The following is a 56,126-nucleotide window of genomic DNA, read 5'->3' as shown; positions in this document are numbered from 1 at the left end:
CCGCGCCGGACGCCGTCGAGCGCAACGTCCTCGGCGGTCCGCTGGAGCCCTGCGGCACCGAGCCGCTGACCGGCTTCTACCGCGACGGCTCCTGCCGCAGCGGCCCCGACGACCTCGGCCGGCACACCGTCTGCGCCGTCGTCTCCCGGGAGTTCCTCGCCCTCCAGGCCGAACTCGGCAACGACCTGACCACCCCGCGCCCCGAGTACGGCTTCCCCGGCCTGCGGCCCGGTGACCGCTGGTGCGTGGTGGCCGGCCGCTGGCTGCAGGCGTTCCGCGCCGGCGCCGCGGCCGGGGTGGTGCTCGCGGCCACCAACGTCCGCGCGCTGGAGGTGGTGCCGCTGGAGGCGCTGCGCCGGCACGCGGTCGACGTCCCCGACGACCTCAGCGGCCTGGACCGGCCGCCCACCCAGGAGGAGAGCCCGTGAGCGACCTGCTCGACCAGCCCGTGTCCACCCTGCAGGGCGAGCCGACCACCTTCGGCGCCCTGACCGGCGGCCGGCCGGCGCTGGTCGTCAACGTCGCCTCGAAGTGCGGTCTCACCCCCCAGTACAGCCAGCTCGAGGCGCTGCAGCAGGAGTACGGGCCGCGCGGGTTCACGGTGGTCGGCGTTCCGTGCAACCAGTTCATGGGCCAGGAGCCCGGCACCGCCGAGGAGATCGCCGGCTTCTGCTCCACGACCTACGGGGTCACCTTCCCCATGACGGAGAAGGTCGAGGTCAACGGCGAGGGCGCGCACCCGGTCTACCAGCGGCTCACCGCCGCGCCCGACGCCACCGGGGAGGCCGGCGACGTGCAGTGGAACTTCGAGAAGTTCCTGATCGCCGCCGACGGCGAGGTGGTGGCCCGGTTCCGGCCGCGCACCCAGCCCGACGCCCCCGAGGTGCGGACGGCGATCGAGGCACTGCTCGGCTGAGCGGAGTGCCACGGGCGCACTTTCCGCGCCGTGGCACTCCGCTGCAGTAGCATCCCGTCGTCCATCCGCCCCGGCGACGACGGGATCCGCAGATGACCACCACCGAGCAGGACGTCACCGAAGGCCCGGCCACCACTGGTCGGGGCGCCGCGGACAACCTCTGGCTGCACTTCTCCCGGATGGGCAACTACACCGAGGCCCCGCCGCCGGTGATCGTCCGCGGCGAGGGCGCGTACGTCTACGACGACCGCGGGCGCCGCTACCTCGACGGGCTCTCCGGGCTGTTCGTCGTCCAGGCCGGGCACGGCCGGCGGCGGCTGGCCGAGGCCGCCGCCCGCCAGGCCGAGCAGCTGGCGTTCTTCCCGCTGTGGTCCTACGCCCACCCGGCGGCGGTCGAGCTGTCGCACCGGCTGGCCGACGCCGCGCCCGGCGACCTCGACCGCGTCTTCTTCACCACCGGCGGCAGCGAGGCGGTCGAGACCGCGTGGAAGGTGGCCAAGCAGTACTTCCGGCTCACCGGCCGGCCCGCCAAGACCAAGGTGATCAGCCGCTCGATCGCCTACCACGGCACCACGCACGGAGCCCTGTCGATCACCGGGCTGCCGGCGATCAAGGACGCCTTCCAGCCGCTGGTGCCCGGCACCGTGCACGTACCCGCCACCAACCTCTACCGGGCCCCGGTGCACGGCGACGACCCGGTCGCCTTCGGCCGGTGGGCCGCCGACCAGATCGAGCAGGCGATCCTCGCCGAGGGCCCCGACACCGTCGCCGCCGTCTTCCTGGAGCCGGTGCAGAACTCCGGCGGGTGCTTCCCGCCCCCGCCGGGCTACCTCGCCCGGGTCCGCGAGATCTGCGACCGCCACGACGTGCTGCTGGTCAGCGACGAGGTGATCTGCGCGTTCGGCCGGCTGGGCACCACCTTCGCCTGCGACAAGTTCGGCTACGTGCCCGACATGATCACCTGCGCCAAGGGCATGACCTCGGGGTACTCACCGATCGGCGCGATGATCGCCTCGGAGCGGGTCGTCGCGCCGTTCCTGGAGGCCGGCGTCAGCTTTCCGCACGGGTACACCTTCGGCGGCCACCCGGTGAGCGCCGCCGTCGCGCTGGCCAACCTCGACCTGATGGCCGAGGAGGGGCTGGGCCAGCGGGTGCTCGACAACGAGGGCGCCTTCCGCGCCACGCTGGAGCGGCTGCTGGACCTGCCGATCGTCGGCGACGTCCGCGGCGACGGGTACTTCTACGGCATCGAGCTGGTGAAGGACCGCGCCACCCGGGAGACCTTCGACGACGACGAGTCCGAGCGCCTGCTGCGCGGGTTCCTGTCGACGGCGCTGTTCGAGGCGGGGCTCTACTGCCGGGCCGACGACCGCGGCGACCCGGTGGTGCAGCTGGCGCCCCCGCTGATCTGCGGCCAGGCCGAGTTCGACGAGATCGAGCAGGTGCTGCGCAGCGTGCTCACGGAGGCGTGGGAGCGGCTCTGACACCGTCGGCCTGCCGGCCGACACCGCGGCCAGGTGCCGTCCCCGACCGGCGCGGAGCCCCACCCGACGCCCCTCGCGGGAGCCTCCGGCCCCCACTCGTCCCGTCGCGCCTGCGGCTGCTCAGTCCTCGGCCGCCGCCGGCGGCACGCACAGCACCGGCCGGTCGGACAGGTGCAGCAGCCGGTAGGACACCGACCCCAGGATCGCCCCGCGCAGCGCGCTCTCCCCGTAGGTGCCGACGACGATCACCCGCGCGTCGTGCCGCTCGGCGGCGTCCAGCAGGGCCTGCACCGGCTTCTCGTCCAGGAGCTCCACGACGACGCGGACGCCGGCGGCCTCGGCGTCGGCCACGGCGTGCGCGACCGCCGTCCGGCCGAGCTCCTCGAGGGCCTGGGTGTGCACCCCGGCCTCCTCGCCGACCATCCCGGGCGGGGCGGCGCCGTAGACGACCACCAGCGGCTCCTCGAAGCGCCGGGCGACCTCCACGGCCAGCCCCAGCGCCCGGCGCGCCCCCGGCGACTCGTCGTACCCCAGCACGACGCTCATGCCCGCCCCTCCCGCACGTCCGCGGCCACGGCCGGCCGCTCGTCCCAGAACCGCGGCCGCGTGAACCGCCAGATCACCATGAACACCACGCCGAGCAGCAGGATCCCGACGCCGATGGCCAGCGGCGGCCCGACCCCGAGCCACGTCGTCCCGAGCTCGCTGTTCTCCGGGTCGGCGAGGTCGCCGATGGACTCGATGAGCAGCCAGATCAGCAGCCCCGACCCGATCAGCGGGCCCACCCCGATGAGCAGGAAGCTCTTCACGCTGGCCAGCAGCTCGCGGCGGTAGAAGACCGCGCAGGCGATGCCGGTCAGCGAGTAGTAGAAGGCGATCAGCAGCGACAGCGCGGTCAGCGAGTCGAACAGCGCGTTCTCGCTGATCAGCGACACCAGCACGTACCAGGCCGCGGCGATGCCGGCGACCCACCAGGTGGAGACGTCGGGGGTGCGGAACCGCGGGTGGATGTGCGCCAGCGACCGGGGCAGCGCCGCCCGCCGGGCCATCGACAGCCCGGTCCGCGACGCCGGCAGGATCGTCGTCTGCGTGGAGGCCAGCGCCGCGGTGGCCACCGACAGCAGCAGCACCCAGTCCCAGCCGCCGAGCACGTCGCCGCCCAGCAGCGCGAAGATGAACTCCTCCTCGCCCTCGTTCTGGGCGAGGTAGTCGGTGCCGGAGAAGGCGACGACGGCGTAGGCCACCGCCAGGTAGGTCACCAGGAGCACGACGGTGGACAGCACCGCGGCCTTGCCGGGCGCCGAGGCGGAGTCCTCGGTCTCCTCGGTGAGGTTGACCGCCGACTCCCAGCCCCAGTAGGCGAACACCCCGAGCAGCAGCCCGCCGGTGAGCGCGGCACCGCCCTCGGCGAAGGGGTTCAGCCAGGACAGCGACGGGGTGAGGCTGCCCTCCAGGCCGTCGCCGTTGAGCGCCCGCACGAGCGCGACCACGGCGAAGACCAGCAGGGCCAGCACCTGCGCGAGGATCAGCAGGTTCTGCACCCGGGCCGAGATCTCCGTGCCGATCACGCAGATCGCCGTCATCACCACGATGACGATCACGACCAGCGTCATCACCCACGGCGTGGACTCGGCCAGCGAGTCCAGCCCCAGTGTGAGCAGCGTGAACCGGACGGCGGTGTCGGCCAGCGACCCGATGACCAGGACGCCGGTCATGGCGATGGCCCAGCCGCCGATCCAGCCCATCCACGGACCCATGGCGCGGGTGACCCAGGAGAACGTGGTGCCGCAGTCCTGGTCGACCCGGTTGAGGTAGTAGAAGGCCGAGGCGATCAGCGCCATCGGGACGAACGAGGCGAGCAGCACCCCGGGGGCGTGCACGCCGACCAGCGCGACGACCGGCCCGATGATCGCGGCCAGCGAGTAGGCCGGCGAGGTCGAGGCCAGGCCGATCACCAGCGCGTCGACGAAGCCGATCGCGCCGGCCTTGAGCTGCGCCGGCGCCTCCTCGGCCGGCGACGCCGGGTCCGCTGCCGCTGTCACCTGAGCACCGCTGCTGTCATGCACGGTTTATGTCAGCTGAACCCCCTCCAGCACAAGGTTTCGGGCGTTACAACCGTGTACAACGACGGAAGCCGTCGCCTACGGTGGGCCACTCCATCCCGGAGAGGACCCCTCATGCGCGTACTGCTGGTCGGCGCCGGCGGCGTGGGCAGCGCCATCGTGGGCATCGCGGCCCGCCGACCGTTCGCCGAGGCCGTCGTCGTGGCCGACTACGACCCCGCCCGGGCGGAGAAGGCGGTGGCCGCGGTGGGCGACCCGCGCTTCACCGCGGCCCGGGTCGACGCCTCCGACGAGGCGGCGGTCACCGCGCTGCTGGCCGAGCACCGCTGCGACGTGCTGCTCAACGCGACCGACCCGCGGTTCGTCATGCCGCTGTTCCGCGCCGCGCTGGCCGGTGGGGCCACCTACCTGGACATGGCGATGTCGCTGTCGCGGCCACACCCGGACCAGCCGTACTCGGCGACCGGCGTCAAGCTCGGCGACGAGCAGTTCGCTCTCGCCGACGAGTGGACCGCCCGCGGGCAGCTGGCCCTCGTCGGCATCGGCGTGGAGCCGGGACTGTCCGACGTCTTCGCCCGCTACGCCGCCGACCACCTGTTCTCCGAGATCGACGAGCTCGGCGTCCGCGACGGCTCGGACCTCGTCGTCCGCGGGCACGGGTTCGCCCCGTCCTTCTCCATCTGGACGACGATCGAGGAGTGCCTCAACCCGCCGGTGGTGTGGGAGCGCGACCGGGGCTGGTTCACCACCGAGCCGTTCAGCGAGCCGGAGGTCTTCGAGTTCCCCGAGGGCATCGGCCCGGTGGAGTGCGTCAACGTGGAGCACGAGGAGGTGCTCCTCATGCCGCGCTGGATCGACGCGCGCCGGGTCACCTTCAAGTACGGCCTGGGCTCGCACTTCATCGGCATCCTCAAGGCGCTGCACGAGACCGGGATGGACTCCACGACGCCGATCCGCGTCGGTGACGTCGAGGTCTCCCCGCGCGACGTCGTGGCCGCGGCCCTGCCGGACCCGGCGACCCTGGGCGAGCTCATGGAGGGCCGCACCTGTGCCGGACTGTGGGTGAGCGGCACCGGCCCCGACGGGCAGCCCCGGCAGGTCTACCTGTACCACGTGGTGGACAACGCCTGGTCCATGCGCGAGTACGGCGCCCAGGCCGTCGTCTGGCAGACCGCGGTCAACCCGGTGGTCGCCCTCGAGCTGCTGGCGACCGGCGTGTGGTCGGGCACCGGCGTGCTCGGGCCCGAGGCGTTCGACGCCGTCCCCTTCCTGGACCTGCTGACCGCCTACGGCTCTCCGTGGGGGATGCGCGAGGGCGGCTGAGGCAGGTCCGCCCGGCCGGCACCGGCCGGGCGGACCGCCGGCTCAGGAGAACGCCGGCATGACCTCGTCGTGGATGAGCTGCAGCTGCTCCTCCACCGTGGCCACCCCCGGCAGCTCGCGGCCGGTGAACGCCTTGACCAGCGAGGCGTCGGTGATCGCGGCGATGAGGTGGTTCACCCCGGCCGGCTCGATCTCCTTGATCTTCGCCGTCACCTCCTCGGGCGTGCCGGCGAACGACAGCTTCTCCGCGATCTCCGGCGTGGTCAGCTCGATGCCCCGGGCGAGGTCGCCACCGCCGATCGCGTCGATGATCGGCTTGAGGCTGTCGGGGTCGACGCCGTTGCGCTCCAGCTGCTCGGCCGGCATGGAGGAGGCGTAGATGCCGACCATGCTGCGCGCGGCGTCCTTGGCGGCGGCGGAGTCCCGGCCGACCGACACCACCACCCAGGCGCCGAAGTCCAGCGTCGTCCAGTCCTTGCCGGCCTTCTCCGCGCCCGCCCGCAGGTGCTCGGCGGCGTACTCGTAGGCCTCGCGGGTGTAGCTGAGCGCGTGGTGGCAGCCGTCGGAGTGTTCGGCCGAGGCCACGAAGGAGCGCGGCCCGCGCATCGCGCCCATCTTCACCGGCAGCCGCTCCTGCACCGGCCGGGCGAAGGTGAACAGGCCGTCGTACTGGAAGAACTCGCCGTCGAAGGTGATCGCCCCCTGGTCGAGGAAGGTGCGGATCACGTGCACGCCCTCGATGACCCGGGACAGCGGCTTGGTCTGCGTCCAGTCGGTCTTGTACTGGGCGAGCAGGCCGAAGTTGCCGCTGGACAGCACCACCTCGGCGCGGCCGCCGGTCAGCTCGTCCAGCGTCGCCGCCGCCTGGGCGATGAGGGTGGGCTCGCGGAGGGTGACCGCCGAGACGCTCGGCCCCATGCGCACCCGCGAGGTCTGCGCGGCCGCAGCGGCGAAGAGCAGCCAGAGGTCCTTGTGCCAGGTCTCGTCCGCGGCGTACACCGCGTGGAAGCCGAGCTCGTCGGCCAGCTTGATGGCCCGCAGCGACTCCTCGAGGGGGTAGTCGGGCAGCATCGCGTAGCTGAACTTCATCGGATCTCCTCACTCACGGGGACACCGGCGGACTGCCGGATCTGCTGGAGCTGTGCGGCCACCTCGCGGGCATCGCCCTCGGGGATGTTCGTGGAGTGCCGGTCCGGCCGGGCGATGAGCAGGTAGAGCAGGCCGGTGACCGCCACGACCCCCAGCCCGATCGCGACGATCCAGCGGTCGAGGAACGTCTCGGTGCCCACCGGCGGCTTGACCAGCAGGACGAGCGCGAAGATGCCGTAGGCCAGGGCCAGGACGTTGACCAGCAGGCCGGCGCCGCCGAGGTTCCACAGGCCGGCCGGCCGCCAGCCCTTGAGCCGCTGCCGCAGCGCGGCCAGCACCACGGCCTGGAAGGCGACGTAGATGCCGCAGACGGCGAACGCCGTCACCCGGGCCAGGCTGTCGGGCTGGAAGAAGACGAACAGGCAGATCAGGATCGGGACGACGCAGACCACGAGCAGCGCGTTGGTCGGGACGGCGTGCTCCCGGGACAGGTGCGAGAGCCAGCCGCTGGCCGGGAGCATCCGGTCGCGGGCGAAGGCGTACAGCAGCCGGCTGCCCGCGGCCTGCAGGGAGAGCACGCAGGAGATGAACGCGACCACGGTGACGACGAGGAACACCTTCGCGCCGACCGTGCCGAGCGTGGCGTCGAGGATGGTCGGGATGGGGTCGACGTCCTCGCCGGCCATGATCGCCTGCAGCTGGGCGTCGGGCGCCGCGAGCACGTAGCCGGCGTAGGAGAGCAGGCCGGAGACCCCGCCGACCAGGATGGTCAGGATCATCGCCCGCGGGATGCGGCGGGTCGGGTCGGCGACCTCCTCGGCGACGTCGCCGCAGGCCTCGAAGCCGTAGAACAGGAACAGACCGGACAGCGCCGCGGCCAGGAACGTGGCGAGGTACGGGTCGCCGCCGCCGGCGCCGAGGGTGTCGAAGAAGATCGAGAAGGGCTGCTCGCGCTGGAAGAGCAGCAGGTACAGCCCCAGGGCGACCACGCCGATCAGCTCGGCGGCCAGCCCGATCTTGGCGATCCGGGCGAGCATCCGGGTGCCGCTGTAGTTCACGACGAAGGCGATGACCAGCAGCGCCACCGCGGTGGCGAGGGCGACGCCGGGGGTGGCCTCGATCTCGAACAGCGCGGCCACGAACCCGCCGCCGAACTCGGCCACCGACGTGACGGTCACGATGATCGCCCAGATGTAGATCCAGCTGACGATCCAGGCGTAGCGCCGGTTCCACAGCCGTCGCGTCCACGGGTAGATGCCGCCGGCCAGCGGGTACTGGCTGACCACCTCGCCGAAGACCAGCGACACCAGCAGCTGGCCGAGCCCGACGATGACGATCCACCAGATCGCCGGCGGCCCGCCGATGGAGAGGCTGTAGGCGAACAGCGAGTACACGCCGACCAGCGGCGAGAGGTACGTGAAGCCCAGGGCCATGTTGGACCACAGGCCCATGCTGCGGTGGAACTCGCCGGTGTAGCCGAGGGCGGCCAGCTGGGCGTCGTCAGCTGTGGGGCCGCCGGCGGAACCGGCGGAGGCTCGCGGTGGGGTCACCGGATCTCCTCGCGAAGAGCGGGCGCGGCCTCGCGGATGTGCCGGAGGCCACAGGAATGCCGGGAAACCTATAGAGCCAGAGGTCACAGGACAAGACACGTCCGGTTGCCTTCTCGTTGCTGCTCCGTTGCGCCGCCGGAGGTCAGGCGGTGAGCGCCGGCCCCTCGTCGACCAGCAGCAACCGCCAGGGCAGGCCGTCCAGCGGCACGCCCGGGCCCGCTCCCCCGGCACCCGCCGGCAGGTCGCCGACCAGCCAGCGGGGCGCGGTGGAGAGCACCACCCGGTCGCCGCCGTCCAGGACGACGAAGGGCACCGGCAGCCGGCCGAGCCGGGCCAGCAGGTGCCGCTCGAACCGGTGCACCGAGACGTCGACCCCGGCGACCCCGACGAACTCCCCGTCCGCGACCACCGGCTCGGTGAGGGTCAGCACGTACCGGCCGGTGCCGTGCACGTCGACGTAGGGGCCGACGACGTGCCGCCGGCCGGTGCGGCGCGGGACCTCGAACCACTCGGTGGTCGTGTAGTCGTAGTAGCCCAGGCTGGTCGGCTTGAGGTCGGGCTCCAGCCGGCGCAGCCGGTCGCTGGCCGGCTCGACCTGCCACCACTCCAGCCGCAGCGGCCGGCCCTGCTCGGGGCGGGGTGCCAGCACCAGGCCGAGCCCGACGGCCAGCTGACCGGGCTCGAGCAGCAGCTCCCGGACGGCGTCGTCCAGCAGGGGCCGGCCCGTGACGACGGCGTCGTGCACGGCCGGGCAGAGCGCGGCGTGCACCTGGGCGACCGTGGCGAAGCCCCGCTCCACCACCTCGGTGACCGCCTCGGCCACCCGGCGGACCTCCTCACCCCGATCGGCGGTCACGAGACCTCGCGCCGGTCGGCGGGGGGCTCGGCCGCACCCGCCCGGAGCCGCAGCTCGATCGACCAGACCGTGCGGCGGGCGACGTGCTCCTCGGTGAGCACCCGGGCGAGCGCGGGGTCGCGCGCCTCGATCGCGTCCACCACCGCCCGGTGCCCGGCGACGATGACGCCGAGCAGCTCGGGGACGTGCGCGGGGGGCCAGGGCAGCTGGCCGAGCTCCAGGTGCAGGTCCATCTCCTGCATGGTCAGCCGCACCGACTGCGCGCAGGCGGCCAGCTCGATGTAGAACCGGCCCTCGATCCGGCGCTGCGCGGGTGCGGAGTCCGCCGCCGCCAGCCGGTCGACGAGGTCGCGCAACCGGGCGATCTCGGTCCCCGACGCCCGGGAGGCCGCCAGCCGGGCCGCGGTCGAGGCGATCGCCGCGTGCACGTCGCCGAGCTCGCGCAGGTCGGCGGTGCTCAGCTCGACCAGCCGGGCGTCGGCCAGCTCGCCGAGCACCTCGTCGCGGGCCCGGACGAAGCTGCCACCGCCCCGGCCGCGGCGGGTCTCGACCAGCCCGAGGTTGCGCAGCTCGGCGAGGGCCTCGCGCAGGGTCATGGTCGAGACGTTGAGCATCGTGGCCAGCTCCGCCTCGGCCGGGAGCTGCTCGCCGTCGCCGAGCAGGCCCAGGGCGATCGCACTGCCGACCCGGCGGACCACCGCCTCGCTCCGGAGCGCGCCGTCGTCGAGCGGCGCGAAGACGGCACGCCGGGCGTCACCGCTGAGCAGCTGCACGCCTGCCTCCCACCCGGGCTCCGACGGCGCCAAGTGTTACACCACTGCCGCTCGTGCTTAACCGTTGATTCCATAGGTTTTGGCGGTTAGCGTGGCCCCCACCCCAGCCCCCTGTGACGAGGAGCACCAGTGACACAGGTCGAGCCGGAGCGCCCCCGCGAGGCGGACGCGCTCTCCATGCCCTTCACCCCGGGGGCGCCGTCGAACCCGGCCGAGCTGGCCGACTTCCCCGAGACGCTCGCCGGGCCGATCCCCCCGCCGCGCCAGGATCCCCGCACCGCGGCATTCGTCGAGCAGTGGCGCAACACCTCGTACAACTGCTTCTCGTCGGGACACAAGTTCTGCCGCGAGGTCTGCCCGGTGACGCAGGTGGAGCGCAACGAGTCGTGGACGCCGACGGCGTTCCACGCCAACGTCGTGGCGATGGAGCGCGGCGAGCTGGACATCGCCGACATCGCCGCCGACTACGTGAACTGCACCCAGTGCGGCGCCTGCGAGCTGCGCTGCCCGAACACGCTGTTCACCGGCGACTTCTACCGCTTCCGCACCCGCACCGTGGACGTCGTCAAGGCGGTCCGCTCGCTGGCCGTGGAGAGCGGCGTCCACCAGCCGAACTGGCAGATCTGGAACGAGCGCACCGACCTGCGCACCCACGAGCCCGTCCTCGGCGAGACCCCGGTCAGCCAGGAGAAGGTGCGCGACTGGGCCGAGGGGCTGGACATCCCGATCGGTGGCGAGACGGTGCTGTTCGTCGACTGCGAGGCCGCCTTCTACCGCACCTCCGTGCCCCGCGCGGTGGCCCAGATGCTGCAGATGGCCGGCTACGAGTTCGGCCTGATGCGCGAGCAGTGGTGCTGCGGTGGGCCGGCCGCGGAGATGGGCTACGCCGAGCAGGCGAAGCGCTTCGCCCGGCACAACCTCGACGACTGGCGGGCCTCGGGCACCAAGCGCGTGCTGGTGCTGGACCCGCACGACTACATCAGCTTCACCGAGGACTACCCGAAGTACTTCGGCGAGGAGTTCGACATCGAGGTCGTCCTCGTCATCGAGGTGCTCGCCCAGCTCCTGCGCGAGGGGAAGCTGACGCCGTCGGTGCCCGTCGACCGGGCGATCACGTACCACGACCCCTGCCGGCTCAACAAGCGCAAGGGCATCTGGGCCGAGCCGCGCGAGCTGCTCCGGGCCATCCCCGGGCTCCGGTTCGAGGACGTCGACCGGGTGACCCAGTGGTCCTACTGCTCCGGGGGCGGCGGCGGGCTGCCCGTCGAGAAGCCCGAGCTGACCGCCAAGATCAGCGCCATGCGGCTGGAGCGGGCCGCCGAGCTGGACGTCGACACGCTGGTCAGCGCCTGCCCGTGGTCGGAGCGGCCGCTGAGCGAGGCCGGCGACGCCGAGGACATCGACGTCGTCGACCTGCACGAGCTGTTCGCCCAGTCCCTCGGCATCACCGTCGGCGGCTCGCGGGGCGACGTCGGCGACCGCCGGCTGGCCCAGGAGCGCACCGGCGTCCCGGGCCGCGCCCGCCGGGCGCACGGCAGCTCACGGGGCGGCGGCGGCTGCGGTGGCGGCGGCTGTGGCGGCGGGTGCGGCAACGGTTCCGGCGGCTGCGGGTGCGGAGGCCACTGACCATGACGATGACCGAACCGAACGAGCAGCTCCTCGGCACCGCGCCGTTCAGCCGCGAGCCGCTCAGCGAGGACCGGCTGAACCAGCTGATCGCCGCGCTGCGGCCGATCCTCCGCGACGACCAGCTGCTGCTGGCCAAGACCGACCGCTACAACCGGGCCCGCGTGCCCGCCCCGTTCCCGGTGCACCGCTGGTCGGAGCGGGTGCCCGACGTCGTGGTCATGCCGACCTCCACCGAGCAGGTGGCGGCGGTGGTGAAGGTGGCCAACGAGCTGCGCATCCCCGTCGTCCCCCGCGACGGCGGCACCGGCCTCACCGACGGCGCGGTGCCCATGCGCCGCGGCATCGTGGTCGACGTCAAGAAGATGAACCAGATCCACGAGCTGGACCTGGTCAACCGCACGGTGACCGTGGGCACCGGCATCAACATGCTCAAGCTCAACGAGCGGCTGGCGCAGCACGGGCTGTTCTACCCGGACGACCCGGCGTCCTACCCGTGCTCGCTGGTCGGCGGCCGGATCGGCACCAGCGGCTGGTCGCTGATCGGCAGCCGGTACGGGCACACCCGCGACCTGGTGCTCAGCTTCGACCACGTGCTGCCCACCGGCGAGGTGCTGCACGTCGGCGACGGCATCGGGCAGAAGATCAGCAAGAGCTCCAGCGGCTACCAGCTCAAGCACCTGTTCATGGGCCACCAGGGCACCCTGGGCATCGCGACCAAGGCGACGCTCAAGCTGTTCCCGAAGCCGGAGGCCGAGCTCTCGCCGTTCTGGGCGTTCGACAACTACGAGGACGCGCACGCCTGCACCGGTGCGCTGGCCCGCGCCGGGGTGGCCACCTTCGCCGGCGCCGTCCTCTTCGACGAGCACAAGGTCGCCTACCTGCGCCGGGACGACGAGGCCTACATCCCGCAGCCCACCGACGTCCGCGCCCTGGTCTGCGCGGTCATGTACGGCTACGAGGACGAGGTGCGCGCCGGCGGCAAGCGGCTGTTCCGCATCGCCAAGGAGCACGGCGCCCGCTACCTCGGCGACGAGATCTCCGAGGGCGACTGGGCCGCCCGGCACGACCGCTACGCCACCCCCCTGCACGGGCGGACCAAGGCCGGCCAGGTCATCCCGATGTCCTGGCACTGCGAGGACGCCGCGGTCAACTTCTCCGCCGTCCCGGCGGTCAGCCGCGCCTGGCACGAGATCCTCGCCGACCTGCGGCGCAAGACCGACGTCTTCGACGACTGGGGGATGTTCGCCTACACCTCGGCGGCCACCGGCGTGGACTACCTGACCGAGATCGACGTCGGCATCTGGGAGCAGCGCCTGGACGACGCCGCGTGGGACGCCTGGGTGCAGGCCAAGCGGGACATCGCCGCGGTGGCCATCGCGCACGGCGGCTCGATGAGCGCCTGCCACGGCTCCTGCCGGGAGGGCGAGGTCGACCTGCTCCCGCAGGAGCTCGGCAAGGGCTTCGACGTGATGCTCGAGGTCAAGCGGGCCCTGGACCCGAACAACGTCATGAACCCGGGCAAGTACCTGCTCGACCGCGCCTACGGGAGGGACACCACCGATGAGGGACGTTGAGAACGGGGCCGACGCGGACCCGGCCCCGGCGGCCACGGCCCCCTACCGGTTCGCCGAGCAGCACACCCCGCCGTCGGCGTCGCGGGTCAGCGAGGTCGCGCAGACCACCTTCGAGCACGTCTACGAGGTCGATCCGCGGCTGATGCAGGAGCACGTGCTCCAGCAGGTCTTCCCCAACTGGGACACCCTGCGGATCATGCGCAGCCGGCACGACCACCTCAGCTGGATGCACACGCACTTCGCGGAGAAGGTGGTCACCGGGTCGGAGATCCTCGCCGAGGTGGAGCGCGAGGACACCCCGACCCCGCCACCGCTGTAGTCCCACCCCACGGCCGAGAGGGATCTCATGAGCGACAAGCCGGAGCTGCGCAACTTCGTCGGCGGAGAGGCGGTCGACCCCGTCGACGGCCGCCGGATGGACCTCGTCGACCCGTCGACCGGTGAGGTCTTCGCCAGCGCGCCGGTCTCGGGACCCGAGGACGTCGACCGCGCCTACCGCACCGCGGCGCAGGCGTTCGAGACCTGGCGGGACACCACGCCGTCGGAGCGGCAGCGGGCGCTGCTGAAGCTCGCCGACCTGGTCGAGGAGCACGCCGACGAGCTGATCGCCCTGGAGAGCCAGAACACCGGCAAGCCGCTCTCGCTGACCGCCAGCGAGGAGATCCCGCCGATGGTCGACCAGATCCGGTTCTTCGCCGGCGCGGCCCGCACGCTGGAGGGCAAGGCGGCCGCGGAGTACATGGCCGGGCACACGTCGTTCGTGCGGCGCGAGCCGATCGGGGTCATCGGGCAGGTCACGCCGTGGAACTACCCGATGATGATGGCGGTCTGGAAGATCGCCCCGGCGCTGGCCGCCGGGAACACCGTCGTCCTCAAGCCCAGCGACACCACCCCGGTCACCACGCTGCGGCTGGCCGAGCTCGCCGCGGAGGTCTTCCCGGCCGGCGTGCTCAACGTGGTCTGCGGCGACCGCGACACCGGCCGGGCGCTGGTCGAGCACCCGACGCCGCAGATGGTGGCCATCACCGGGTCGGTGCGGGCCGGCATGGAGGTCGCCGGCGCCGCCGCGCGGGACGTCAAGCGGGTGCACCTGGAGCTGGGCGGCAAGGCGCCGGTCGTCGTCTTCGACGACGCCGACGTCGCTGCCGCCGCCGAGGCGATCGCCGTGGCCGGCTACTTCAACGCCGGCCAGGACTGCACCGCCGCCTCCCGCGTGCTGGCGGCGCCGGGGATCCACGACGACTTCGTCGCCGCGCTCACCGAGCAGGCCCGCAACACCGCCACCACGCTGGCCAACGGCGCCGGCGACGAGGACGCCCTCGTGCCGCCGGTCAACAACGCCAACCAGCTGGCGCACGTCACGGGGTTCCTCGACCGGGCCCCCGACCACGCGGAGATCACCGCGGGCGGGCACCGGCAGGGCGAGCGCGGGTTCTTCGTCGAGCCGACCGTCGTGGCCGGTCTCCGGCAGGACGACGAGATGGTGCAGCGGGAGATATTCGGCCCGGTCATCACCGTCCAGCGGTTCAGCGACGAGGACGAGGCGGTCCGCTGGGCCAACGGCGTCGAGCTGGGCCTGGCCTCCAGCGTCTGGACCAAGGACTTCGGCCGGGCGATGCGGATGAGCAAGCGGCTGGACTTCGGGTGCGTGTGGATCAACACCCACATCCCGCTGGTCGCCGAGATGCCGCACGGCGGGTTCAAGCACTCCGGCTACGGCAAGGACCTCTCGATGTACGGCCTGGAGGACTACACGCGCATCAAGCACGTGATGGCCAACATCGAGAGCTGAGCTCCCGGGGCCCTGGTCCGTCGCGGACCGGGGCCCCGGTGACCTCCCGTCATCCGCCCTCCGGACACCCCCGGGTGGCGAAGCGGGCGAGGACGGTGCGGGTGATCTGCTCGGTGTACCCGTCGTGCAGACGCAGCCCGTTGACCCACTCCGTCGTCCCGGCGCAGAAGACGCTGCCCCGGCCCCGGGTGAACGTCGCGACCATCCCGGCACCGTAGGCCTCGCCGGCGAACCGCTCGGGCACCGGGTCGAAGAGCGCCTCGAACATGCCCTGGACCTCGCCGATCGGGGCGCCCAGGGGCACCTCGCCGTTCCAGCGGTCCTCCTCGCCGAAGACGGCGGGGCACATGGCGACGATCTGCAGGTCCTCCGGGGCGCCGTCGGCGCCGGTCGGGTACGGCAGGCCGGCGCGGAACGTGTAGTCGCAGCCGTCGAGCTCGAAGGCCGCGACGCACACCGGCGCGCCGCCGAAGACGTCGCCGTACCCGAGGTCGGTGCCGGCGAGCGCCCAATGCCGTGGCCGGTAGACGGTGAAGCCGCCGCTGGAGCGCGACACCGCCGAGCCGTAGCGGTTGTAGACCCCGGCCATGCCGGTGAGGCCCATCGTCCGCGCGCCGGGCCGGCCGATGGCCGGCCAGTCCCAGGCGGTGGTCACGCGGGTCGGGTCGGACTCGTACAGCGGGTCCTCGGTCGGCAGCTTGTAGTTGACCTGCACCGTCGCGTCCTCCTCCAGCCGCACCTGCCAGAGGAAGTTGCCGCCGAAGCGCGCCACGTGGCCGCCGGCGTCGACGAACGCGTCGACGCGGTCGCGCATCTCGGCCGTCCAGTACTCGTCGTGGCCGACGAACACGGCGCACGCGTACGGCGTCAGCGCCTCGGGATCGGTGTGCAGGTCGTGCTGCGTGAGCACGTCGAGCACGAGGCCCTGCTCCTCGGCCCACAGGGCGAACGGGCGCTCGTAGGTGGCCCAGAAGGCGTCGGCGTGGTGGCGGGAGTAGCCGTGGGTGTGCGCCCACTCGTAGGCCGGGTGCCGGGGCAGTTCACCGGGGGCGGGGGTGTGCGGGTTGGAGCTGCGCGGCGCCTCGTCCGGCTTGCGGATCATCCCGCGGGCGATCGGCCGCTGGGTGGACAGCCGGGGGCTCATGACGTCGACGTACGGGTCGTCGCCCAGCCCCCGGTAGGAGTTGGCCCCGCCCCAGTCGTTGTAGGCGGTCATCGTGCTGGTCGACAGCACCAGCACGTAGGGGGTGCGCCGGCCCGGCTCCGGATCGCGGACGACGAGGAAGTGCTCCCGCTCGTGCCGGCGGCCGTCCACCTCCACCCCGATCACCAGCAGGTAGAAGCCGGGCTCCCAGGCGGCGTCCACCGCGAAGGTGGTCGCCACGGGCCAACCGCAGCCGGTGGCGTACGCGTCGGCGGGCGTCTCGTACGCGCGGCCGGGCAGGTCGTCGGCCCGCCAGACCACCTGGGGGTCCACCCCGTCGCGGACCAGGGTCAGGGAATAGCGCTCGGCCGTGGTGTGCGTGTGCACCTGCACGACGTCCCCCGGCGCGTAGGTCCACCGGTCGGTGTAGCACCACGCCTCGGTCCCGCCCATCCCGGGACGCTCCACGACGAAGCCCGGGATGGACCAGGCGTACCGCGGGGCCGGCGCCGGGGCCCCGGCCTCCCGCGGGACGGTGACGGGCGCGGGCAGCTGGTCGGTCACGGTGCTCCTCGGTGCGTGTCGGCGGCCGGCGCCGGGGTGTCGGCGGCCGGGCTCGGCAGGGGTCGGGCGACCCGGCCGCGGAGGGCGCCCACGACGGCGGCCACCACCAGCGGCGAGATGATCAGGGCGTTGCCCCCGGCACCCAGCGCCGTCAGCAGGCCCATGTTGTCGACGGCCAGCCACAGGACGACGGCCAGCGCTGCGGTGGCGAGCACCGGCGCGACGAGCCGGGTCCAGGTGTTCTCCCCGTGCGGGTTGCGCGAGAACCAGCGCACCACGGCGATGCTCGTGGCGATCTGCAGGGCGAGGACGGCGAACAGGGTGGGGCTGTTGGTCCAGATGACCACCTGCGTGTACGGGTCCAGGTCGGTGAGCCCGAAGACGAGGAGGGCCAGCGTCACCAGGCCGCCCTGCACGAGCACCGCCGCCCGGGGGCTGCCCGACGCACCGGTGGTGCTCAGGGCCGCGGGGAGGATCCCGCGCCGGGACATGGAGAACAGGTAGCGGGATCCGGCGTTCTGCAGGGCGAGGACGCCGGCGACGAAGCTGGTGATGACCAGCGCCTCCATGACCCGGGTCATCCCCGTGGACACGTAGTCGCTGTTCAGGCCGAACACGACCCCCGCGGGGTCGGCACCGAGCACGGGGAACAGCTGGGAGGGACCGACGGCCATGAGGATGGTGAAGGCGGCGGCCGTGTAGATCACCGTGAGGACGGCGACGGCGAGGAAGGTGGCCCGGCGCACGGTACGGCGCGGGTCCTTGGCTTCCTCGCTGTAGACCGCCGTCTGCTCGAAGCCGATGAAGACGAGGAACGTGACGAGGAAGGTGCCGCCCAGCGCGGGCACCTCCCAGGTGCCGGGGTCGAAGACCTCGAACGGCGCCCCCTCCGGACCGCCCTGCACCCACACCGCGACCACGAAGACGGCCAGGATGCCGATCTCCAGCAGCAGGAGGACCGCGGCGACACCGGCGCCGACGTTGACCCGCGCGTAGGACACCGCGGCGACGGCCACGCTGATGACCACGGCGCTGACGCCCCAGGGCACGGCCACCCCGACGTACGCCTCCAGGAACACGGAGGCGAAGAAGCCGGCCGCGGCGGCGAAGCCGATCTGCCCCAGCGTGTAACCGGTCCAGGCCACCATCGCCGCTGCCCCGCCGGTCGTGCGGCCGAGACCCTTCTCGATGTAGGCCGAGAACGCGCCGGCGTCGGTGACGTGCCGGCTCATCGCGGTGAAGCCGACCGAGAAGAGCGCGTAGACCAGCCCGGCGATCACGAACGCGGCCGGCAGCAGCGTGCCGCCGGCCAGGAACCCGAGCGGCAGGAAGCCCGCCGAGACGGTGAGCGGCGCGGCCGCGGCCACGACGAAGAAGACGAGGTGGCGCGCGCTGACCGCGTTGCGACGGAGCGCGTGCTGCGGCTCGGCGGGGGCATCCATGGCGGACCTCTCGAGAAGGCGGCGGGGAGACAGGCGCCGGCGGCGCAGGTGTTTACTGCTGGTGCTCAGAAGTTGCGTGAGAATGTACGCACGGGCAGCCCCGAGTCAAGACGTAGGTTCGGGGTCCGTTCCGGCTGCGAGAGGACACAGGTGGGTCAGGAGAGCGAGCCCGCGCTGTCCGGCGAGGTGGCCATCGGTGCGCGCCTGCGGGCCGCGCGCCAGGCCATGGGCTGGTCGTTGGAGGAGGTCGCCGGCTTCGTCGGCGTCACCAAGGGGTTCATCAGCCGGCTGGAGCGCGACGACGTCTCCCCGAGCCTGCAGAGCCTGGTCAAGCTGTGCCGCGTCCTGCGGATCACCGTCAACGACCTGCTCGCCCCGTCGGAGGGTGCGCTGGTCCCCTGGGAGCAGAACCCGGTCATCTCCCTCGGCGGCATCAGCCAGCGCGCGCTGACACCCAGCTCCGAGCCCGACGTGGCGCTGGTGCGGATCCGGATCGACCCGGGGGCCGACCGCCGCGCCGAGCAGCTCTACACGATCGACAGCGACACCGAGGTCCTGCACGTCATCGACGGGCGGCTACGGCTGGTCTTCTCCGACCGCGCGATCGACCTGGGCCCCGGCGACACCTACACCTTCCGCGGCCGCGAGCCCCAGCGTCTGGAGAACGCCGAGGCGGACCGGCCGGTGGACTGCGTCATCGCGCTGGCGCCGGCGCCGCGGAGCTGGTCGCCGACCACGGCCCGGGCGCGGTCGGGCGCCGACGGGTCGGCGGGGGTCCCGACACGCCCGGATCGGCAGTAAGGTGAGCCTGACCTGACCTCGGGTCGCCTCGCCGTCCGCCCTGGAGCCGCTCGTGACCGCCTCGACCGACGCGCGGCCGGCCGGAGCGACAGCGACACCGCCGGAGCGGACCGGCGGACGGCGTCCCGGCAGCGGCGCGCGCTGGTGGGGGCTGGCCGCCCTCGTGGTGCTCCTGGCCGGCGCGCTCGCCGCCAGCATCGCCCTCGGCACCAAGCCGATCGGGCTGGGCACCGTCTGGTCGGCGCTCACCGACCCCTCCCTCTCCGGGGAGGACGCGGTGATCGTGCGCGACATCCGGGTGCCGCGCACGGTCCTCGGCCTCATGGTCGGCGCCGCGCTCGGGGTGGCCGGCGCGCTCGCCCAGGGGCACACCCGCAACCCGCTGGGCGACCCCGGGCTGCTCGGCGTCACGGCCGGCGCCTCGCTCGCCGTCGTCCTCGCCATCTGGCTGCTCGGCGTGGCCACCCCGGCCGGGTACGTCTGGTTCGCCTTCGCCGGCGCGCTGATCGGCACCGTGCTGGTCTTCTCCCTCGGCGCGGCGGGCAAGGGCGGCGCCACGCCCGTGACCCTGGCGCTGGCCGGGTCCGCGCTGTCCGCGCTGCTCTACGCCCTCGTGCGGACCATCCTCGTCAGCGACTCCCAGAGCCTGGACAGCTTCCGGTTCTGGGTGGTCGGGGCGCTGGCCGGCCGCGGTAGCGACATCGCCTGGCAGGTGGCGCCGTTCATCGCCGCCGGCCTCGTGCTCGCCCTGGTCAACGCGCCCGCGCTGGACCTGCTGGGCCTCGGGGAGGACGTCGCCCGCGGCCTGGGCCAGCGGATCTGGCTGGCCCGGCTGGTCGGGCTGGGCGCGGTGACCCTGCTCTGCGGCGCGGCCACCGCCGCCTGCGGGCCGATCGCCTTCGTCGGCCTGATCGTGCCGCACGCGGTGCGCGCCTTCACCGGCGCGCGGCACCGCTGGCTGGTGCCGTGCTCGGCCCTGGCCGGGGCGTCGCTGCTGCTCATCGCCGACGTCATCGGGCGGGTGATCGCCCGCCCCGCCGAGGTGCAGGTGGGCATCGTGCTGGCGTTCATCGGCGCGCCGGTCTTCATCGCCCTGGTGCGCCGCCGCCGGATGGTCGCGGCGTGACCGCCGTCCAGGAGCGGCCGCCGATGGTGTCCGGGCGGGTCGTGCGGATCGGGCCGGTCTCCGGCCGGGTGTCGCCGCGGCAGCTGGTCGTGCCGGTGGTCGCCGCGGTCGCCGTGCTGCTCGTCGGCGCCGTCGGCCTGGGGCGCGGCGACTACCCGATCGGCATCGGTGACGTGCTGCGCACGCTCGTCGGTCTCGGGGAGGCCGGCCAGGAGTTCATCGTCCTGGAGCTGCGCGCCCCGCGGATCGTCGTCGGGCTGCTGGTCGGGCTGGCGCTCGGGGTGGCCGGCGCCCTGTTCCAGACCTTCGCCCGCAACCCGCTGGCCTCCCCGGACGTCCTGGGCATCACCCAGGGCGCCTCGGCCGGCGCGGTGGCCGCCATCGTCCTGGGCGGCACCTCCTCCACCGGGCAGCTGCTGGCCGGCATCGGCGTTCCGCTGGCCGCCCTCGGCGGCGCGGCGGTCACCGGGCTGCTGCTGCTCGCGCTCACCTACCGGGCCGGCATCAACGGCTACCGGCTGGTGCTCATCGGCATCGCGCTGTGGGCGGTGTCGGCCGCGCTCGTCGACTGGCTGCTCACCCGCGCCGAGATCTACGACGCCGCCGCGGCCTACGTGTGGGTCACCGGCTCGCTCAACGCCCGCACCTGGGACCACGCCGTGCCCCTCGCCCTGTCGCTGGTCGTGCTGGTGCCGCTGGCGCTCGCGGCCAGCCGGGTGCTCGGCGTCCTCCAGTTCGGCGACGACACCGCCCGGGGCCTCGGCGTCCGGCTGGCCGGCGCGCAGACCGCCGTGGTGGTCGTCGCCGTGGCGCTCACCGCCACCTCCGTCGCCGCCGCCGGGCCGATCACCTTCGTCGCGCTGGTGGTGCCGCAGATCGCCGTCCGGCTGACCGGGGGCTCGCGGCCACCGCTGCTGGCCTCGGGCCTGCTCGGGGCGCTGCTGGTGCTCGGCTCGGACCTGCTGACCCGCACCGTGCTGCCCTCCGCGCTGCCGGTCGGCATCCTCACCGCCGTCGTCGGCGCCCCCTACCTGCTCTGGCTCCTCGTCCGCGGAAGGCGGTCCTCCTCGTGACCACCCTGCTGCCCTCGACCTCGCCCGCCCCGGTGACCGGACCGGTCCGTCTCGCCGCCGACCGGGTGCGGCTGGGCTACGACGACCGGATCGTCGTCCACGACCTGGACCTCGAGCTCACCGACGGCTCGTTCACCGTGATCGTCGGCCCCAACGGCTGCGGCAAGTCCACCCTCCTGCGGGCCCTCGGCCGGCTGCTGCGGCCCTCCTCCGGCCAGGTGCTGCTCGACGGCCGGGCGATCGCCAGGACGCCGACCCGCGAGGTCGCCCGCGTGCTGGGCCTGCTCCCGCAGACCCCCACCGCGCCCGAGGGGCTGACCGTGACCGACCTGGTCGCCCGCGGCCGGCACCCGCACCAGACCTGGCTGCAGCAGTGGTCGCGCAGCGACGAGGCCGCCGTGGCCGAGGCGCTGGCCTGGACCGACATGACCGAGCTGGCCGACCGCCCGGTCGACGCACTCTCGGGCGGGCAGCGGCAGCGGGCGTGGATCTCGATGGCACTGGCGCAGGGCACCGACCTGCTGCTGCTCGACGAGCCGACGACCTACCTGGACCTGTCGCACCAGATCGACGTCCTGGAGCTGGTGTCGCGGCTGCACAGCGAGCGCGGGCGCACGGTCGCCGTCGTCCTGCACGACCTGAACCTGGCGGCGCGCTACGCGCAGCGGCTGGTGGCCATGCGCGACGGCGTCCTGGTGGCGTCGGGGACGCCGGAGGAGGTGCTCACCGAGCAGCTGCTGGCCGACGTCTTCGACCTCGAGGCGCGGGTCGTGCCCGACCCGGTGACCGGGACGCCGATGGTGGTGCCGGTCCGCCGCCTGCGGTAGATCTCCCGGCCCCGGCATAGGAGGCTTCACCCATCTCCTGGCGCCCAGGACGTGGGTAGAGCCTCCTATGCCCGGGCGCTCAGCCTGCGACGCCGAGCCGCCAGTAGCCCATGAACGCCACCGCGTTGCGCGAGACGCCGAGGTCGCCGACCAGGTGGCGGCGCAGCTGCTTGACCACCCCGGCCTCGCCGGCCAGCCACGCGTAGCAGCCGGCCGCGGCGTCGGGGTCGGGCACCTCCCACAGCAGCTCGGCGTCGAGGTCGACGTCCTCGGGCACCTCGCCGGGCCGGGACGAGGCGATGCCCAGCTCGCACAGCGCCGCGTGCACCGCGGGCACCAGCAGCTCACCGCGGGCGCGGCCGGAGCGCGGCAGCCAGCGCACCTCGACGCCGGGCGGGGCCACGACGTCCTGCACGTCGCCGGCCTCGGGGACCTCCAGCAGCGCGACGGCGCGGCGGCCGGGAGCCAGGCCCTCGAGGATTGCGCAGACCGCGGGGACGGCCGTCTCGTCGGCGGCCAGCAGCAGGGTGGTGGCGGCCTCCGGCGGCGCCCACTCCACGCCCCACGCCTTGCCGCGGCCGGGCCGGTCGGGCCCGAGCACCAGCAGCCGGTCGCCCGGGCCGGCGGTCGACGCCCAGGTGGCGGCCGGGCCGGCGTGCCCGTCGTCGACCCCGTGCAGGACGACGTCGACGTCGAGCTCGGCGAGCTCGGGGCGGGCGGCGCGGACGGTGTAGGTGCGGATGTGGGGGCGCTGCTCGTCGGGCATCGCGCAGTACTCGGGGTACCAGTCGCTCCCGCAGGCCTGCAGGCGCGCCAGGTCGGCGCCCTCGCGGCCGATGACGAACTTGATCCGCTGGTCGTCGCCGGCCCGGCCGAAGCCGTGCAGGTCCGGGCCGGTCAGCGTCAGCCGCACCATGCTCGGGCCCAGCCGCCGGACGGCGAGCACCGCGGTGTCGAAGAACTTCCACTGCGGCAGCTCGACGGGAACCGCCAGCTCGGGAGCCTCGGTGGTCGTCACGCTGGCGCTCCTCGTCGGTCCGGGCACTCCTTGCGGACACCCACTTAGGCAAGGCTAACCTGACGCGCCCCGCCTGGGAAGACGCCCCGGGCACCGAGTTCGGAGGAGCTCCCCCGTGCATTCCGTCCCGCGCCGCCTCACCGGCGCCGCCGTCGCGCTGGCGGCCCTGCTCACCGCCAGCGCCTGCTCCGACGACGCCGGCTCCGGCTCCGGCTCCGGCAATGCCGCCTCGGGGGACGGCGGCTGGTCCTTCACCGACGACATGGGCACCACCGTCGAGCTCGACGCGGCGCCCACCCGCGTCGCCGGCCTCAACGACGTCACCGCCTCGCTGTGGAACTACGGCATCGCGCCGGTCGCCACCTTCGGGCAGACCTCGAGCGCGGACGACGTCGCCTTCGAGGGCCGCGACCTCGGCGACGTCTCGATCGTCGGCGAGACCTACGGGCAGATCGACCTCGAGCAGCTGGCCGCCGCCGACCCCGACGTCATCGTCACCTCGGTCTATCCGCAGGGCGGCGAGCTGGACCCCGAGCTGCCCCTCTACGGCTTCGAGTCGCTGGAGCAGCAGGAGCAGGTCGCGGAGATCGCGCCGATCATCGCGATCGCCTACCAGGGCTCGGCGGCCGACGTCATCGACCGCGTCGTGGAGCTCGCCGAGGCGCTCGGCGCCGACGAGGACCTGATCAGCGCGGGCCGCGAGCAGTTCGACGCCGCCTCGGCCACCCTGACCGAGGCCGCGGCCGGCGGCGTCACCGTGCTGCCGGTCTACGCCACCGCCGCCGAGGGCTGGAACATGGCCAAGGCCCCCGACGACCCGGCCCTGGCGCTCTACCAGGAGCTCGGCGTGCAGTTCGTCGACCCGGGCGGCGACGGCTACTTCTGGGAGGTCGTCGGCTGGGAGGAGATCACGAACTACCCGAGCGACGTGATCCTGTACTCGCTGCGCGGCGGGGAGACCCCCGAGGAGATGGCCGAGCAGCCCACGTTCACCCTGCTGCCCGCCGTCCAGGCCGGCCAGACCTACCCGTGGAAGTACGTCGGCATGGACTACGTCGCCCAGGCCGCGTACATGGAGGAGCTCGCCGGCTGGCTCGCGGAGTCGCAGAAGGTCACCTGACCCACGCACCGGAGTGCGAGGGGCGAGGTTTCCTCGCCCCTCACACTCCGGTGGGGACCGGCGGGGCGGCGCGGGCGGTCTGCGCCAGCGCGATCCCGGTGAGGACGACGAGGCCGCCGGCCACCTGCCAGCCGGTGAGCACCTGCTCCACCCACAGCAAGGCCACCAGCGAGGCGAACACCGGCTCGACCGTGGCGACCAGCCCCGCGGTCGTCGGCGGCAGGTGCCGCAGCGCGCCGATCGACAGCCAGAACGGCACGACGGCGCCGAGCACGACGATCCAGACCACGAGCACCCACGCCGGCAACGCGAGGTCGCCGAGCGAGACCGGGACCGAGCGAGTCAGCAGCCCGGCGTCGAAGGCCCACCACGGCGCGGCGACCGCCCAGAACAGCGCCGCGGCCACGAAGCTCCAGCAGGTCAGCGCGACCGGGTCGCGGACGGTCGTCCCGCGCTCCCCCATGAGGTAGTAGGTGGCCAGGCACAGCGCCGCGGCCAGCCCGGCCGCCACGCCCAGCGGGTCCAGCGAGCCGCCGCCCTGCCAGACCTGGGCCACCAGCACCAGGCCGCCCAGCGACAGCCCGAGCGCCGCCCAGAGCCGGCTGCGCACCCGCTCGCGGCGGACCAGCCACACGTACAGCGCGATGAGCACCGGCGCGGTCATCTCGAACACCAGCGCGATGCCGACCGGCAACCGGCCGATCGCCACGTAGTAGAGGAACTGGGTGAGCGCGACGCCCACCACGCCGAAGGCGGCGAGGAAGGGCACCTCGCGCCAGGTGATCCGCAGCTTCCCGGGCGCCACGACGGCGAGGACGCCGAGCAGCGCGGCCGCCGCGCCGGTGCAGCGCAGCGCGGCCAGGTTCGCCGGCGGGATGCCGGCCTGCAGCGCGAGGGTGGAGACGGTGCCGTTGACCCCGAACAGGGCGGCGGCCCCGATGGTGCCGGCGTAGCCGAGGGCGGGGACGGCGACGCGGGACACGGCAGGGACGGTAGCGGGCGTACCGCCTCGTGCCCCCTACCGGTCAGTTGACCACGTGCTGCTGGTCCATCCACACGACCTCCCAGACGTGCCCGTCGGGGTCGGTGAAGCTGGCGCCGTACATGAAGCCGTGGTCCTCCGCGGGCCGCCACGGCTTCCCGCCCGAGGCCAGCGCCTTGCGCACCAGCTCGTCGACCTCGTCGCGGCTGCCCGCCGACAGCGCGTTGATCGACGTCGTGGCCGCCCGCGGGTCGCCCACCTCGCCGGTGACGAAGTCGGCGAACCGGTCGCGGGTCATGAGCATCAGCACGATGTTCTCGTCGACGACGACCGAGGCGGTGCGCTCGTCGGAGAACTGCTCGTTGAAGGAGAAGCCCAGCCCGCCGTAGAACGCCCGGGCCGCGGCCAGGTCGGTCACCGGCAGGTTCACGAAGATCATGCGCACGGTCGTCTCCCGTCGTCAGGGTCTGGTGTGCAGGGTGGACCGCACCCGCCCGGATTTCTCATCGGTGCGTGCAGGACCGCCGGAACGGGCACGCTCCGACCGTGAGCGAACCGCGCCCACCGTGGTCGACCCGCCGCCGGCGCACCCTGATCGGGCTGGGCCTCGGCGGCGTCGCCGGGCTGCTCGGGGCGATCGCGCTCCCCGACCAGTACGGCATCGCCTCGGCGTTCCTCGGGGCGCTGTGCGTCTTCCTGCTCGTCGCGGCCACGGTCGTGTTCGTGGCGATCCCCGGCCCGGGCACCCTCGGCGAGCTGCTCCGCTCGCTGCCGGTCTCCGGCGCCGTGCTCGTGGTCGCCGTCCTGCTGGTGCTGTCCACCGCCGGCGAGGAGCTGCGCTGGCTGTGGGTGCTCACCGCGGTCGCCGCGGCCGGCTGGCTGGCCACGGCGTGGTGGCTCAACCGCCGTCCGGACGGCTGAGCTCCCGGAATGGCCGATCCCGCCGTCCGGCACCAGGCTGGGGGTGATCATCGGGGACGACGACGAGGGGGAGACGCCGCGCATGGGCCCGCTGCAGGACCTGCTGGAGTGGTTCGCCGGCCGGGGGCTGGAGATCGTGCTCATCGTCCTGGGCGCGGTGCTGCTGGCCCGGTTCGTGGCGTGGACCGGCGACCGGATCACCGCCTCCATCGACGCCCGCGCCACCGGCGGTGACGCGCTGGTCCGCTCGGAGGCGGCCAAGCACCGGCACTCGCTGACCCAGGTGATCACCTGGACGCTGATCGTGCTCATCTACGCGGTCGCGGTGTTCTTCGTGCTCGACCGGCTCGGCGTGCCCGTCACCGGCCTGGTCGCTCCTGCCACGGTGCTGGGCGTCGGTCTCGGCTTCGGCGCGCAGCGGATCGTCGGCGACGTGCTCGCCGGGTTCTTCCTCATCACCGAGCGGCAGTACGGCTTCGGCGACGTCGTCTCGATCCAGGTGGTCGGCGGCGGCGACCCGGCCACCGGCACCGTCGAGGACGTCACGCTCCGGGTCACCCGGCTGCGGTCTCCGAACGGCGAGGTCATCACGCTGCCCAACGGCCAGATCGTCAAGGTCGTCAACCTCTCCCGTGACTGGGCGCGCGCGGTGGTCGACGTCCCGGTGCCGACGTCGGTCGACGTCACCCAGGTCAACGAGATCCTCCGCGGCGTGGGCCGGGAGGCCTTCGAGGACCCGGCACTGCGGCCGCTGCTGCTCGACGAGCCCAGCGTCATGGGCGTGGAGACGCTCGGGCTCGAGGAGGTGAACGTGCGGATGGTCGCCCGGACACTGCCGGGCAAGCAGTTCGAAGTGGGCCGCGACCTGCGCGCCCGGGTCGTGCTCGCGTTCCGGCGCCAGGGGCTCAGCGTGCCCGCGCCGACGGCGACGGAGGGCTCGCACGACGCCGGCGCCTTCGCCCCGGCCTCCGGGGAGGGCCGGTGACCACCCCGGACGGCGGCCCCCACCCCACCCGCGAGCTGCCCCGGCCCGACCCCGCCCCGGCCCCCGCGCGCTGGTGGTCGGCGGTGCCCCGCCGGCTGGGCCGGGCGCGAACCTCGACGGTCGTCCTCGCGGTGCTGTTCGTGGCGCTCGGGCTCCTCTACCTCTACGTCCGGCCGGAGACGACCGGCACCACCCCCGCCTCGGACACCCCGTCGCAGCCGGTCGAGGTCGTGCCGCTGCCGACCACCAGCGCGCCGCCGGAGCCGACGAGCACGGCGCCGCGCCCGACCGCCGCACCGACGACGGACGAGGACGGCACCGAGCAGCCGGCCGAGACCTCCCCGACGCCCGAGGAGACCGAGACCACCGCGCCGACGACGACCGCGCCGGGCACCACCTCCGCCCGCCCGTCGGCGCCGGCGACGACCCCGGAACCGACCGCGGAGGGCACCGCCCCCACGACCTAGCCGAACTCGGTCACCACGGCGATGCCCGGCGCGCGGCCGACCTCGGCGAGCGCGGCGCCGGCGTCGTCGAGGCCCAGCCGCCGGGTGACCAGCGCGTCCGGCCGCAGCCGGCCGGCGGCGACCAGGCCCAGCATCTCGGGATAGGCGTGCGCGGCCATCCCGTGGCTGCCGAGCACCGCCAGTTCCAGGGCGATCACCCGCTCCATGGGGACGGCGGCCCGGCCGGCCGCCGGCGGCAGCAGGCCGACCTGCACGTGCCGCCCGCGCGGCCGCAGGCAGCCGATGGACGCCGCGCAGGTGGCCGGCGTGCCGGCGGCGTCCAGCGAGACGTGCGCGCCGCCGCCGGTGGCCTCGGCGACCGCACCGGGGACGTCGTCGCCGGAGAGCAGCGCCACCTCCGCGCCCATCGCGGTGGCCAGCTCCAGCGCGCCCGCCGAGACGTCGACGGCGACCACCCGCGCCCCGGCGGCGGCCGCCACCTGGACGGCCGAGAGCCCGACGCCGCCGCAGCCGTGCACCGCCACCCACTCCCCCGGCCGGACGGCGGCCACCTGCGTCACCGCGCGGAACGCGGTGGCGTACCGGCAGCCCAGCGCGGCGGCGACGTCGAACCCGACGGCGTCGGGGAGGGCGACGAGGTTGACGTCGGCGGCGTCGAGGGCGACGTACCCGGCCAGCGACCCCCAGTGCGTGAAGCCCGGCTGGGTCTGCCGCGGGCAGACCTGGTGGTCGCCCGCGGCGCACTGCGCGCAGCGCCCGCAGGCGTTGACGAACGGCACGGTCACCCGGTCGCCGACCGCCCAGGAGCGCACGCCCGCGCCGACCGCGGCGACCGTGCCGGCGAGCTCGTGCCCGGGCACGTGGGGGACGGCCACGTCGGGGTCGTGGCCCTGCCAGGCGTGCCAGTCGCTGCGGCAGATGCCGCTGGCGCCGACGGCCACCACCGCGCCGCCCGGCGCGGGGTCGGGGGCGGGCACCTCGCGCACCGCGAGCGGACCGCCGAAGGACTCGAAGACCAGGGCACGCACCGCACCAGGCTGCCGCACGCCGCTCCTAGGCTCGTCCGGTGACCTCCCTGACCGTTCCCGCCCGCTTCTGCGGCCCGCCCGCCACGGCCAACGGCGGCTACCTCGCCGGCCGGCTGGCCGCGCTCGTCGGCACGCCCGCGGTCGCCGTCCGGCTGCGCCGGCCCACCCCGCTGGACCGGGAGCTCGACGTCCGGTCGGAGGACGGCGCGGTCGCGCTGTACGACGGCGAGGAGCTGCTCGCCCGGGCCGAGCCCGCGACGCTCGAGCTCGAGGTGCCGCCGGCGCCCGGCGTCGAGGAAGCGGCCGCTGCCGCGGCCGGCCGCGCCTGGGCCGACCACCCGTTCCCCCGCTGCTTCGGCTGCGGGCCCGAGCGCGAGCCCGGCGACGGGCTGCGCACGAAGGTCGGCCCGCTCCCTGACCGCCCGCAGGTGTGGGCGGGGGTGTTCCGGCCGGCCGCCTCGCTGCCCTCGGCCGGCGGGGTGGCCGCGCCGGAGACGGTGTGGGCCGCGCTCGACTGCCCCTCGTTCCAGCCCCTGGCGCCGGAGGACCCGCGGCCGCACGTGCTCGGCACGATGACCGCCCGCCAGGACCGCCCGGTCCGGCTGGACGCCGACCACGTGCTGCTCGCCTGGCTGACCGGCCGCGACGGCCGCCGGACCACGAGCGCCTCGGCGCTGATCGGCCCGGACGGCGCGGTCCGCGCCGCCGCCACCGCCATCTGGTTCCCGCTCGCTTGAGCCTCTGAGCTGCGGTTCTCACCGCGCGTAACGGGGCCGTCACGAGGAACCACCGCATCGGGCGACGCGATCGGAGAGGTGCGCGGCGTCGCCGTCCTCTTTCCTGGGAGCCAGGACACCGGCAGCGGGAGGAGGCGGCGATGGCCGAGGCATGCGCGCGCCGCCCCCTGCGCCGGTGGGCCGGCCGGGCTCTGACCGTGACCGGGCTCGGCGCCGGTCTCTGGCTGCTCGGGACGGCGGCCGGCGGGGACGTCGCCGCCGCCGAGGAACCGGCGCCGGGCCTGCTCGGCGGCACCGTCTCCGTGGTCGCCGACCTCGCCGACCGGACCCTGCCCCCGCTCGTCGACGCCGTCGCGCCCCCGGTCACCGGGGTCACCGGGGCGGTGACGTCCCTCCCCGCGGCCGTCGCACCCGTGCTGGAGCCCCTGCGGCCGACGCTGCCCCCGGTTCCCGAGGTGCCCGCGGTCCCCGCGGTGCCGGCCGTGCCCGTTCCCGCGCCCGCCGCGGCTGTGGCCCCGGCCGTCCCGGCCGGCGAGGCGGCGGTGGAGGTGCCGACCGTGCCGCCGGCGGCGCCCGCCGCCGCACCGGTCCTCGCGAGCGTCACCGAGGTCCCGGGGACCGCGACGCCGTCCCCCGCGGCCGCCACCGGCACCGCGGCGCCCGCGCCCGCACCCGAGCTCCCCTCCCCCGCGCCGGCGCCCCTGACCCCGGCGGCCGGCACCTCCTCGTCGGCCGCCGGCAGCGGCGCCGGCGGGGCCGACCAGCCCGCCGGCGACCTCGCGGCCGTCGTCCGGGCGACCGACGTCCTGTCGCCGCCCGGCGCGCCGGGTGGTCCGCCGGACGACGTCCGCACCCCCGCGGGGGATCTCTCCGCCACCCCCGACTGAGGACGCGCCCACCGGCTCCCGGCCGGTCCGGCGCACCGCCCCGCGCCCTCCCGGGCGCGGGTCCCCCCTCAGTCAGGAGAGATCCATGAACACCTGGGTTGCACGCGGCCTGCGGGTCGCGCTGTTCACCGGCGGCCTGCTGGCCGTCGGCACCGGCGTCGCGAGCGCCGACGAGGGCCTGGACGTGCGCGTCCCGGTCACCGTCACCGACAACGCGGTGTCCGTCCTCGGGGACGCCACCGCCACCGGCGGCGCCCCGGCCGCCGCCGCTCCGGGCCTCGACCTCGGCATCCTCTCGGTCTCCGTGCCGGTCACGGTCGGCGGGAACGCGGTGGCCGTGCTCGGCGACGCCACCGCGACCGGGTCCCCGTCCACCGGGGCTCCCGCGCCCGCGGCACCGGCCCCGGCCGGCGGCGGGGCGGTCGACCTGGCCGTGCCCGTGACCGTCACCGGCAACGCCCTCGCCGTCGGCGGGGACGCCACGGCCACCCCGGCCCCGGCCACCCCGGCCGCGTCGAGCACGCCGGCTCCGGCGCCGGCTCCGGCCGGCGACGGATCGCTGCTCGACCTCGACGTCCCGGTCACCGTCTGCGGCCTGGCCGTCGGCGTGCTCGGCGACGCCCACGCCGATGCCGGCTGCCCGGCCCCGGCGACCGGCCCCGCTCCCGGGACCGGGCACCCCGGCCCGGGCAGCGGTGGGGGCACGTGCACCTGCCCGCCGGCCGCCCCGGCGCCCTCCGACCGGCTCGACCGGCCGGAGTCGCCCGCGGCACCGCACGGCCTGCTCCCGGCCGCGTGGTCGGGTGGTGCGACGTCCGCTGCCGGCACGTCCGGTGGCACCGGGACCACCGGCGGCGCCGGTGGGCTGGCGTACACCGGTGCCGGCGTGGCCGCCCCCGCGCTGCTCGGGGTCGGCGCCCTGCTGGCCGGTCTGGCACTGACCGCCCGCCGGTGGGCCTCGCGCGGCTGACCACCGTGCCGCGGGCCCGGCTCCGGCCGGGCCCGCGGTGCGCGGGACCCCCGTGACGGGTGGGACGACGGCGGCGCTATCTTCGGCGGTGGCTCACGAGAGGCAGCGAGAAGCACCTGGCTGGCTGCCCGGCAACCTCTACTCCGTCTGAGGTGCTCCAGGGGAAGAGCCGGTCGGACGGCGCCCGCCGCCCGACAAGGACGGAGTCCTCGGTGCGCCGCCGGGTCTCCCGACGAGAGGAGAACGGCGCGCATGACCGACCCGCAGAGCTGGAGCTTCGAGACCCGGCAGATCCACGCCGGCAGCAGCCCCGACCCCACCACCGGCGCCCGGGCGCTGCCCATCTACGCGACCACCAGCTACCAGTTCCGCGACGCCCAGCACGCCGCCGACCTGTTCGCCCTGGCCGAGATGGGCAACATCTACACCCGGATCATGAACCCGACGCAGGACGCGCTCGAGCAGCGCGTCGCGTCGCTGGAGGGCGGCGTCGCCGCGCTCGCCGTCTCCAGCGGCCAGGCCGCCGAGACCCTCGCCATCCTCAACATCGCCGAGGCCGGCAGCCACATCGTCGCCTCGGCCTCGCTGTACGGCGGCACCTACAACCTGCTGCACCACTCGCTGCCCAAGCTCGGCGTCACGGTGTCCTTCGTCGAGGACCCCGACGACCCGGAGAACTGGCAGTCGCTGGTGCAGGAGAACACCAAGGCCTTCTACGCCGAGTCCATCGGCAACCCGAAGGGCGACATCCTCGACATCAGCGCGGTCGCCGAGGTGGCCCACCGCAACGGCGTCCCGCTGATCGTGGACAACACCATCGCCACGCCCTACCTGATCCGCCCGATCGAGTTCGGCGCCGACATCGTCGTGCACTCGGCCACCAAGTACCTGGGCGGCCACGGCACGGCCATCGCCGGGCTGATCGTCGACTCCGGCAACTTCAACTGGACCGGCGGCAAGTTCCCCGGCTTCACCGAGCCCGACCCGACCTACCACGGCGTCGTCTACGCCGACCTCGGTGCGCCGGCCTACGCGCTCAAGGCCCGGGTGCAGCTGCTGCGCGACCTCGGCCCGGCGATCAGCCCGTTCAACGCCTTCCTCGTCGTCCAGGGCATCGAGACGCTGTCGCTGCGCATGGAGCGGCACGTGGCCAACGCCCAGCGGGTGGCCGAGTTCCTCGAGGGGCACGACGCCGTCGACCGGGTCAACTACCCGGGCCTGCCGTCGTCCCCGTGGCACGCGGCGCAGCAGAAGTACGCTCCGCGCGGCGCGGGCGCGGTGCTCACCTTCGAGCTGCACGGCGGCGTGGAGGCCGGCAAGCGGTTCGTCGACGCCCTCGAGCTGCACAGCCACGTGGCCAACATCGGCGACGTGCGCAGCCTGGTCATCCACCCGGCCTCGACGACGCACTCGCAGCTGACCCCCGAGGAGCAGCTGACCACCGGCGTCACCCCGGGCCTGGTGCGGCTGGCCGTCGGTCTGGAGGGCATCGAGGACATCCTCGCCGACCTCGAGGCCGGGTTCCGGGCCGCCAAGTCCTCCTGAGCGGGGAGGCCTGAGATGAGCGGGGTCCGGGACGCCGGCCCGGCGTCCCGGACCCCGGCGCCGTCCCGGCCGGGCGGCTGGCGCGAGGGCGATCCGGCCGGGCGCCGGCTGTTCCTCGACGTCGGCGGCCCGGTCGTGCTCGAGCGCGGCGGGGTGCTGCCCGGCGTCCGCGTCGCCTACGAGACCTGGGGCACGCTCGCCCCCGACGGCGGCAACGCGGTGCTCGTCGAGCACGCGCTGACCGGCGACAGCCACGTCGCCGGGCCGGCCGGACCGGGGCACCCGACGCCCGGCTGGTGGGAGGGCCTGCTCGCGCCCGGCGGGCCGCTGGACCCCGCCGAGTGGTTCGTCGTCTGCGCCAACGTGCTCGGCGGCTGCCAGGGGACCACCGGCCCCTCCTCGACGGCCCCGGACGGCGAGCGGTGGGGGTCGCGCTTCCCCGAGATCACCGTCGGCGACCAGGTGCGGGTGGAGATGGCGCTGGCCGACGCGCTGGGCATCCGGCGCTGGGCCGCGGTCGTGGGCGGCTCGATGGGCGGCATGCGGGCCCTGGAGTGGGCCGTCGCCGCGCCGGACCGGGTGGCCGGGCTGTTCTTCCTCGCCTCCGACGCCGTCGCCTCCGCCGACCAGATCGGCACGCAGACCACCCAGCAGGCCGCCGTCCGCGCCGATCCGCGCTGGCGCGGGGGCGACTACGACCTCGATGACCCGCCGCTGGACGGCCTGGGCATCGCGCGGCGGATCGCCCACCTCACCTACCGCAGCGCCTACGAGCTGGGCGAGCGGTTCGGCACGACGGTGCAGGACGACGGCCGCTACGCCGTCGCCTCCTACCTCGACCACCACGCCGACAAGCTGACCGGCCGGTTCGACGCCGGCAGCTACGTGGTGCTCACCGAGGCCATGAACAGCTGGGACGTCGGCCGCGGGCGCGGCGGCGTCGAGGCGGCGCTGGCACGGGTCACTGCCCGCGCGGTCGTCGCGGGGGTGGACAGCGACCGGCTGTACCCGCCCGAGCAGCAGCAGCGGGTGGCCGACGCGCTCGGCGTCCCCCTGCGCCTGATCGCCTCGCCGTACGGGCACGACGGCTTCCTCATCGAGATCGACGCCGTCGGCGCCCTCCTCGGGGAGCTGCTCGGCGCCTGACGGCGGACGATGCCCGGGTGGACGACGACCTCCGCGCCCTGCGCGCCGCCTGCGACCGCGCCCTGCCCGGGCACGGCACCTGGCGCCCGGCCGAGCTGCTGGCCACCGTGCCCGCCGACACCGAGCCCGACCGCTACGGCGAGGGCGGGGTCGTCGCCGAGCTCGAGGCCGAGGTGGCCGCGGTGCTGGGGCACCCGGCCGCGGTCTACCTGCCCAGCGGCACCATGGCCCAGCAGGCGGTGCTGCGGGTGCACGCCGAGCGCCGCGGCCGCCGCACCGTCGTCTTCCACCCCGAGTGCCACCTCGCCCGGCACGAGGAGCAGGCGCTCGAGCGGCTGCACGGGCTGGTCGGCCGGCCCGCCGGCGACCGCTCCCGGCTGCTCACCGCCGACGACCTGGCCGCAGTGGCCGAGCGTCCGGCCGCGCTGCTGGTCGAGCTGCCGCAGCGCGACCTGGGCGGCACCCAGCCGCCCTGGGACGACGTCGCCGCGCAGGTGGCCTGGGCGCGGGAGCGCGGCGCGGCGGCGCACCTCGACGGCGCCCGGCTGTGGGAGTCCGCCGCCGGGTACGGCCGGCCCCCGGCGGAGGTCGCCGGCCTCTTCGACACCGTCTACGTGAGCTTCTACAAGGGCCTCGGCGCGCTCGCCGGCTGCTGCCTGGCCGGGCCGGCCGGCGTGGTCGCCGAGGTGCGGGAGTGGCGGCGGCGGATGGGCGGCACGCTGTTCGGGCTGTGGCCGGGCGCGGCGTCGGCGCTGGGCTGCCTGCGCCGCCGGCTGCCGCTGATGCCGGCCTACCTGGAGCGCGCCCGCGAGGTCGCCGGCGCCGTCCGCGACCTGCCCGGGGTCACCGTGGTGCCCGATCCACCGCAGACGCCGATGCTGCACCTGCTGCTGCGCACCACGCCGGAGGCCTTCGGTGCCGCCGCCCGCCGCCTCGCCGAGGGCGGGCTGTGGACGTGGGAGCGCGCCATGCCCACCGGCGACCCCGGTGCCGTGCGCGTCGAGCTGCCGGTCGGCGACGCGACCCTCGCGCTGGACCTCGCCGAGATCCGGGACGCCGTGACCGCCCTGCGCGGCTGAGCGCGCCGGCCGATAGCGTCGGGAGCCGTGGGTCTCGACGTCGCCGCGCTGCGCGCCTGCTTCCCGTCGCTGGCCAGCGGCACCGCCCACTTCGACGGCCCCGGCGGCACCCAGGTGCCCGAGGCGGTGGGCCGCGCGGTGGCCGCGGCGCTCACGGCACCGGTCGCCAACCGCGGCTCGGTCACGGCCGCGGAGCGCTTCGCCGACGCCACCGTCGTGGCGGCGCGCGCGGCGATGGCCGACCTGCTGGCCGCCGACCCTGCGGGCGTGGTGTTCGGGCGCAGCGCCACGGCGCTCGCCTTCGACCTGGCCCGGACGCTGGCCGCGGACTGGGGGCCCGGCGACGAGGTGGTGGTCACCCGCCTGGACCACGACGCCAACATCCGGCCGTGGGTGCTGGCCGCCGAGGCGGCGGGGGCCACCGTGCGCTGGGCGGCCTTCGACCCGGCCACCGCGGAGCTGACCGCCGACGACGTCGCCGCGGTGCTCTCCGAGCGCACCCGGCTGGTCGCGGTGACCGGGGCGTCGAACCTGCTGGGCACCCGCCCGCCGGTCCGCGCGATCGCCGACCTGGTGCACGCGGCCGGCGCGCTGCTGGTCGTGGACGGCGTGCACCTCACCGCGCACGCGCCGGTCGACGTCGCGGCGCTCGGCGCGGACCTCTACCTGTGCTCGCCGTACAAGTTCCTCGGCCCGCACTGCGGCGTCCTGGCCGCCGACCCCGCGCTGCTGGCCACCCTGCGGCCGGCCAAGCTGCTGCCGTCGACCGACGCCGTGCCCGAGCGCTTCGAGCTCGGCACGCTGCCGTACGAGCTGATGGCCGGCACGACGGCGGCGGTCGACTTCCTCGCCGGACTGGGCGGTGCGGGCACCCGCCGGGAACGGCTGGTCGCGGCCATGGGCGCGGTCGAGCAGCACGAGGACGGCCTCCGCGAGCGGCTGGAGGCGGAGCTGGCCGAGCTGCCCGGCGTCCGGCTGTGGTCGCGGGCGGCGCGGCGCACCCCGACGCTGCTGCTGACCTTCGACGGGCGGGACGCCGCCGACGCCTACGCCTTCCTCGCCGGCCGGGGCGTCAACGCCCCGGCCGGCTCCTTCTACGCCCTCGAGGCCAGCCGGTGGCTCGGCCTGGGCGACACCGGCGGCCTGCGGGTCGGCCTGGCCCCCTACACCGACGACGACGACGTCGACCGGCTGCTCGCCGGCCTGCGGGAGTGGCTCGCGGGCTAGATCAGCCCGTGCGCGTGCACCGCCTCGGCGACCTGCAGGAACCCGGCCACGTTGGCGCCGAGCACCAGGTCGCCCGGGGTGCCGTACTCCTCGGCGGTCTCGTGGCAGCGGGTGTGGATGTCGCGCATGATCTCGGCCAGCCGGGCCTCGCTGTGCTCGAAGGTCCAGCGGTCGCGCGAGGCGTTCTGCTGCATCTCCAGCGCGGAGGTGGCCACGCCACCGGCGTTGGCCGCCTTGCCCGGGGCGAAGGCGACGCCGGCCTCCCGCAGCACCTTCACCGCCGAGGGCGTCGTGGGCATGTTCGCCCCCTCGACGACGTACCGGCAGCCATTGCGGGCGAGGACGGCGGCGGCGTCGGCGTCCAGCTCGTTCTGGGTGGCCGAGGGGATGGCGACCTCGCACGGCACGTCCCACACGCTGCCGCCGGGCACGAACGTCGCGGAGTCGCGGCGCTCGGCGTAGGCGTCGATCCGGGCCCGCTCGACCTCCTTGACCTGCTTGAGCAGCTCGAGGTCGATGCCCTTCTCGTCCACGATGACGCCGCTGGAGTCGGAGCAGGCGACGACGGTGCCGCCGAGCTGGTGCACCTTCTCGATGCCGTAGATCGCCACGTTGCCCGAGCCGCTGACCACGACCCGCTTGCCGTCGAAGCCGTCGCCGCGGACGTCCATCATCGCCTCGGCGAAGAACGCCGCCCCGTAGCCGGTCGCCTCGGTGCGCACCAGGGCGCCGCCCCAGCCCAGGCCCTTGCCGGTGAGGACGCCGGACTCGTAGCGGTTGGTGATCCGCTTGTACTGGCCGAACAGGTAGCCGATCTCGCGGGCGCCGACGCCGATGTCACCGGCGGGCACGTCGGTGTACTCGCCGAGGTGGCGGTAGAGCTCGGTCATGAACGACTGGCAGAAGCGCATGACCTCGGCGTCCGACCGGCCCTTGGGGTCGAAGTCCGAGCCGCCCTTGCCGCCGCCGATCGGCATGCCGGTCAGCGCGTTCTTGAAGATCTGCTCGAAGCCCAGGAACTTGACGATGCCCAGGTTCACCGAGGGGTGGAAGCGCAGGCCGCCCTTGTACGGGCCGAGCGCGGAGTTGAACTCCACGCGGAAGCCGCGGTTGATCTGCACCTCGCCGCGGTCGTCCTGCCACGGCACCCGGAAGATGATCTGCCGCTCGGGCTCGCAGATCCGCTCGACGGTCTTCATCTCGGTGTACTCGCTGTGCCGGTCGAGCACGACGGCCAGCGACTCCAGCACCTCCCGGACCGCCTGGTGGAACTCGGTCTCGCCCGGATTGCGCCGGAGCACCTCGTCGTAGATGCCCTGCACCGTCGCAGGTACCTGGTCGGCCACGTCTGCCCCTCGGATCACGGATGTTCCACGGGAAACGTACGGGACGTGCGGACCGGCGCCGGCCGCACGGGTCAGTCGAGCCCGTCGTCCGGCACGTGGCCGGACGGCGGCAGCGGCCGCCGCACCACCGGCCGCACCCGCCGGGCGCTGGGGATCCGCTCGTAGTAGCTGGCCGCGTTGCCGCGGATGTGCAGCAGGTCGTCGTCGGTGGCCTCGCGGACCACCCGCGCCGGGACGCCGGCGATCACCGAGCGCGGCGGGAAGGCCTTGCCCTGGGTGACCACCGCGCCGGCGGCCACGATCGACCCGGAGCCGATGTGCGCGCCGTTCATGACGATGCAGCCCATGCCGAGCAGCACGTCGTCGTCGATCGTCGCGCCGTGCAGGACGACGCGGTGGCCGACGGTGACGCCGCGGCCGACGACCAGCGGGGAGCCGGGGTCGGAGTGCAGGGTGCACCCGTCCTGCACGTTGGAGTCCGCGCCGATGAGGATGGTCTCGGTGTCGGCGCGGGCGACCGCGCCGTACCAGATGCTCGACCGCGCGCCCATCGTCACCGCACCCACGACCACCGCCGTGGGGGCGACGAACGCCTCCTCGTCGATGACCGGTGCGCCGAACTCCAGCTCCGCGATGTAGTTGTCCGCCACGGCCCCACCCCAGCACAGCGGTGCCGGGGCCGCACCCCTCGGGCAGACTCGGCGCGGGCACCGCCGTCCGGAGGCGCCCGCAACCGCCTCACCGGGAGGAACGCCGATGCCCGCGCTGCCCACCTCGATCGTCGGGAGCCTCCCCCAGCCGGGCTGGCTGATCGACCGCGACCGGCTGGCCCACCAGTTCCCGCCGCGGGTGCGGGCCCGGGAGCTGTGGCGGGTCCCCGAGGAGCTGCTGGCCGAGGCGCAGGACGACGCGACGCTGCTGGCCATCCGGTCGCAGGAGGAGGCGGGGCTGGACATCCTCACCGACGGGGAGATCCGCCGGGAGTCCTACTCCAACCACTTCGCCACCGCGCTGGAGGGCATCGACCTGGACCGGCCGGGCACCGTGCTCAACCGGTCGGGCAAGGAGATCCCGGTGCCGCGGGTGGTCGGCGACCTCGCCCGCCGCGGCCCGATCCAGGCCGCCGACGTCCGCTTCCTGCGGGCGCACACCGACCGGACGGTGAAGATCACCGTGCCCGGGCCGTTCACGATGGCCCAGCAGTCGCAGGACGACCACTACGGCGACGACCGCGCGCTGGCGCTGGCCTACGCCGACGTCGTCCGCGAGGAGATCGCCGACCTGTTCGCCGCCGGCGCCGACATCGTGCAGATCGACGAGCCGTGGCTGCAGGCCCGGCCGGAGGTCGCCCGGCGGTACGGCGCGGAGGCGGTCACGCGGGCGGTCGAGGGCGCGCCCGGTCCGGTGCACCTGCACCTGTGCTTCGGCTACGCCGCGATGGTCGCCGAGCGGCCCGAGGGCTACTCGTTCCTGCCGGAGCTGGCCGACACCCCGGTCGACACCGTCTCGGTGGAGACCGCGCAGTCGCACCTGGACCCGGCCCAGCTGCGGCCGCTGCGCGGCAAGGGCATCGCGCTCGGCGTCCTGGACCTGTCCACGCCGGAGGTGGAGACGCCGGAGGTGGTGGCCGACCGGGTGCGGCGGGCACTGGACGACGTCGACGTCGAGCGGCTCGTGCTCACCAGCGACTGCGGGCTGAAGTACCTCCCCCGCGACTCCGCCGCCGGCAAGATGCGGTCGCTGGCGAGGGCGGCGGAGCTCCTCCGCGCCGAGCTCAGATAGCGATCTCGTCGATCACCGCCGGCACCTGAGCGGGCAGCTCCCGCGCCAGGAAGCCCAGCCGGCCGGTGGTCGCGGCCAGCCGCTCGCCCGCGCGGCCGTGCAGGTGCGATCCCCAGACGGCGGCCTGCACCGGCTCGGCCCCGCGGGCGAGCAGGCCGGCGACGACGCCGGCGCGCACGTCCCCCGAACCGGAGACGCCCAGCCCGGCACCGCCGCTCTCGTCGCGCCACAGCCGGCCGTCGGGTGCGGCGACCCACGAGGTCGCGCCGCCCAGGCCGACCGCGGCGTTGGCCCGGGCGGCCAGCTCCGCGGTCGCGGCGGCCGGGTCCTGCTCGAGCTCGTCCTCGTCCACGTGCAGCGCGATGGCCAGCTCCGTGGGGTTGGGGGTGAGCACCACGCGGGCCTCGAGGTGGCCGAGGCAGCGCGGATCGGCGGTGACGCTGGCCAGGCCGAGCGCGTCGAGGGCGACCGGGCCGCGCAGGTGCGGCAGCAGCCGGTCGCCGAAGCCCTGGGTCGCCTCGACGTCCTGCATGCCCGGGCCGATGAGGACGGCGTCGGCCGACTGCGCGAGCTCGCGGACGGTGTCGGCCGCGTCGGCGCGGATCGCCCCCGAATCGCTCTCCGGCAGGGCCTGCACCAGGGCCTCGGGCAGCGCCATGGCGGCGAACGGGGCGACCGACTCCGCCGTCGCCACCTGCAGCTTGCCCGCGCCGGCGCGCAGCGCGGCCTCGGCGGCCAGCAGCACGGCGCCCAGGGTCTGGCTGCTCCCGCCGATGACGAGGATCGAGCCGCGGGCGTTCTTGCCGCCGGTCGGTTCGGGCAGCGCCCACTCCCGCAGGACGTGCGGGGTGACCAGGGTGGTCTCAGGACCGTTCGGCGGCATGGGGCTCCTCGGTGACGTGCTCGTCCGCTGCGGCCAGGTGGTCCACGGCGTTGAAGGCGACCAGGCGCAGCGCGCCCTCCCCGGCCTCGTACCGGGTGACGGAGGTGTTGGCGACCCGCTCGCGGCGGTCGATCGCGAGCACCTCCTGCTCGGTGAGCTCCTCCAGCACGTACCGGAAGACCATGACGACGGCCTGGTGGGCCACCAGCAGCAGGCGCTCCCCGTCGTGCCGGAGCGCCTCGGTGGCCAGCAGCGACCGCACCCGCAGCGCGACGTCGGCCCAGCTCTCCCCGCCCGGGGGCCGGTAGAAGAACTTGCCCAGGAGGTCGCGCCGGCGGGCCTCGTCGGGGTACTGCTCGCGGATGCCGGCGCCGGTCATGCCGTCGAAGGCGCCGAGGTCGCGCTCGCGCAGCCGCTCGTCGGTGCGCACCGGCAGCCCGAGCGGCCCGGCCGCCAGGCGCGCCGTCGTCAGCGCCCGCTCGTAGGGCGAGCTGAGCACCGCGGTCGGCCGCTCGGCGGCCGGCAGCGCGGCCAGCCAGCGCCCTAGGGCCGTGGCCTGATCACGGCCGGTGTCGGACAGCGGGACGTCGGGGTCACGGACGTCGAGGTCGAGCCGGCCGGCGCCCTGCGCCTGGGCCTGCGCGTCGGCGAGGTTTCCGGTGCTCTCGCCGTGCCGCACCACCCAGAGGGCGCTCGGCCCGGGCATCCGCTGTCGTCCCACCCGGCGGGCCGTAGCCCCGGGGGTGGCCGGTGAAACAAGATGACCCGGTGGCCCTCCCCACCGACCTGCCGGTCCGCGCCTTCCCCGACCAGGCCGCCTTCGAGGCGTGGCTGGAGGCCGAGCACGCCACCGCGCCGGGCCTGTACGTGCAGCTGGCCAAGAAGGGCTCCGGGATCCCGTCGCTGACCCACGCGGAGATGGTCGAGTCGCTGCTGTGCTTCGGCTGGATCGACGGGCGCTCCAACCGGCTGGACGACGACTGGTACCTGATGCGGGTCACCCCGCGCCGGCCGCGCAGCGTGTGGTCGCAGAAGAACGTCGAGGCCGTCGCCGAGCTGACCGCCGCCGGCCGGATGCGGCCGGCGGGGCTCGCCCAGGTGGAGGCGGCGCGGGCCGACGGCCGCTGGGACCGCGCCTACGCCGGGCCGGCCACCATCACGGTGCCCGACGACCTCGCGGCGGCACTGGCCGCCGAGCCGGCCGCGCAGGCGGCGTTCACCGCCCTCGGCGCCACCGACCGCTACTCGGTCCTGTGGCAGGTGCACACCGCCGCGACGCCGGCTACCCGCGCCCGGCGGATCGCCACGTGGGTGCAGAAGCTGGCCGCGGGCGGCCGGCCCTGAGGACGGGCCCCGCAGGGGCCGCTCAGAGGAGGCGGCGCGCCCCGGCGTAGCCGCGCATGTCCACGGTGGTCACCGCGACCGGCTGCCCGAAGGTGCGGGCGTGGACCATCATCCCGTTGCCGATGTAGATGCCCACGTGGCTGACCGGCGAGTAGAAGTACACGATGTCGCCGGGCTGGAGCTCGCCCCGCGAGACCGGGGTGCCCATCTGCGACTGCGCGCGGCTGGAGTGCGGCAGCGCCACCCCGACGGCGGCGTAGGCGTAGGAGGTCAGCCCCGAGCAGTCGAAGCCGTTGGGCCCGGAGGCGCCCCACACGTAGGGGTCGCCGACCTGGCTGAGCGCGGCCTGCACGACGGCGCCGGCCGCCTCCGACGGGGCCATGGCGCTGACCGCGGCGGCCGACGGCGGCGGGAGGGTGGGGCCGGCCAGGGTGGTCGTGACGACCGCCCGCTCCTCGGCGGACAGCCGCTCGAAGTCGGCCTCGTACTCGTCGACGCGCGCCTGCACCTCGGCCTGCTGCTGCTGGAGCTCGGCCAGCGCCGACTCGGCCTGGGCCGCGGCCTGCTGGGCCTGCGCCTCGGCGGCCTCGGCAGCCTCCTGCGCGGCCGACACCGCGGCGAGGACGCCGTCGGTGTGGGTGGCGATGAGGTCCAGCGTGGTCATCTGCTGGACCAGGTCGTCGGCCGAGTCGCTGGTGAGGAAGGCGGCCACCCGGGAGGTGGAGACGCCGGTGTAGCCGCTCTGCGCGATCGCCCGCAGCTGCGGCTCGAACCGGGCGACCTCCGCGCGGGCGGCGTCGGCGGCCGCGACGGCGGCCTGGGCCTGCTCCTGCAGCTGGGCGACGGTGAGCTCAGCGGCGTGCACCTGCTCGTCGAGCTGGGTGAGCTCCTGCCCGGCCTGGGCGACGAGCGCCGCGGCCTCGTCGGCGCTGGTGGGCGTGGCCTGCGCGGCCGAGGGCGCGAGTACGACGGCGACGGCAGCGGAGACCGCCAGCGCGGCACCGGCCCATCGGCGCTTGGTCGTCGTCCTGCGCTGCATCGGAAGGTCCCCTCGGTCCCCGCGCCCCCGCCCGGGGAAGGGGCGGCGTCCTGCGCGTCGGTACGGACCGTAAGGAGGACATGTCGACCCGGTAGCGACGGCGCGCGGAGGGGACCGGCACCGGTCGACCTCGCCTGTCACACGCGTCCCAAGAGGTGGCGGGCGTCGCAGCCGTGCACCGGTCCTGTCGGTGGCCGCAGGTAGGGGCTGGTCAGCGACGGCGGTCGGGCGCGAGCGGCACCAGCAGGTCGGCGACCGCGCCGGTGGCGAAGGAGTACAGGGCCTTGCCGCCCACGTCGACCACCTGGTCGCGGCGGGACCAGGTCCACGGCGGCGAGCCGACGCCGGTGGCGTTCTCCAGCGTCTGGTCGACGGCCAGACGGACCGAGGTGTGCCAGGCCGAGGCGCGCCAGCCGCGCAGCCCGCTGGCCGACCAGACGCCGCGCAGCGCACCGACGAGGGCGCCGGTGCCCCAGTGCATGAGGTGGTTGCGCACCGGCGGGCGGGCCCGTTCGGGCAGCCGCCGGCCGGTGGTGAGGGCGGTCAGCGTGCGGCCCGGCACGTAGGAGTCGGGCCGGTGGGTGACCTGCTGCTCGAGCTTCTCCCCGAGCGTCATCACCGCGGTGCCGGCCAGGCCGGCGAGGGCACCCCGCAGGGCAGCGCGTCCGAGCATGCGGAGGCGCTACCCGCTGGGGGCCTGCGGTCAACCCGCGAGGGGCTCCTGGGCGTCGAGCCCGGACAGCATCGCGAAGTCACGGAGGACGGCGGCCAGCTCGTCGGCGGTCCACGGCTCGCAGCAGTCGCAGCCGCCGTCGCGGTAGCTCACCAGGCCGAGGCGGCCCGCGGCCTGGTCCTCGTCGATGGCCAGGTGGCCGGCCGAGGGGTGGCGGTGGCAGGCACAGGCCGACGCGCAGAGGCCCAGGCCCCAGCCCGAGACGACGACGGTGCGCCCGTCGTCCCAGACCTGGCCCAGCTGGAAGACCGACGGCTTCTGAGTCCTGCTCATGGGAGGCTCCCCTCGACAGCCCCCGCCGAGAGGGCCCGCGTGCTCGTGGCGAGAAAAATAACCGCCGAGAGTGTTTGGCACGCGGACCCCTGCGGTACTGGAAGAGGTTTCACGTCTCCGAAACACCACGCGTCCATCGCGTACCGCGGTGCTGCGCCGACGCGGGGGGTCAGCTCGCGGGGCTGACGCTGCTCATGTTGAAGTCGGGAACCCGCACCGCCGGCATCGCCGCCCGCGTGAACCAGTCGTTCCACTCGCGCGGCAGGGTGCGCTCGGTGCGCCCGGCCTGCGTGATGCGGGACAGCAGGTCGACCGGGGACTCGTTGAACCGGAAGTTGTTCACCGCACCGGTGACCTCCCCGCCCTCCACCAGGAAGACCCCGTCGCGGGTGAGACCGGTGAGCAGCAGCGTCTGCGGATCGACCTCGCGGATGTACCAGAGCGTGGTCAGCAGCAGGCCGCGGTCGGTGGCGGCGACCATCTCGTCCTGCGTGGCGGTGGCCTCGGGCGCCTCGAGCACGAGGTTGTCGACGGCGGCCACGGCCGGCGCGGTCGTGCGCAGCGCCCAGGCCCGCGGGCGGATCAGGTTGGTCAGGACGCCGTCCCGGATCCAGTCGACCGCGGGGGTGGCCATGCCGTTGTCGAAGACCGACGCCGCGCCGGAGGAGCCGCCGACCGCCTGGAACGGCGCGCACTCCAGGCCGGGCTCGGCCGGGTCGCTGCGCAGGGTGAGCGGCAGGGCGGCCAGCCGGTCGCCGATCCGGTTGCCGCCGCCGGCGCGGGCGTAGACGTTGCGCCCCTCGTCGGCGTCGCGCGCCTCCATCGTCCAGTAGGCGTAGATCATCAGGTCGCTGACCGCCGAGGGCGGCAGCAGCGTCTCGTAGCGGCCCGCGGGCAGGTCGACCCGCCGCCGGGACCAGCCGAGCTTGCGCTCGACCTCGCCGGCGAGGTCGGCCACCGAGACGTCGGTGAAGTCGCGGGTGCCCACCCCGGCCCACACCGAGCGGCTGAAGTCGGTGCTCTTGCCGTTGAGCTCCACCCGGCCGGTCGGCTGGTCGTGGCGCAGCCGCAGCCCGGTCGAGGTGCCGAGGTAGGTGGTGGCCATGGCGTGCTCGGCGTACCCGAACAGCAGCTCGCCGCGGTCACGGGCGGCGCCGAAGGCCTCCCCGAGGGCCGGGGCGAAGTCGGTGAACACGCCGATCGAGGTCTCGGCCGGCTCGGCGTCCCAGGGGCCGGCGCCCGGCGGCACGTCGCCGAGCAGCGGGACGGCGTCCTCGGCGGGGCCGGCGTCGCGCGCGGCCTGCTCGCTGGCCGCGACCAGCTCGGCGATGTCGGGCGTGCCCGACCGCGCGACCGTGCCGGCCGCCATGCCGGCGCCGCCGTCGACGAAGGAGACGACGACCACCTGCCGCGACCGCATCGACCCGTTGGTGGTCAGGCTGTTGTTCGCCCAGCGGAGGTTGGCCTCCGAGCTGTCGACGACGTAGGTGACCTGGCCGTCGGCGGTGGAGGCCGACAGCGCCTTCTCGACGACCTCCTGCGCGGTGTACTGGGTCATCGCCCGCCCTCCTGCACCGTGTTGAGGATCGCGACGTCCTCGAAGACCGCCGTCGGGCAGCCGTGGCTGACCGGCGCCACCTGGCCCGGCTGCGCCTTGCCGCAGTTGAACGCCCCGCCGAGTGCGTAGGTCTGCGGCCCGCCGATCGCGCGCATCGAGCCCCAGAAGTCCGTGGTCGTCGCCTGGTAGGCGACGTCGCGCAGCTGGCCGGCCAGCCGGCCGCCCTCGATCCGGTAGAAGCGCTGGCCGGTGAACTGGAAGTTGTAGCGCTGCATGTCGATCGACCAGCTCTTGTCGCCGACCACGTAGATGCCGCGGTCCACGCCGGCGATCAGCTCCTCCGTCGAGGGGCCGCCCTCGGCCGGCTGCAGCGAGACGTTGGCCATGCGCTGCACCGGCACGTGCCGCGGGGAGTCGGCGAACGCGCAGCCGTTGGAGCGGGGCAGCCCGCGCAGCCGGGCCATGTTGCGGTCGACCTGGTAGCCGACCAGCACGCCGTCGCGGACGATGTCCCACTGCTGGGCGGCCACCCCCTCGTCGTCCCAGCCGACCGAGGCCAGCCCGTGCTCGGCGGTGCGGTCGCCGGTGACGTGCATGAGCGACGAGCCGTACTGCAGGGTGCCGAGCTTGTCGACGGTGGCGAACGAGGTGCCGGCGTAGGCGGCCTCGTAGCCCAGCGCGCGGTCGAGCTCGGTGGCGTGGCCGACCGACTCGTGGATGGTGAGCCACAGGTTCGAGGGGTCGACGACGAGGTCGTAGCGGCCGGCCTCCACCGACGGCGCCTTGGTCTTCTCCCGGAGCAGCTCCGGGAGCTCGGCCAGCTCGCCGTCCCAGTCCCAGGAGCCGCCGGTGAGGTACTCCCAGCCGCGGCCGGCCGGTGGGGCCAGCGTGCGCATGCTCTCGAACGCGCCCGTGGCGCGGTCGACGGTGAGCGCGGTGAAGACCGGGTGGATCCGCACCCGCTGCTGCCGGGTGCGGGTGCCGGCGGTGTCGGCGTAGTACTTCTGCTCCTTGACCGCGGTGCAGCCGCTCTGCACGTGCTCGACGCCGTCGGCGGCCAGCAGCCGCTCGGACAGCTCGGTGAGCAGGCCGGTCTTCTCCGCGTCGGGCACGGTGAACGGGTCGACGTCGTGCGCCGAGACCCACACCGCGTCCTCGTACACCGGCTCGGGGGCCAGCTCGACCCGGTCGCTGTTCACCGCGGCCGACACCTTCGCGACCGCGACCGCCTCCTCGGCCAGCCGGACCGCCTCGGCGGCGGTGAGGACGACGCCCGCCGCGAAGCCCCAGGTGCCCTCGTGCACCACGCGGACGGCCAGGCCGAGGTCCTCCCCGTCGGCCAGCGACTCCAGCCGGGCGTCGCGCAGGCTGATCGACTGGGTGCGGATCCGCTCCACGCGCAGGTCGGCGTGCTCGCAGCCGAGGTCGAGCGCGCGGGTGAGCGCGGCGTCGGTCAGTGCCGCGAGCGGGAGGGCGAGGAAGGACGCGTCGACGTCGCGGGGTCCGGCCACGGCCCCTGTCTACCAGCCACGGACGACGGGTAACGCCCCGCGCATGGCCGCCGTCCCCCCTGCCTCCGCCGACGTCACGATGACCTTCGGCGGCAACGCCACCACGCTGCTGCGGATCGGCGGGTTCACCCTGCTCACCGATCCCAACTTCCTGCGCCGCGGGCAGCGCGCCTACCTCGGCAAGGGGCTGTGGACCAAGCGGCTGACCGACCCCGCGCTGGTGGCGCCGCAGCTTCCGCGGCTGGACGCCGTCCTGCTGTCCCACCTGCACGGTGACCACTGGGACCGGGTCACCTACCGCACGCTCGACCGCGCCACGCCGGTGATCACCACGCAGGAGGCGGCGCAGCGGCTCAACCAGCGGGGCTTCGCCGAGACCTCGGACCTGCGGCCCTGGCAGGTGCACGAGCTGACCGCGGGCGAGGAGACGCTGCGGATCACCGCCGTCCCCGGCGTGCACGGGCCCGGCCCGCTGGCCACGGTGCTGCCGCCGGTCATGGGCAGCGTGCTGGAGCTGGTGCGCGGCGGCGCGGTGAGCTGGCGCGGCTACATCAGCGGCGACACGCTGTTCCGGCCGTTCCTGGCCGAGGTGCTGGAGCGCTGCGGGCCGCTGGACGTGCTGATCCCCCACCTCGGCGGCACCAAGGCGCTCGGCGTCACCGTGACGATGGACGGCCGCCAGGGCGCCGACCTCGTCGAGCTGCTGAAGCCGGGGATCACCGTGCCCATCCACTACGACGACTACGACCGGTTCGCCAGCCCGCTGGGCGACTTCGTCCGCGAGGTGGCGCAGCGGCGGGCGCCCGGGCAGCTGCGCACCGTCGTGCGCGGGGAGACGATCAGCCTCCGCCCGTGAGTGGAGTGGGAGGGGCGCACTATCCGCGCCGTGGCACTCCACTGAGGCGGGCGGCGCGCTTGGCGACCTCGGCCCGCAGCGCCCCGGCGTCCACGGTGGTGACGACGCCGTCGGCCACCACCTGCCGGCCGCCCACCCAGGTGTCGCGCACCAGCCGCGAGGCGCCCGACCAGACCAGGTGGGTCAGCACGTCGGCCGGGTCGCCGACCGGCTCGAAGGCGAGGTCCCGGGTGTCGACGTGCACCAGGTCGGCACGGCGGCCCACCGCCAGCTGACCGAGGTCGGGGCGGCCGATCGCGTCGGCGGCGGCACCGGTGGCCAGCCACAGCGCCTCCGCGGCCGTCAAGGCGGTGGCCGAGGACTCGCGCAGCCGGGCCAGGGACGCCGCGAGCCGGGCGTCGGCCAGCAGGTCCAGGCCGTCGTTGGACGCCGGGCCGTCGGTGCCCAGCCCCACCCGGATGCCGCGGTCGAGCATGTCCCGCAGCCGGGCGATGCCGCTGGCGAGCTTGGCGTTGCTGGCCGGGCAGTGCGCGACGGCGACGTCGTACTCGCGCCACAGCTCCAGGTCGCCGTCATCCATGTGCACGCAGTGCGCGGCCAGCACCCGCCCGCCGAGCACGTCGTGGGAGGCCAGCAGCGCCGGCACCGACAGCCCGTGCGCGGCCAGCAGGTCCGCGCCCTCGGTGGCGGTCTCGGCGACGTGCAGGTGCAGCAGCAGCCCGTGCTCGCGGGCCACCTCCGCCGCGTCGCGCAGCAGGGGCAGCGGCACCGTGTAGGCCGCGTGCGGGCCCAGGCCGTACTCGACGCTGCCGTCGGCCGGCGCCCGGCCGGCGAGGTCGACCGCGGCGTCGAGCTGCTCGCGCAGCGGCGGCATGCCCGGCAGCGGCAGCAGCGGGGTGGCGATCACCGCGCGGGCGCCGGTGGCGCCGACGGCCGCGGCGATCCGCTCCGGGGAGAAGTACATCTCGACGCTGGTGGTCACGCCGTTGCGCAGCAGCTCCGCCGACGCGGCGGTCATCGCCACCTCGACGTCCTCGGCGGTCAGCCGGGCCTCGCGCGGCCACATGACCTCGGCCAGCCAGCGGTCCAGCGGCAGCCCCTCGCCCTGGCCGCGGAACAGCACCATCGGCGCGTGCGAGTGGGCGTTGACCAGCCCCGGCATCAGCACGCCGGGGACGGCGACGGTCTCGGCGTCCGCCGCGGGCTCCGGGGCGTCGGCCGCCGCCCCCACCCAGGTGATCTCCCCGCCGGCGACGTCGACGACGCCGTCCGGGACGACGGTGCCCGCCCGGTCCCCCACGACGACGAACCGGGCGGTGAAGCGCTGGTGCATGGCGGCACGCTAGCCCCAGGCGCCCCGCGCGTTCCGGCGGCGCGCAGCCGGTGGGGTGGCGCCGCCTACCGTGGAGGGCATGGATTTCCTCGCCGCCGCATCCGACGAGGGTGGGATCACCGGCTGGCTGCTCGAGCTGGTGCAGTCCCTCGGACCGCTGGGCGTCGGCTTCAGCATCCTGCTGGAGACGGTCATCCCGCCGATCCCGAGCGAGGCCGTGCTCGGCCTGGCCGGCGTCCTCATCCGCCAGGGCGAGATGAACGCGGTGGCGGTCATCGCCTTCGCCACCCTGGGCTCGATCCTCGGGGCGATCTTCTTCTACTACATCGGCCGGGCGCTGGGCCCGCGCCGGTCGCACGCCTTCCTCGACCGGCTCCCGCTGGTGGAGACCGAGGACGTCGACAAGACCTTCGCCTGGTTCGAGCGGCACGGCCGCTCGGCGGTCTTCTTCGGCCGCATGGTGCCGATCGTCCGCAGCTTCATCTCCGTGCCGGCCGGCGTCGTGCGCATGCCGTTCCTGCAGTTCGTCCTGTACTCCGCCGCCGGCAGCCTCATCTGGAACACCGTGCTGGTGAGCCTGGGCGTCTGGGCCGGCGACTTCATCGAGAACAACCTCAAGTACGTCGACTACGCCGTCGTCGCCGTGGTCGCCCTCGGGCTCGGCTACCTGGTCTACAAGCGCGCCAAGGACGTCCGCCGGCACCGGCGGGCGCGCACCACCGCGGACCGGACGGGACCCTCGGGCGAGGAGACGGACCGCCCGGCAGCATGACGGGGGTGAGCTCCCGCCCCGAGGTGGTCGCGTTCGACGTCAACGAGACCCTGCTGGACCTCGGTCCGCTGCGGGCCGCGCTGGTCGAGCTCGGCGAGCCCGAGCACCTGCTGCCGGCCGTCTTCGGCCGCACCCTGCTGACCGGCTTCGCCGCCACGGCCGCCGGCACCTGGTGCCGGTTCCGCGACGCCTTCGACGCCGCGCTCGCCCAGGTCACCGACCTCTCCCCCGTCGACCGCGCCCGGGTGGCCGACGGCTTCCTCGACCTGGTGCCGCACCCGGACGTCGAGCCGGCGCTGCGCCGGCTGCGCGAGGCCGGCATCCGGGTGGTCACGCTGTCCCACGGGTCGCCCGGTGTCGCCGAGGCCGGCCTGGAGCGCGGGGGCATCGCGGCGCTGGTGGAGCGGACGCTGACCAGCGAGTCGATCCGCGCCTGGAAGCCGGCCCGCGAGGTCTACCTCTGGGCCGCCGGCGTCTGCGACGTCGCCCCGGCGCGCATGGCGCTGGTCGCCTCGCACGGCTGGGACGTGCACGGCGCGCTGCGCGCGGGCCTCCGCGGCGCCTGGTTCCCGCGCAGCGAGCGCACCTACCCCGCCGTCTACGACCCCGCGGCGATCGTCGCCCCCGACCTGGCCGGCGCCGTCGACGCGCTGCTGGCGCTGCCGTGACCGCTCCCGTCGAGGTGGACACCCCGCTGGGCCCGGCGCGGGTGCACACCGACGAGCAGACCGCCGACCCCGCCGGCACTCTCGTCCTCGGCCACGGCGCCGGGGGCGGGGTCGAGTCGCCGGACCTGGTCGCGGTGAGCGCGCTGGCCGCCCAGGCCGGCTGGCGGGTGCTGCGGGTCGAGCAGCCGTGGAAGGTGGCCGGCAAGCGGATCGCACCGGCACCGGCGCGGCTGGACGTCGCTTGGTGCGCCGTCCTCGACGCGCTCCGGGACGACGGCCGGCTGACCGGCCGGCTCGTGCTGGCCGGCCGCAGCGCCGGAGCGCGCGTGGCCTGCCGGACGGCGGTCGCGCAGGGCGCCGACGGCGTCCTCGCGCTGGCCTTCCCGCTGCACCCGCCCGGCCGGCCCGAGAAGAGCCGCGCGCACGAGGTGACCGGCGCCGGCGTCCCCCTCGTGGTGGTGCAGGGGGAGACCGACGCCTTCGGGACGCCGCACGAGGTCGCCGCCGTGCTGCAGGGGCAGGCGGGCGCCTCGGTCTACGCCGTCCCCGGCGACCACGCGCTCACGGCCAACGTGGACGTGGTCGCCGCGGCCGCCGTCTCCTGGCTGCTCGAGCTCTGACCGGCCTCAGCGGCGGCGCCGCCGCCGGACGACCAGCGTCACCAGCAGGAGGAGGGCGGTGACCCCGGCGGCCGGCCCGGCGTAGCGGGCCAGCGCCGCGCCCCCGGCCACCTCGAGCAGGTCGATCGGCTCGGGCTCGGCCTGCGGGCGGGGCGCCTGCTTCGGCGCGGTGGCCGGGCTGCTCTTGGCCGGACCGCCGGTGGCCGGGCGGGCCGGCGGCGCGGTCGGGCCGGACGGCGGGGTGCTGGGCCGGGGCGGGGCGCTGGTGGTGGGCGCACCCGGCACGCGGTCGGCGAGCGTGGCGTCGGCCGGGGGAGTGTCGGCCGGCGGGGTGTCGGCGGCCGGCGCGGCGTCGGCCTCGACCGGGGCAGTGTCGGTCGCGGCGGGCGCGGTGTCGGTGGCCGCGGGGGCCGACGTCGAGGGGGCGCCCGGCATGCGGTCGGCGAGCGTGGCGTCGGCCGGGGGAGTGTCGGCCGGGGGCGTGTCGGCCGGCGGGGTGTCCGCGGCGGCCGCGGCGGCCTTCTTGGCCGGGGCCTTCTTCGCGGGGGTGCTCTTCCCGGCCGACGACCCTGCCGACGTCGTGGCGTTGCTGGCCGCCGCGGCGGTCTTCTTGGCCGCGGCGCCGGCCTTGCGGGCGGTCTCGGCCACGGCGTTGTCCCCCGGGGTCTGCTCGACCGACGCGGCGATCTCCTCGGCCGCGCCGGTCACCGTGCCGGCGACCTTCGCGGCGGCGCTCGCCCGCTCGGCGTCGCCCTGCTCGTCGCCCTCGCCGAGCTGGGCGGCGAGCTTGTCGGCGAACTGGCCGAGCAGCTTGTTGCCGACGTCGGTCATGACGCCCCGCCCGAACTGGGCCGGCCGGCCGGTGATGTTCAGGTCGGTGAGCACGTCGACGCGGGTGACCGAGCCCTCCGCGGCCAGGGTCGCGGTGATCGTGGCGGCCGCGGTGCCGTTGCCGCGCTGGTCCTTGCCGCGGGCGTCGATGACCGCGCGGTGGGCCGCCTCGTCCTTCTCCACGAACGAGGCCTTGCCCTGGTAGGTGAGGTTGATCGGGCCGAGCTTGACCTTCACCCGGCCGGTGAAGTCGTCACCGCTGACCGAGTCCAGCGCCGCCCCGGGCATGCAGGGTGCGATCCGCTCGATGTCCAGCAGCACCCGCCAGGCCTCGTCGACGGGCACAGGGACGGTGAACGAGTTCTCCAACTGCACGGTGCGACCTCCTGGCGGTGGAACGGCTCGGCCGGTCCGCCCCTCGGAGGGGGCGGGCCGGCCGATCCGGTGGTGCGGAGTCCGGGGTGTCCCGACGTTACAGTCCGGCGGCGGCCGTCACCGCGCGGCGAGTCAGCACCTGGGCCAGGTGCTGGCGGTAGTCGGCCTGGGCGTTCAGGTCGCTGCTCGGGCTGGTGCCCTCGGCAGCCGACCGGGCGGCCGCGGCGATCGCCTCGGCGCTGGCCTCGGCACCGGCGAGGGCCGCCTCGGCGGCCCGGGCCCGCAGCGGGGTCGGGCCCATGTTGGTCAGCCCGATCCTCGCCTCGGCGATGTGCCCGTCCTCCCGCCGGACCGCGGCGGCGACCGCCACGATCGACCAGGCCTGCGCCACGCGGTTGAACTTCTCGTACCGCATCCCCCAGCTGCCCTCGAGCTTCGGGATGCGCACCTCGACGAGGAGCTCACCCTCCTCCAGCGCGGTGGTGAGGTAGTCGACGAAGAACTCCGACGCCGGCACCGTCCGCCGCCCGCCGGGGCCGGCGAGCACAAACTGCGCGTCCAGCGCCAGGGCCACCGCCGGCAGGTCGCCGGCCGGGTCGGCGTGCACCAGCGCCCCGCCGAAGGTGCCGCGGTGGCGCACCTGCCGGTCGGCCACGGTCTCGGTGGCCTCGGCGACCAGCCGGGCGTACTGGTTCACCAGCGGGTCCTTGACGACGTCGGCGTGGGTGGTCATGGCGCCGATGACGATCGCGTCGCCGTCGTCCCGGACGCCGCGCAGCTCGGCGATCCGGTTCAGGTCGACGACGGTCTCCGGTGCGGCCAGCCGCAGCCGCATGACCGGGATCAGCGACTGCCCGCCGGCGAGGACCTTGACGTCCTCGCCGCCCTCGGCCATCGCCTGCAGCGCCTCGTCGACCGTCGTCGGTCGGACGTAGGCGAACGGAGCGGGGATCACAGCTCTCCTCCCTGCGACGGAGCCGACGTGCCGGGCGCCTCGGCCGAGTCGACGGCCTGGGCGTTGGTGCGTGCGGGCGCGCGGTCGCCGCCGTCGCCCTGGCCGTTGACCGCCCGCCACACGCGTTCGGGCGTCAGCGGCATCCGGATGTCGGACACCCCCAGGTGCCGGACGGCGTCGAGGGCGGCGTTGACCACGGCCGGCGTGCTGGCGATGCAGCCGGCCTCCCCGACCCCCTTGGCGCCGATCGGGTTGCCCGGCGCCGCGTGCACGGTGTTGCCCGTGTCGAAGTGCGGCAGGTCGGCGGCCGACGGGAGCAGGTAGTCGACGAAGGTGCCGGTCGTCAGGTTGCCGTCGGCGTCGTAGACGGCCTCCTCGTAGAGGGCCTGCGCGATGCCCTGGGCCAGGCCGCCGTGCACCTGCCCCTCGACGATGAGCGGGTTGACGATCGTGCCGACGTCGTCCACGCAGGCGTACTTGCGGATCTTGACGAACCCGGTGTCGGTGTCGACCTCCATGGCGCAGATGTGCGTGCCGTGGGGGAAGGAGAAGTTCTCCGGGTCGTACGTGGCCTCGGCGTCGATCGACGGCTCGATGCCCTCCGGATAGTCGTGCGCGGCGAAGATCGCCAGGGCGATCTCCTGGATGCCCAGGCCCGTGCCCGGCGTCCCCCGGACGGAGAACTTCCCGCCGGAGAACTCCAGGTCGTCCTCGCTGGCCTCCAGCAGGTGGGCGGCGATCTTCCGTGCCTTGGCGATCACCTTGTCCGCCGCCTTGACCACCGCCGAGCCGCCGACCACCAGGGAGCGGGAGCCGTAGGTGTCCAGCCCGCGGGAGGAGATGGCGGTGTCGCCGTGCAGCACCTCGACGTCCTCGAACGGCACCCCGAGGCTGTCGGCGACCAGCTGGCTCCAGGCCGTCTCGTGGCCCTGGCCGTGCGGCGTGGAGCCGGTGACGACCTCGACCTTGCCGGTGGGCAGCATCCGGATGGAGGCGTGCTCCCAGCCGCCGGCACCGAAGGACAGCGAGCCGAGCACCCGGGAGGGGGCCAGGCCGCACATCTCGGTGAAGGTGGAGAAGCCGATGCCCAGCTGGACCGGGTCACCGGACTCCCGCCGGCGGCGCTGCTCCTCGCGCAGCTCGTCGTAGCCGATGAGCTCGAGCGCCTTCTGCGTGGCGGTGTCGTAGTCGCCGCTGTCGTACTGGAGCCCGGCCACCGTGGTGAACGGGAACTCGTCGGCACCGATCCAGTTCTTCCGCCGCAGCTCCAGCGGGTCCATGCCGAGCTCGACGGCGAGCTCGTCCATGATCCGCTCGACGGCGAAGGTCGCCTCCGGCCGCCCGGCGCCGCGGTAGGCGTCGGTGGGCACCTTGTTGGTGAAGACGCCGTCGCACTCGAAGCGGTAGGCGGGGAACTTGTAGATGCCGGGGAACATGAACGCGCCCAGCGCCGGCACGCCCGGGGTGATCAGCCGCAGGTAGGCGCCCATGTCGGCGAGCAGCCGCACGCGCAGGCCCTTGACGTTGCCCTCCCGGTCGGCGGCGACGTCGATGTACTGGATCTGGTCGCGGCCGTGGTGCGCGGTCATCAGCGACTCGCTGCGGGTCTCGGTCCACTTGACCGGCTTGCCCAGCCGCCGGGCGACCAGGAGGCAGAGGATCTCCTCCGGGTTGACCTGCAGCTTGCCGCCGAAGCCGCCGCCGACGTCGGGGGCGATGACGCGCAGCTTGTGCTCGGGGATGCCGGTGACCATCGCCGCCATCACCCGAAGGATGTGCGGGATCTGGGTGGCCGACCACATCGTGTAGTTGTCGCCCTGCGGCTGGACGACGACCGAGCGCGGCTCCATGAACGCCGGGATCAGCCGCTGCTGGACGAACCGCCGGCTGACCACCACCTCGGCGTCGGCGAAGGCCTGCTCGGTGTCGGCACCGCTGCCGGCCTCGCCGGCGTCGAAGACGAAGTGGTAGCTGCGGTTGGACTCGGTGTGGCCGTGCACGAGGGTCGCGCCCTCGGCCACCGCCTCCTCCATGTCCAGCACCGGCGGCAGCACGTCGTAGTCGACGTCGACCAGCTCGACGGCGTCGGCCGCGGCCGCGCGGCTGCGGCCGACGATGACGGCCACCGCCTCGCCCACGTGGTTGACCTGGTCGACGGCGATCGACGGGTGGCCGGGGTTGACCATGTCGGGGGTGACCGGCCAGGCGCAGGGGATGGAGCCCTGCTCCTCGGCGAGGTCCTGGCCGGTGTAGACCGCGACGACGCCGGGCGCCTCGCGGGCGGCGCTGACGTCGACGTTGGTGATCCGGGCGTGCGCCACGGGGCTGCGGACGACGGAGACGTGGAGCATCCCCGGCAGGACCATGTTGTCGGTCCACGTCGTCCGGCCGGTGATGAGCCGGGCGTCCTCCTTGCGGCGCCGGGCCTGGCCGATCTCGCGGGCAGGCGCGTCGGCGGCCTGCGGCTCCTCGGTGACCGTCACTGCTGCGCTCCCGTCGTCTCGGCCTGACCGGACATCTCGCCGGCGGCCTGCTGCACCGCGCGGACGATGTTCTGGTAGCCGGTGCAGCGGCAGAGGTTGCCCTCGATGCCCTCGCGGATCTCGGTCTCGCTGGGGCTCGGGTTCTCCTTGAGCAGGTCGATCGAGGCCATGATCATCCCGGGCGTGCAGAACCCGCACTGCAGGCCGTGCATCTCGTGGAAGGCCTTCTGCACGGGGTGCAGCGCGCCGTCGCGGCCGACGCCCTCGATGGTCGTCACCTCGGCCTCGTCGGCCTGCACGGCGAAGACGGTGCACGACTTCACCGCCTCGCCGTCGAGGTGGACGGTGCAGGCGCCGCAGTTGCTGGTGTCGCAGCCGACGACGGTGCCGACCTTGCCCAGCGTCTCGCGCAGGTAGTGGACGAGCAGGGTCCGCGGCTCGACGTCGTCGGTGTACGCGACCCCGTCGACCCGCACGTTGATCCGCGTCACCGGGCCTCACGCTCCGCCGCCGGCCCGCGCCGGCCTCCGGAACTGCGTGCCCGTCCGAGCTCGGTCACTGGTGTCCTCCGCTCCGTTGCAGGGTCGATCCGCCCGGCACGCGGCCGGGCGTGCTGCGGAGTCTGT

General features: G+C 74.7%; 55 protein-coding genes and 1 riboswitch (1 of these 56 only partly in view). Of the genes, 29 read left to right on the top strand and 26 right to left on the bottom strand.

The window, feature by feature from the left end:
• The 3 genes from ACI79R_RS01580 to ACI79R_RS01570 form a co-directional block, all read left to right on the top strand.
• Positions 1–428, top strand: the 3' portion of a protein-coding gene (locus ACI79R_RS01580) for a DUF2237 family protein (protein WP_456571820.1). 4 nt of this gene lie to the left of the window's left edge; the window shows 428 of its 432 coding nt (coding positions 5–432); its start codon lies off the left edge, out of view; it ends in the stop codon at positions 426–428.
• Positions 425–916 carry a glutathione peroxidase gene (locus ACI79R_RS01575; protein WP_456571819.1) on the top strand — a complete coding sequence of 164 codons (492 nt, stop codon included), beginning with the start codon at positions 425–427 and terminating at the stop codon, positions 914–916. The genes ACI79R_RS01580 and ACI79R_RS01575 overlap by 4 nt, the downstream gene beginning before the upstream one ends.
• A 92-nt stretch (positions 917–1,008) precedes the next feature.
• On the top strand, positions 1,009–2,400 hold the full coding sequence (locus ACI79R_RS01570; protein WP_456571818.1) for an aspartate aminotransferase family protein: 1,392 nt from the start codon (positions 1,009–1,011) through the stop codon (positions 2,398–2,400).
• Between the two features lie 120 nt (positions 2,401–2,520).
• Here ACI79R_RS01570 and ACI79R_RS01565 read toward each other — a convergent pair whose 3' ends face one another.
• Together ACI79R_RS01565 and ACI79R_RS01560 are read right to left on the bottom strand one after the other, a co-directional pair.
• Complete coding sequence (locus tag ACI79R_RS01565; RefSeq protein ID WP_456571817.1) at positions 2,521–2,946, bottom strand: universal stress protein; 426 nt, start codon at positions 2,944–2,946, stop codon at positions 2,521–2,523.
• On the bottom strand, positions 2,943–4,442 hold the full coding sequence (locus ACI79R_RS01560; RefSeq protein WP_456571816.1) for an APC family permease: 1,500 nt from the start codon (positions 4,440–4,442) through the stop codon (positions 2,943–2,945). The genes ACI79R_RS01565 and ACI79R_RS01560 overlap by 4 nt, the downstream gene beginning before the upstream one ends.
• A gap of 135 nt (positions 4,443–4,577) precedes the next feature.
• On the opposite strand from ACI79R_RS01560, the gene ACI79R_RS01555 reads away from it, so the two are divergent.
• A complete protein-coding gene (locus tag ACI79R_RS01555; protein WP_456571815.1) occupies positions 4,578–5,786 on the top strand; it encodes a saccharopine dehydrogenase family protein in 1,209 nt (402 codons plus the stop codon).
• 42 nt (positions 5,787–5,828) lie between these two features.
• Here ACI79R_RS01555 and ACI79R_RS01550 read toward each other — a convergent pair whose 3' ends face one another.
• From ACI79R_RS01550 to ACI79R_RS01535, 4 genes are all read right to left on the bottom strand, one after another.
• Entirely contained in the window at positions 5,829–6,875 is a 1,047-nt protein-coding gene (locus ACI79R_RS01550; RefSeq protein WP_456571814.1) for an LLM class flavin-dependent oxidoreductase, read from the bottom strand.
• Positions 6,872–8,425 carry an APC family permease gene (locus ACI79R_RS01545; protein WP_456571813.1) on the bottom strand — a complete coding sequence of 518 codons (1,554 nt, stop codon included), beginning with the start codon at positions 8,423–8,425 and terminating at the stop codon, positions 6,872–6,874. Before ACI79R_RS01545 ends, ACI79R_RS01550 begins: the two co-directional genes overlap by 4 nt.
• A gap of 142 nt (positions 8,426–8,567) precedes the next feature.
• Positions 8,568–9,281, bottom strand: coding sequence for a cache domain-containing protein (locus tag ACI79R_RS01540; protein ID WP_456571812.1), 714 nt, complete (start codon positions 9,279–9,281; stop codon positions 8,568–8,570).
• Positions 9,278–10,054 (bottom strand): FadR/GntR family transcriptional regulator, encoded by a 777-nt coding sequence (locus ACI79R_RS01535; RefSeq protein WP_456571811.1) that lies wholly within the window; start codon positions 10,052–10,054, stop codon positions 9,278–9,280. Before ACI79R_RS01535 ends, ACI79R_RS01540 begins: the two co-directional genes overlap by 4 nt.
• A 129-nt stretch (positions 10,055–10,183) precedes the next feature.
• Between ACI79R_RS01535 and ACI79R_RS01530 the strand changes: the two genes are divergently transcribed.
• From ACI79R_RS01530 to ACI79R_RS01515, 4 genes are read left to right on the top strand one after another with little or no spacing between them, the layout of a single operon-like run.
• Entirely contained in the window at positions 10,184–11,680 is a 1,497-nt protein-coding gene (locus tag ACI79R_RS01530) for a (Fe-S)-binding protein (RefSeq protein ID WP_456571810.1), read from the top strand.
• 8 nt (positions 11,681–11,688) lie between these two features.
• The gene (locus ACI79R_RS01525; RefSeq protein WP_456571809.1) at positions 11,689–13,257 is read left to right on the top strand and encodes an FAD-binding oxidoreductase; all 1,569 of its coding nucleotides are present in this window, start codon (positions 11,689–11,691) and stop codon (positions 13,255–13,257) included.
• Positions 13,244–13,576, top strand: a complete 333-nt coding sequence (locus tag ACI79R_RS01520) for a hypothetical protein (RefSeq protein ID WP_456571808.1) — start codon at positions 13,244–13,246, stop codon at positions 13,574–13,576. Before ACI79R_RS01525 ends, ACI79R_RS01520 begins: the two co-directional genes overlap by 14 nt.
• 27 nt (positions 13,577–13,603) lie before the next feature.
• Positions 13,604–15,049: a gamma-aminobutyraldehyde dehydrogenase gene (locus tag ACI79R_RS01515; protein WP_456571807.1), complete on the top strand. Its 1,446-nt coding sequence runs from the start codon at positions 13,604–13,606 to the stop codon at positions 15,047–15,049.
• Positions 15,050–15,098: 49 nt separating this feature from the next.
• Here ACI79R_RS01515 and ACI79R_RS01510 read toward each other — a convergent pair whose 3' ends face one another.
• Together ACI79R_RS01510 and ACI79R_RS01505 are read right to left on the bottom strand one after the other, a co-directional pair.
• On the bottom strand, positions 15,099–16,757 hold the full coding sequence (locus tag ACI79R_RS01510) for a N,N-dimethylformamidase beta subunit family domain-containing protein (RefSeq protein ID WP_456571806.1): 1,659 nt from the start codon (positions 16,755–16,757) through the stop codon (positions 15,099–15,101).
• Positions 16,754–18,199: an APC family permease gene (locus tag ACI79R_RS01505; RefSeq protein ID WP_456571805.1), complete on the bottom strand. Its 1,446-nt coding sequence runs from the start codon at positions 18,197–18,199 to the stop codon at positions 16,754–16,756. The genes ACI79R_RS01510 and ACI79R_RS01505 overlap by 4 nt, the downstream gene beginning before the upstream one ends.
• 150 nt (positions 18,200–18,349) lie before the next feature.
• Between ACI79R_RS01505 and ACI79R_RS01500 the strand changes: the two genes are divergently transcribed.
• Genes ACI79R_RS01500 through ACI79R_RS01485 form a run of 4 tightly spaced genes read left to right on the top strand, consistent with a single transcriptional unit; the run spans position 18,350 to position 22,026 of the window.
• Positions 18,350–19,000, top strand: a complete 651-nt coding sequence (locus tag ACI79R_RS01500; protein WP_456571804.1) for a helix-turn-helix domain-containing protein — start codon at positions 18,350–18,352, stop codon at positions 18,998–19,000.
• 52 nt (positions 19,001–19,052) lie between these two features.
• The gene (locus ACI79R_RS01495) at positions 19,053–20,126 is read left to right on the top strand and encodes a FecCD family ABC transporter permease (RefSeq protein WP_456571803.1); all 1,074 of its coding nucleotides are present in this window, start codon (positions 19,053–19,055) and stop codon (positions 20,124–20,126) included.
• The gene (locus ACI79R_RS01490; RefSeq protein ID WP_456571802.1) at positions 20,123–21,199 is read left to right on the top strand and encodes a FecCD family ABC transporter permease; all 1,077 of its coding nucleotides are present in this window, start codon (positions 20,123–20,125) and stop codon (positions 21,197–21,199) included. The genes ACI79R_RS01495 and ACI79R_RS01490 overlap by 4 nt, the downstream gene beginning before the upstream one ends.
• Positions 21,196–22,026 carry an ABC transporter ATP-binding protein gene (locus tag ACI79R_RS01485; protein WP_456571801.1) on the top strand — a complete coding sequence of 277 codons (831 nt, stop codon included), beginning with the start codon at positions 21,196–21,198 and terminating at the stop codon, positions 22,024–22,026. The genes ACI79R_RS01490 and ACI79R_RS01485 overlap by 4 nt, the downstream gene beginning before the upstream one ends.
• Before the next feature lie 79 nt (positions 22,027–22,105).
• Here the strand turns inward: ACI79R_RS01485 and ACI79R_RS01480 are convergent, their stop codons facing one another.
• A complete protein-coding gene (locus tag ACI79R_RS01480) occupies positions 22,106–23,044 on the bottom strand; it encodes a siderophore-interacting protein (RefSeq protein WP_456571800.1) in 939 nt (312 codons plus the stop codon).
• Between the two features lie 115 nt (positions 23,045–23,159).
• On the opposite strand from ACI79R_RS01480, the gene ACI79R_RS01475 reads away from it, so the two are divergent.
• Entirely contained in the window at positions 23,160–24,164 is a 1,005-nt protein-coding gene (locus ACI79R_RS01475; RefSeq protein WP_456571799.1) for an ABC transporter substrate-binding protein, read from the top strand.
• Between the two features lie 40 nt (positions 24,165–24,204).
• On the opposite strand, the gene ACI79R_RS01470 is transcribed toward ACI79R_RS01475, so the two are convergent.
• Positions 24,205–25,146, bottom strand: coding sequence for an EamA family transporter (locus ACI79R_RS01470; protein ID WP_456571798.1), 942 nt, complete (start codon positions 25,144–25,146; stop codon positions 24,205–24,207).
• Between the two features lie 43 nt (positions 25,147–25,189).
• Positions 25,190–25,585, bottom strand: a complete 396-nt coding sequence (locus ACI79R_RS01465) for a VOC family protein (RefSeq protein ID WP_456572270.1) — start codon at positions 25,583–25,585, stop codon at positions 25,190–25,192.
• A gap of 107 nt (positions 25,586–25,692) precedes the next feature.
• Between ACI79R_RS01465 and ACI79R_RS01460 the strand changes: the two genes are divergently transcribed.
• From ACI79R_RS01460 to ACI79R_RS01450, 3 genes are read left to right on the top strand one after another with little or no spacing between them, the layout of a single operon-like run.
• Positions 25,693–26,067, top strand: a complete 375-nt coding sequence (locus tag ACI79R_RS01460) for a hypothetical protein (RefSeq protein ID WP_456571797.1) — start codon at positions 25,693–25,695, stop codon at positions 26,065–26,067.
• Positions 26,068–26,110: 43 nt separating this feature from the next.
• Positions 26,111–27,052 carry a mechanosensitive ion channel family protein gene (locus ACI79R_RS01455; RefSeq protein ID WP_456571796.1) on the top strand — a complete coding sequence of 314 codons (942 nt, stop codon included), beginning with the start codon at positions 26,111–26,113 and terminating at the stop codon, positions 27,050–27,052.
• Entirely contained in the window at positions 27,049–27,519 is a 471-nt protein-coding gene (locus ACI79R_RS01450) for a hypothetical protein (RefSeq protein WP_456571795.1), read from the top strand. The genes ACI79R_RS01455 and ACI79R_RS01450 overlap by 4 nt, the downstream gene beginning before the upstream one ends.
• Here the strand turns inward: ACI79R_RS01450 and ACI79R_RS01445 are convergent.
• Complete coding sequence (locus ACI79R_RS01445; RefSeq protein ID WP_456571794.1) at positions 27,516–28,547, bottom strand: zinc-binding dehydrogenase; 1,032 nt, start codon at positions 28,545–28,547, stop codon at positions 27,516–27,518. The genes ACI79R_RS01450 and ACI79R_RS01445 overlap by 4 nt on opposite strands.
• Positions 28,548–28,585: 38 nt before the next feature.
• Here ACI79R_RS01445 and ACI79R_RS01440 point away from each other — a divergent pair, with 38 nt between their 5' ends.
• From ACI79R_RS01440 to ACI79R_RS01410, 7 genes are all read left to right on the top strand, one after another.
• A complete protein-coding gene (locus ACI79R_RS01440) occupies positions 28,586–29,284 on the top strand; it encodes a hypothetical protein (protein WP_456571793.1) in 699 nt (232 codons plus the stop codon).
• A 140-nt stretch (positions 29,285–29,424) separates the two neighbouring features.
• Complete coding sequence (locus tag ACI79R_RS01435) at positions 29,425–30,171, top strand: hypothetical protein (RefSeq protein WP_456571792.1); 747 nt, start codon at positions 29,425–29,427, stop codon at positions 30,169–30,171.
• 85 nt (positions 30,172–30,256) lie between these two features.
• Positions 30,257–31,141: a hypothetical protein gene (locus ACI79R_RS01430; protein ID WP_456571791.1), complete on the top strand. Its 885-nt coding sequence runs from the start codon at positions 30,257–30,259 to the stop codon at positions 31,139–31,141.
• 91 nt (positions 31,142–31,232) lie between these two features.
• Positions 31,233–31,348, top strand: a riboswitch (SAM riboswitch).
• Between the two features lie 45 nt (positions 31,349–31,393).
• Positions 31,394–32,686, top strand: a complete 1,293-nt coding sequence (locus ACI79R_RS01425; protein ID WP_456571790.1) for a bifunctional o-acetylhomoserine/o-acetylserine sulfhydrylase — start codon at positions 31,394–31,396, stop codon at positions 32,684–32,686.
• 15 nt (positions 32,687–32,701) lie between these two features.
• Positions 32,702–33,832: a homoserine O-acetyltransferase MetX gene (gene metX / locus ACI79R_RS01420; RefSeq protein WP_456571789.1), complete on the top strand. Its 1,131-nt coding sequence runs from the start codon at positions 32,702–32,704 to the stop codon at positions 33,830–33,832.
• Positions 33,833–33,849: 17 nt separating this feature from the next.
• Positions 33,850–34,911 (top strand): threonine aldolase family protein, encoded by a 1,062-nt coding sequence (locus ACI79R_RS01415; protein ID WP_456571788.1) that lies wholly within the window; start codon positions 33,850–33,852, stop codon positions 34,909–34,911.
• Positions 34,912–34,938: 27 nt separating this feature from the next.
• On the top strand, positions 34,939–36,138 hold the full coding sequence (locus ACI79R_RS01410; protein ID WP_456571787.1) for a cysteine desulfurase-like protein: 1,200 nt from the start codon (positions 34,939–34,941) through the stop codon (positions 36,136–36,138).
• Here the strand turns inward: ACI79R_RS01410 and gdhA are convergent.
• Both gdhA and ACI79R_RS01400 read right to left on the bottom strand, forming a co-directional pair.
• Positions 36,135–37,484 (bottom strand): NADP-specific glutamate dehydrogenase, encoded by a 1,350-nt coding sequence (gene gdhA, locus ACI79R_RS01405; protein ID WP_456571786.1) that lies wholly within the window; start codon positions 37,482–37,484, stop codon positions 36,135–36,137. The two genes, ACI79R_RS01410 and gdhA, sit on opposite strands and share 4 nt — an antisense overlap.
• Before the next feature lie 71 nt (positions 37,485–37,555).
• A complete protein-coding gene (locus tag ACI79R_RS01400; protein WP_456571785.1) occupies positions 37,556–38,134 on the bottom strand; it encodes a gamma carbonic anhydrase family protein in 579 nt (192 codons plus the stop codon).
• A gap of 106 nt (positions 38,135–38,240) precedes the next feature.
• Between ACI79R_RS01400 and ACI79R_RS01395 the strand changes: the two genes are divergently transcribed.
• Positions 38,241–39,266 (top strand): uroporphyrinogen decarboxylase family protein, encoded by a 1,026-nt coding sequence (locus ACI79R_RS01395; RefSeq protein ID WP_456571784.1) that lies wholly within the window; start codon positions 38,241–38,243, stop codon positions 39,264–39,266.
• Here ACI79R_RS01395 and ACI79R_RS01390 read toward each other — a convergent pair.
• Positions 39,259–40,149 (bottom strand): NAD(P)H-hydrate dehydratase, encoded by an 891-nt coding sequence (locus ACI79R_RS01390; protein WP_456571783.1) that lies wholly within the window; start codon positions 40,147–40,149, stop codon positions 39,259–39,261. The genes ACI79R_RS01395 and ACI79R_RS01390 overlap by 8 nt on opposite strands.
• Positions 40,130–40,855: a histidine phosphatase family protein gene (locus ACI79R_RS01385; RefSeq protein WP_456571782.1), complete on the bottom strand. Its 726-nt coding sequence runs from the start codon at positions 40,853–40,855 to the stop codon at positions 40,130–40,132. The genes ACI79R_RS01390 and ACI79R_RS01385 overlap by 20 nt, the downstream gene beginning before the upstream one ends.
• A gap of 62 nt (positions 40,856–40,917) precedes the next feature.
• Here ACI79R_RS01385 and ACI79R_RS01380 point away from each other — a divergent pair, with 62 nt between their 5' ends.
• The gene (locus ACI79R_RS01380; RefSeq protein WP_456571781.1) at positions 40,918–41,493 is read left to right on the top strand and encodes a YdeI/OmpD-associated family protein; all 576 of its coding nucleotides are present in this window, start codon (positions 40,918–40,920) and stop codon (positions 41,491–41,493) included.
• A 22-nt stretch (positions 41,494–41,515) separates the two neighbouring features.
• On the opposite strand, the gene ACI79R_RS01375 is transcribed toward ACI79R_RS01380, so the two are convergent.
• The 5 genes from ACI79R_RS01375 to ACI79R_RS01355 all read right to left on the bottom strand — a co-directional run bounded on the left by ACI79R_RS01375 (position 41,516) and on the right by ACI79R_RS01355 (position 46,607).
• Entirely contained in the window at positions 41,516–42,532 is a 1,017-nt protein-coding gene (locus ACI79R_RS01375) for a C40 family peptidase (protein WP_456571780.1), read from the bottom strand.
• 211 nt (positions 42,533–42,743) lie between these two features.
• Entirely contained in the window at positions 42,744–43,205 is a 462-nt protein-coding gene (locus ACI79R_RS01370) for a hypothetical protein (RefSeq protein WP_456571779.1), read from the bottom strand.
• 30 nt (positions 43,206–43,235) lie between these two features.
• Positions 43,236–43,538: a hypothetical protein gene (locus tag ACI79R_RS01365; RefSeq protein ID WP_456571778.1), complete on the bottom strand. Its 303-nt coding sequence runs from the start codon at positions 43,536–43,538 to the stop codon at positions 43,236–43,238.
• Positions 43,539–43,707: 169 nt separating this feature from the next.
• Positions 43,708–45,096, bottom strand: a complete 1,389-nt coding sequence (locus tag ACI79R_RS01360) for a metallopeptidase TldD-related protein (RefSeq protein WP_456571777.1) — start codon at positions 45,094–45,096, stop codon at positions 43,708–43,710.
• Positions 45,093–46,607 (bottom strand): TldD/PmbA family protein, encoded by a 1,515-nt coding sequence (locus ACI79R_RS01355; protein WP_456571776.1) that lies wholly within the window; start codon positions 46,605–46,607, stop codon positions 45,093–45,095. Before ACI79R_RS01355 ends, ACI79R_RS01360 begins: the two co-directional genes overlap by 4 nt.
• A 43-nt stretch (positions 46,608–46,650) precedes the next feature.
• Here ACI79R_RS01355 and ACI79R_RS01350 point away from each other — a divergent pair, with 43 nt between their 5' ends.
• Entirely contained in the window at positions 46,651–47,463 is an 813-nt protein-coding gene (locus tag ACI79R_RS01350) for an MBL fold metallo-hydrolase (protein WP_456571775.1), read from the top strand.
• Positions 47,464–47,482: 19 nt separating this feature from the next.
• On the opposite strand, the gene ACI79R_RS01345 is transcribed toward ACI79R_RS01350, so the two are convergent.
• Positions 47,483–48,796, bottom strand: a complete 1,314-nt coding sequence (locus ACI79R_RS01345) for an amidohydrolase family protein (protein WP_456571774.1) — start codon at positions 48,794–48,796, stop codon at positions 47,483–47,485.
• A gap of 79 nt (positions 48,797–48,875) precedes the next feature.
• On the opposite strand from ACI79R_RS01345, the gene ACI79R_RS01340 reads away from it, so the two are divergent.
• From ACI79R_RS01340 to ACI79R_RS01330, 3 genes are read left to right on the top strand one after another with little or no spacing between them, the layout of a single operon-like run.
• On the top strand, positions 48,876–49,568 hold the full coding sequence (locus ACI79R_RS01340; RefSeq protein ID WP_456571773.1) for a DedA family protein: 693 nt from the start codon (positions 48,876–48,878) through the stop codon (positions 49,566–49,568).
• A complete protein-coding gene (locus ACI79R_RS01335) occupies positions 49,565–50,236 on the top strand; it encodes an HAD family hydrolase (RefSeq protein ID WP_456571772.1) in 672 nt (223 codons plus the stop codon). The genes ACI79R_RS01340 and ACI79R_RS01335 overlap by 4 nt, the downstream gene beginning before the upstream one ends.
• The gene (locus tag ACI79R_RS01330) at positions 50,233–50,856 is read left to right on the top strand and encodes an alpha/beta hydrolase family protein (RefSeq protein WP_456571771.1); all 624 of its coding nucleotides are present in this window, start codon (positions 50,233–50,235) and stop codon (positions 50,854–50,856) included. The genes ACI79R_RS01335 and ACI79R_RS01330 overlap by 4 nt, the downstream gene beginning before the upstream one ends.
• Before the next feature lie 6 nt (positions 50,857–50,862).
• On the opposite strand, the gene ACI79R_RS01325 is transcribed toward ACI79R_RS01330, so the two are convergent.
• The 4 genes from ACI79R_RS01325 to ACI79R_RS01310 form a co-directional block, all read right to left on the bottom strand.
• On the bottom strand, positions 50,863–52,062 hold the full coding sequence (locus tag ACI79R_RS01325; RefSeq protein ID WP_456571770.1) for an SRPBCC domain-containing protein: 1,200 nt from the start codon (positions 52,060–52,062) through the stop codon (positions 50,863–50,865).
• Between the two features lie 97 nt (positions 52,063–52,159).
• Positions 52,160–53,017: an FAD binding domain-containing protein gene (locus ACI79R_RS01320; RefSeq protein ID WP_456571769.1), complete on the bottom strand. Its 858-nt coding sequence runs from the start codon at positions 53,015–53,017 to the stop codon at positions 52,160–52,162.
• The gene (locus ACI79R_RS01315; protein WP_456571768.1) at positions 53,014–55,500 is read right to left on the bottom strand and encodes a xanthine dehydrogenase family protein molybdopterin-binding subunit; all 2,487 of its coding nucleotides are present in this window, start codon (positions 55,498–55,500) and stop codon (positions 53,014–53,016) included. Before ACI79R_RS01315 ends, ACI79R_RS01320 begins: the two co-directional genes overlap by 4 nt.
• Positions 55,497–55,991, bottom strand: a complete 495-nt coding sequence (locus tag ACI79R_RS01310; protein ID WP_456571767.1) for a (2Fe-2S)-binding protein — start codon at positions 55,989–55,991, stop codon at positions 55,497–55,499. Before ACI79R_RS01310 ends, ACI79R_RS01315 begins: the two co-directional genes overlap by 4 nt.
• Positions 55,992–56,126 lie beyond the last annotated feature (135 nt).

This window comes from Blastococcus sp. SYSU D00820, from assembly GCF_054050695.1.
The sequence above is the reverse complement of the archived record's forward strand: the minus strand, read 5'-3'. Positions and strand labels throughout refer to the sequence as shown.

Bases quoted from the DNA above. Each gene is read 5' to 3' on its own strand.
- ACI79R_RS01520 (WP_456571808.1), top strand. From the start codon at position 13,244: ATGAGGGACGTTGAGAACGGGGCCGACGCGGACCCGGCCCCGGCGGCC.
- ACI79R_RS01335 (WP_456571772.1), top strand. From the start codon at position 49,565: ATGACGGGGGTGAGCTCCCGCCCCGAGGTGGTCGCGTTCGACGTCAAC.
- ACI79R_RS01550 (WP_456571814.1), bottom strand. From the start codon at position 6,875: ATGAAGTTCAGCTACGCGATGCTGCCCGACTACCCCCTCGAGGAGTCG.
- ACI79R_RS01365 (WP_456571778.1), bottom strand. From the start codon at position 43,538: ATGAGCAGGACTCAGAAGCCGTCGGTCTTCCAGCTGGGCCAGGTCTGG.
- ACI79R_RS01555 (WP_456571815.1), top strand. From the start codon at position 4,578: ATGCGCGTACTGCTGGTCGGCGCCGGCGGCGTGGGCAGCGCCATCGTG.
- ACI79R_RS01390 (WP_456571783.1), bottom strand. From the start codon at position 40,149: ATGCCGCCGAACGGTCCTGAGACCACCCTGGTCACCCCGCACGTCCTG.
- ACI79R_RS01340 (WP_456571773.1), top strand. From the start codon at position 48,876: ATGGATTTCCTCGCCGCCGCATCCGACGAGGGTGGGATCACCGGCTGG.
- metX (WP_456571789.1), top strand. From the start codon at position 32,702: ATGAGCGGGGTCCGGGACGCCGGCCCGGCGTCCCGGACCCCGGCGCCG.
- ACI79R_RS01395 (WP_456571784.1), top strand. From the start codon at position 38,241: ATGCCCGCGCTGCCCACCTCGATCGTCGGGAGCCTCCCCCAGCCGGGC.
- ACI79R_RS01370 (WP_456571779.1), bottom strand. From the start codon at position 43,205: ATGCTCGGACGCGCTGCCCTGCGGGGTGCCCTCGCCGGCCTGGCCGGC.
- ACI79R_RS01565 (WP_456571817.1), bottom strand. From the start codon at position 2,946: ATGAGCGTCGTGCTGGGGTACGACGAGTCGCCGGGGGCGCGCCGGGCG.
- ACI79R_RS01515 (WP_456571807.1), top strand. From the start codon at position 13,604: ATGAGCGACAAGCCGGAGCTGCGCAACTTCGTCGGCGGAGAGGCGGTC.
- ACI79R_RS01435 (WP_456571792.1), top strand. From the start codon at position 29,425: ATGGCCGAGGCATGCGCGCGCCGCCCCCTGCGCCGGTGGGCCGGCCGG.
- ACI79R_RS01465 (WP_456572270.1), bottom strand. From the start codon at position 25,585: ATGATCTTCGTGAACCTGCCGGTGACCGACCTGGCCGCGGCCCGGGCG.
- ACI79R_RS01345 (WP_456571774.1), bottom strand. From the start codon at position 48,796: ATGCACCAGCGCTTCACCGCCCGGTTCGTCGTCGTGGGGGACCGGGCG.
- ACI79R_RS01360 (WP_456571777.1), bottom strand. From the start codon at position 45,096: ATGACCCAGTACACCGCGCAGGAGGTCGTCGAGAAGGCGCTGTCGGCC.
- ACI79R_RS01570 (WP_456571818.1), top strand. From the start codon at position 1,009: ATGACCACCACCGAGCAGGACGTCACCGAAGGCCCGGCCACCACTGGT.
- ACI79R_RS01385 (WP_456571782.1), bottom strand. From the start codon at position 40,855: ATGCCCGGGCCGAGCGCCCTCTGGGTGGTGCGGCACGGCGAGAGCACC.
- ACI79R_RS01350 (WP_456571775.1), top strand. From the start codon at position 46,651: ATGGCCGCCGTCCCCCCTGCCTCCGCCGACGTCACGATGACCTTCGGC.
- ACI79R_RS01505 (WP_456571805.1), bottom strand. From the start codon at position 18,199: ATGGATGCCCCCGCCGAGCCGCAGCACGCGCTCCGTCGCAACGCGGTC.
- ACI79R_RS01430 (WP_456571791.1), top strand. From the start codon at position 30,257: ATGAACACCTGGGTTGCACGCGGCCTGCGGGTCGCGCTGTTCACCGGC.
- ACI79R_RS01375 (WP_456571780.1), bottom strand. From the start codon at position 42,532: ATGCAGCGCAGGACGACGACCAAGCGCCGATGGGCCGGTGCCGCGCTG.
- ACI79R_RS01425 (WP_456571790.1), top strand. From the start codon at position 31,394: ATGACCGACCCGCAGAGCTGGAGCTTCGAGACCCGGCAGATCCACGCC.
- ACI79R_RS01525 (WP_456571809.1), top strand. From the start codon at position 11,689: ATGACCGAACCGAACGAGCAGCTCCTCGGCACCGCGCCGTTCAGCCGC.